This window comes from Patescibacteria group bacterium (assembly GCA_041665585.1).
Lineage (GTDB): Bacteria > Patescibacteriota > Gracilibacteria > JAHISY01 > JAHISY01 > JAHISY01.
Genome location: JBAYIN010000001.1, coordinates 112898 through 170568 on the forward strand (window position 1 = coordinate 112898; position 57671 = coordinate 170568).

54 protein-coding genes and 1 tRNA gene are annotated in these 57671 nt (G+C 50.1%); 21 read left to right on the forward strand and 34 right to left on the reverse strand.

All coding sequences use genetic code 11. From position 1 onward, the window contains the following. Positions 1-18 precede the first annotated feature (18 nt). From WCV72_00625 to dnaA, 5 genes are all read right to left on the reverse strand, one after another. The gene (locus tag WCV72_00625; protein MFA6457878.1) at positions 19-1110 is read right to left on the reverse strand and encodes a DUF3048 domain-containing protein; all 1092 of its coding nucleotides are present in this window, start codon (positions 1108-1110) and stop codon (positions 19-21) included. A 15-nt stretch (positions 1111-1125) separates the two neighbouring features. After that, on the reverse strand, positions 1126-1833 hold the full coding sequence (locus WCV72_00630) for a 50S ribosomal protein L25 (protein MFA6457879.1): 708 nt from the start codon (positions 1831-1833) through the stop codon (positions 1126-1128). A 129-nt stretch (positions 1834-1962) separates the two neighbouring features. Beyond that, positions 1963-2409, reverse strand: coding sequence for an SRPBCC family protein (locus WCV72_00635; protein ID MFA6457880.1), 447 nt, complete (start codon positions 2407-2409; stop codon positions 1963-1965). Between the two features lie 88 nt (positions 2410-2497). Further along, entirely contained in the window at positions 2498-4561 is a 2064-nt protein-coding gene (locus tag WCV72_00640) for a sodium-translocating pyrophosphatase (GenBank protein MFA6457881.1), read from the reverse strand. 405 nt (positions 4562-4966) lie between these two features. Further along, positions 4967-6385 carry a chromosomal replication initiator protein DnaA gene (gene dnaA, locus WCV72_00645; GenBank protein MFA6457882.1) on the reverse strand — a complete coding sequence of 473 codons (1419 nt, stop codon included), beginning with the start codon at positions 6383-6385 and terminating at the stop codon, positions 4967-4969. Positions 6386-6519: 134 nt separating this feature from the next. On the opposite strand from dnaA, the gene WCV72_00650 reads away from it, so the two are divergent. Genes WCV72_00650 through WCV72_00670 form a run of 5 tightly spaced genes read left to right on the forward strand, consistent with a single transcriptional unit; the run spans position 6520 to position 11135 of the window. Further along, complete coding sequence (locus tag WCV72_00650) at positions 6520-8604, forward strand: 3'-5' exonuclease (protein ID MFA6457883.1); 2085 nt, start codon at positions 6520-6522, stop codon at positions 8602-8604. After that, positions 8601-9446 carry an FtsQ-type POTRA domain-containing protein gene (locus WCV72_00655; GenBank protein MFA6457884.1) on the forward strand — a complete coding sequence of 282 codons (846 nt, stop codon included), beginning with the start codon at positions 8601-8603 and terminating at the stop codon, positions 9444-9446. The genes WCV72_00650 and WCV72_00655 overlap by 4 nt, the downstream gene beginning before the upstream one ends. 18 nt (positions 9447-9464) lie before the next feature. Beyond that, positions 9465-9782 (forward strand): thioredoxin, encoded by a 318-nt coding sequence (trxA, locus tag WCV72_00660; protein MFA6457885.1) that lies wholly within the window; start codon positions 9465-9467, stop codon positions 9780-9782. 4 nt (positions 9783-9786) lie between these two features. Continuing rightward, complete coding sequence (locus tag WCV72_00665; protein MFA6457886.1) at positions 9787-10728, forward strand: slipin family protein; 942 nt, start codon at positions 9787-9789, stop codon at positions 10726-10728. A 20-nt stretch (positions 10729-10748) separates the two neighbouring features. After that, the gene (locus tag WCV72_00670) at positions 10749-11135 is read left to right on the forward strand and encodes a GNAT family N-acetyltransferase (GenBank protein MFA6457887.1); all 387 of its coding nucleotides are present in this window, start codon (positions 10749-10751) and stop codon (positions 11133-11135) included. Here WCV72_00670 and WCV72_00675 read toward each other — a convergent pair. From WCV72_00675 to WCV72_00690, 4 genes are read right to left on the reverse strand one after another with little or no spacing between them, the layout of a single operon-like run. Next, positions 11132-12148: a polysaccharide pyruvyl transferase family protein gene (locus tag WCV72_00675; GenBank protein MFA6457888.1), complete on the reverse strand. Its 1017-nt coding sequence runs from the start codon at positions 12146-12148 to the stop codon at positions 11132-11134. The genes WCV72_00670 and WCV72_00675 overlap by 4 nt on opposite strands. A 58-nt stretch (positions 12149-12206) precedes the next feature. Further along, positions 12207-12620, reverse strand: coding sequence for a hypothetical protein (locus tag WCV72_00680; GenBank protein MFA6457889.1), 414 nt, complete (start codon positions 12618-12620; stop codon positions 12207-12209). Between the two features lie 18 nt (positions 12621-12638). After that, positions 12639-14357 carry a threonine--tRNA ligase gene (gene thrS, locus WCV72_00685; protein ID MFA6457890.1) on the reverse strand — a complete coding sequence of 573 codons (1719 nt, stop codon included), beginning with the start codon at positions 14355-14357 and terminating at the stop codon, positions 12639-12641. Between the two features lie 10 nt (positions 14358-14367). Further along, positions 14368-16032 (reverse strand): chorismate-binding protein, encoded by a 1665-nt coding sequence (locus tag WCV72_00690; GenBank protein MFA6457891.1) that lies wholly within the window; start codon positions 16030-16032, stop codon positions 14368-14370. A 28-nt stretch (positions 16033-16060) separates the two neighbouring features. Between WCV72_00690 and hisF the strand changes: the two genes are divergently transcribed. Genes hisF through WCV72_00705 form a run of 3 tightly spaced genes read left to right on the forward strand, consistent with a single transcriptional unit; the run spans position 16061 to position 17555 of the window. Then, positions 16061-16822, forward strand: coding sequence for an imidazole glycerol phosphate synthase subunit HisF (gene hisF / locus WCV72_00695; GenBank protein ID MFA6457892.1), 762 nt, complete (start codon positions 16061-16063; stop codon positions 16820-16822). After that, the gene (gene hisI, locus WCV72_00700; protein ID MFA6457893.1) at positions 16819-17145 is read left to right on the forward strand and encodes a phosphoribosyl-AMP cyclohydrolase; all 327 of its coding nucleotides are present in this window, start codon (positions 16819-16821) and stop codon (positions 17143-17145) included. The genes hisF and hisI overlap by 4 nt, the downstream gene beginning before the upstream one ends. Next, positions 17142-17555 carry a hypothetical protein gene (locus WCV72_00705; protein MFA6457894.1) on the forward strand — a complete coding sequence of 138 codons (414 nt, stop codon included), beginning with the start codon at positions 17142-17144 and terminating at the stop codon, positions 17553-17555. Before hisI ends, WCV72_00705 begins: the two co-directional genes overlap by 4 nt. Before the next feature lie 192 nt (positions 17556-17747). Here the strand turns inward: WCV72_00705 and WCV72_00710 are convergent, their stop codons facing one another. From WCV72_00710 to WCV72_00730, 5 genes are all read right to left on the reverse strand, one after another. Next, positions 17748-18704, reverse strand: coding sequence for a ribose-phosphate pyrophosphokinase (locus tag WCV72_00710; GenBank protein ID MFA6457895.1), 957 nt, complete (start codon positions 18702-18704; stop codon positions 17748-17750). 107 nt (positions 18705-18811) lie between these two features. After that, positions 18812-19231 carry a hypothetical protein gene (locus tag WCV72_00715; protein ID MFA6457896.1) on the reverse strand — a complete coding sequence of 140 codons (420 nt, stop codon included), beginning with the start codon at positions 19229-19231 and terminating at the stop codon, positions 18812-18814. A 195-nt stretch (positions 19232-19426) separates the two neighbouring features. Beyond that, on the reverse strand, positions 19427-19834 hold the full coding sequence (locus WCV72_00720; protein ID MFA6457897.1) for a pilin: 408 nt from the start codon (positions 19832-19834) through the stop codon (positions 19427-19429). Positions 19835-20182: 348 nt separating this feature from the next. After that, positions 20183-20590 carry a hypothetical protein gene (locus tag WCV72_00725; protein MFA6457898.1) on the reverse strand — a complete coding sequence of 136 codons (408 nt, stop codon included), beginning with the start codon at positions 20588-20590 and terminating at the stop codon, positions 20183-20185. Between the two features lie 65 nt (positions 20591-20655). Continuing rightward, complete coding sequence (locus WCV72_00730; GenBank protein MFA6457899.1) at positions 20656-21345, reverse strand: Bax inhibitor-1 family protein; 690 nt, start codon at positions 21343-21345, stop codon at positions 20656-20658. A gap of 178 nt (positions 21346-21523) precedes the next feature. Between WCV72_00730 and ftsA the strand changes: the two genes are divergently transcribed. The 5 genes from ftsA to rsmA all read left to right on the forward strand — a co-directional run bounded on the left by ftsA (position 21524) and on the right by rsmA (position 25896). Continuing rightward, complete coding sequence (gene ftsA / locus WCV72_00735; protein ID MFA6457900.1) at positions 21524-22753, forward strand: cell division protein FtsA; 1230 nt, start codon at positions 21524-21526, stop codon at positions 22751-22753. A 72-nt stretch (positions 22754-22825) separates the two neighbouring features. After that, entirely contained in the window at positions 22826-23971 is a 1146-nt protein-coding gene (gene ftsZ / locus WCV72_00740) for a cell division protein FtsZ (GenBank protein ID MFA6457901.1), read from the forward strand. 175 nt (positions 23972-24146) lie between these two features. Further along, on the forward strand, positions 24147-24803 hold the full coding sequence (trmD, locus tag WCV72_00745) for a tRNA (guanosine(37)-N1)-methyltransferase TrmD (GenBank protein MFA6457902.1): 657 nt from the start codon (positions 24147-24149) through the stop codon (positions 24801-24803). Next, positions 24800-25072, forward strand: coding sequence for a DUF167 domain-containing protein (locus tag WCV72_00750; protein ID MFA6457903.1), 273 nt, complete (start codon positions 24800-24802; stop codon positions 25070-25072). Before trmD ends, WCV72_00750 begins: the two co-directional genes overlap by 4 nt. Then, on the forward strand, positions 25069-25896 hold the full coding sequence (gene rsmA, locus WCV72_00755) for a 16S rRNA (adenine(1518)-N(6)/adenine(1519)-N(6))-dimethyltransferase RsmA (protein ID MFA6457904.1): 828 nt from the start codon (positions 25069-25071) through the stop codon (positions 25894-25896). Before WCV72_00750 ends, rsmA begins: the two co-directional genes overlap by 4 nt. A 2-nt stretch (positions 25897-25898) precedes the next feature. Here rsmA and WCV72_00760 read toward each other — a convergent pair whose 3' ends face one another. The 5 genes from WCV72_00760 to WCV72_00780 are packed head-to-tail and all read right to left on the reverse strand — an operon-like array spanning position 25899 to position 31860. After that, the gene (locus tag WCV72_00760) at positions 25899-26168 is read right to left on the reverse strand and encodes a hypothetical protein (GenBank protein MFA6457905.1); all 270 of its coding nucleotides are present in this window, start codon (positions 26166-26168) and stop codon (positions 25899-25901) included. Between the two features lie 39 nt (positions 26169-26207). Then, complete coding sequence (gene gatB / locus WCV72_00765) at positions 26208-27638, reverse strand: Asp-tRNA(Asn)/Glu-tRNA(Gln) amidotransferase subunit GatB (protein ID MFA6457906.1); 1431 nt, start codon at positions 27636-27638, stop codon at positions 26208-26210. A 12-nt stretch (positions 27639-27650) separates the two neighbouring features. After that, positions 27651-28511, reverse strand: a complete 861-nt coding sequence (lysX, locus tag WCV72_00770) for a lysine biosynthesis protein LysX (GenBank protein MFA6457907.1) — start codon at positions 28509-28511, stop codon at positions 27651-27653. Positions 28512-28541: 30 nt separating this feature from the next. After that, entirely contained in the window at positions 28542-29495 is a 954-nt protein-coding gene (gene holA / locus WCV72_00775) for a DNA polymerase III subunit delta (protein MFA6457908.1), read from the reverse strand. A gap of 1 nt (position 29496) precedes the next feature. After that, positions 29497-31860: an HD domain-containing phosphohydrolase gene (locus tag WCV72_00780; protein ID MFA6457909.1), complete on the reverse strand. Its 2364-nt coding sequence runs from the start codon at positions 31858-31860 to the stop codon at positions 29497-29499. Positions 31861-31917: 57 nt separating this feature from the next. Between WCV72_00780 and argS the strand changes: the two genes are divergently transcribed. Then, on the forward strand, positions 31918-33717 hold the full coding sequence (gene argS, locus WCV72_00785; GenBank protein ID MFA6457910.1) for an arginine--tRNA ligase: 1800 nt from the start codon (positions 31918-31920) through the stop codon (positions 33715-33717). Positions 33718-34057: 340 nt separating this feature from the next. Here argS and WCV72_00790 read toward each other — a convergent pair whose 3' ends face one another. The 3 genes from WCV72_00790 to WCV72_00800 form a co-directional block, all read right to left on the reverse strand. Continuing rightward, positions 34058-34828 carry an exodeoxyribonuclease III gene (locus WCV72_00790; protein ID MFA6457911.1) on the reverse strand — a complete coding sequence of 257 codons (771 nt, stop codon included), beginning with the start codon at positions 34826-34828 and terminating at the stop codon, positions 34058-34060. Further along, positions 34825-35256, reverse strand: a complete 432-nt coding sequence (locus tag WCV72_00795; GenBank protein ID MFA6457912.1) for a hypothetical protein — start codon at positions 35254-35256, stop codon at positions 34825-34827. The genes WCV72_00790 and WCV72_00795 overlap by 4 nt, the downstream gene beginning before the upstream one ends. Positions 35257-35279: 23 nt before the next feature. Further along, positions 35280-35369, reverse strand: a tRNA-Ser gene (locus WCV72_00800). Positions 35370-35576: 207 nt separating this feature from the next. Here WCV72_00800 and zupT point away from each other — a divergent pair. Then, the gene (gene zupT / locus WCV72_00805; GenBank protein MFA6457913.1) at positions 35577-36392 is read left to right on the forward strand and encodes a zinc transporter ZupT; all 816 of its coding nucleotides are present in this window, start codon (positions 35577-35579) and stop codon (positions 36390-36392) included. Between the two features lie 139 nt (positions 36393-36531). Here zupT and WCV72_00810 read toward each other — a convergent pair whose 3' ends face one another. The 5 genes from WCV72_00810 to WCV72_00830 all read right to left on the reverse strand — a co-directional run bounded on the left by WCV72_00810 (position 36532) and on the right by WCV72_00830 (position 40564). Next, on the reverse strand, positions 36532-38010 hold the full coding sequence (locus WCV72_00810; GenBank protein ID MFA6457914.1) for an S-layer homology domain-containing protein: 1479 nt from the start codon (positions 38008-38010) through the stop codon (positions 36532-36534). A 37-nt stretch (positions 38011-38047) separates the two neighbouring features. Further along, positions 38048-38404, reverse strand: coding sequence for a hypothetical protein (locus WCV72_00815; GenBank protein MFA6457915.1), 357 nt, complete (start codon positions 38402-38404; stop codon positions 38048-38050). Between the two features lie 56 nt (positions 38405-38460). Beyond that, complete coding sequence (locus WCV72_00820; protein ID MFA6457916.1) at positions 38461-39252, reverse strand: dihydroorotate dehydrogenase electron transfer subunit; 792 nt, start codon at positions 39250-39252, stop codon at positions 38461-38463. Between the two features lie 175 nt (positions 39253-39427). After that, the gene (locus WCV72_00825) at positions 39428-40348 is read right to left on the reverse strand and encodes a dihydroorotate dehydrogenase (protein ID MFA6457917.1); all 921 of its coding nucleotides are present in this window, start codon (positions 40346-40348) and stop codon (positions 39428-39430) included. Positions 40349-40369: 21 nt separating this feature from the next. Further along, complete coding sequence (locus WCV72_00830; protein ID MFA6457918.1) at positions 40370-40564, reverse strand: hypothetical protein; 195 nt, start codon at positions 40562-40564, stop codon at positions 40370-40372. Positions 40565-40693: 129 nt separating this feature from the next. Between WCV72_00830 and WCV72_00835 the strand changes: the two genes are divergently transcribed. Next, positions 40694-43309, forward strand: a complete 2616-nt coding sequence (locus WCV72_00835; protein ID MFA6457919.1) for an ATP-dependent Clp protease ATP-binding subunit — start codon at positions 40694-40696, stop codon at positions 43307-43309. Here the strand turns inward: WCV72_00835 and WCV72_00840 are convergent. The 4 genes from WCV72_00840 to WCV72_00855 form a co-directional block, all read right to left on the reverse strand. Continuing rightward, a complete protein-coding gene (locus tag WCV72_00840; protein MFA6457920.1) occupies positions 43306-44073 on the reverse strand; it encodes a hypothetical protein in 768 nt (255 codons plus the stop codon). The genes WCV72_00835 and WCV72_00840 overlap by 4 nt on opposite strands. A 65-nt stretch (positions 44074-44138) precedes the next feature. Next, positions 44139-46205 carry a DUF4012 domain-containing protein gene (locus WCV72_00845; GenBank protein MFA6457921.1) on the reverse strand — a complete coding sequence of 689 codons (2067 nt, stop codon included), beginning with the start codon at positions 46203-46205 and terminating at the stop codon, positions 44139-44141. After that, positions 46202-47734: a hypothetical protein gene (locus tag WCV72_00850; protein ID MFA6457922.1), complete on the reverse strand. Its 1533-nt coding sequence runs from the start codon at positions 47732-47734 to the stop codon at positions 46202-46204. Before WCV72_00850 ends, WCV72_00845 begins: the two co-directional genes overlap by 4 nt. Positions 47735-47768: 34 nt before the next feature. After that, the gene (locus WCV72_00855; GenBank protein ID MFA6457923.1) at positions 47769-48923 is read right to left on the reverse strand and encodes a glucose-6-phosphate isomerase; all 1155 of its coding nucleotides are present in this window, start codon (positions 48921-48923) and stop codon (positions 47769-47771) included. Between the two features lie 44 nt (positions 48924-48967). On the opposite strand from WCV72_00855, the gene WCV72_00860 reads away from it, so the two are divergent. Further along, positions 48968-49819, forward strand: a complete 852-nt coding sequence (locus tag WCV72_00860; GenBank protein ID MFA6457924.1) for a cation diffusion facilitator family transporter — start codon at positions 48968-48970, stop codon at positions 49817-49819. A 37-nt stretch (positions 49820-49856) separates the two neighbouring features. Continuing rightward, positions 49857-50339 (forward strand): hypothetical protein, encoded by a 483-nt coding sequence (locus tag WCV72_00865; GenBank protein ID MFA6457925.1) that lies wholly within the window; start codon positions 49857-49859, stop codon positions 50337-50339. Positions 50340-50341: 2 nt separating this feature from the next. Here the strand turns inward: WCV72_00865 and lepA are convergent, their stop codons facing one another. Next, positions 50342-52114, reverse strand: coding sequence for a translation elongation factor 4 (gene lepA, locus WCV72_00870; GenBank protein ID MFA6457926.1), 1773 nt, complete (start codon positions 52112-52114; stop codon positions 50342-50344). A 44-nt stretch (positions 52115-52158) separates the two neighbouring features. Here lepA and WCV72_00875 point away from each other — a divergent pair, with 44 nt between their 5' ends. Beyond that, on the forward strand, positions 52159-53019 hold the full coding sequence (locus tag WCV72_00875; GenBank protein ID MFA6457927.1) for a polyprenyl synthetase family protein: 861 nt from the start codon (positions 52159-52161) through the stop codon (positions 53017-53019). Positions 53020-53040: 21 nt separating this feature from the next. Continuing rightward, entirely contained in the window at positions 53041-55485 is a 2445-nt protein-coding gene (locus tag WCV72_00880) for a penicillin-binding protein 2 (GenBank protein ID MFA6457928.1), read from the forward strand. A gap of 198 nt (positions 55486-55683) precedes the next feature. Here WCV72_00880 and gap read toward each other — a convergent pair whose 3' ends face one another. After that, the gene (gap, locus tag WCV72_00885) at positions 55684-56685 is read right to left on the reverse strand and encodes a type I glyceraldehyde-3-phosphate dehydrogenase (protein ID MFA6457929.1); all 1002 of its coding nucleotides are present in this window, start codon (positions 56683-56685) and stop codon (positions 55684-55686) included. A gap of 86 nt (positions 56686-56771) precedes the next feature. Between gap and WCV72_00890 the strand changes: the two genes are divergently transcribed. Next, a complete protein-coding gene (locus WCV72_00890; GenBank protein ID MFA6457930.1) occupies positions 56772-57116 on the forward strand; it encodes an HIT domain-containing protein in 345 nt (114 codons plus the stop codon). A 45-nt stretch (positions 57117-57161) separates the two neighbouring features. Here the strand turns inward: WCV72_00890 and WCV72_00895 are convergent, their stop codons facing one another. Further along, positions 57162-57650: a hypothetical protein gene (locus WCV72_00895; GenBank protein ID MFA6457931.1), complete on the reverse strand. Its 489-nt coding sequence runs from the start codon at positions 57648-57650 to the stop codon at positions 57162-57164. Between the last annotated feature and the right edge of the window lie 21 nt (positions 57651-57671).

The following is a 57671-nucleotide window of genomic DNA, read 5'->3' on the forward strand; positions in this document are numbered from 1 at the left end:
TTAAACTAGCTTCGAGATTCAAATAGCTTTCGGGATTTTGACCCGGGCGCTGGCATCCAAAATTTCGATGAAAGTTTGACCGGGATTGAGGCTCACGGGTCGGCCGAAATTGTCGAAAAATTTGGTGCGCCCGTCGATTTTGCGCCAGACTCCGCGCCAAAATTTTCCCTCCGAAAAATACCATGCCGTATTTTCACCAGTCGTCTTGAGCTCAAGTCGTCCCGCGTCGTCGATGGGGAAATACTCCGTGAATTGGATGATTATGTTCGCTGGGCGAATCGCGTTGCCACCTGCCTTGTGCGGTACGCCGCCGATTTTGCGAGCGTATTTGCCGTCAGTTGCATCGTAATTATATTCGACCAGATAGCTCGGCAAACTGAAATCAAGCGAAAATTGGCGCACATCGGTTGCCGTCGCCGGAATTTTTCCGGAGAAATCGAAGCGGCTTTCCAGCGAATTATTTTCGGGCAAATTTACCCGGACATCCGCCAGATTTACGAAAAGATTGTGCGGTGCTAAAAATTGAAAGTCACGGTAGACCATTTCGCCGTCCTCGTCGAAGTCCGCCAGATTGCTCGCTGCCAATTTCGTGAGCGCTTCGGTGCTGCCGCCGGCATGTACCAGTGCGCCGCCGAGCTCCGCTGCCCACTCGACGAAATACGGTCGAGCAGAGCGCACGGGCCCGACTTTCTTAGCTTCGCTTGTGTCGAAGACTGCGAGGAAGCGCGTGATGCCACCCTCCGCCAGTGCTTCGATCACGATGCCGGCTTCATCCAGTCCGCGCATTTGTGGACGACTGGCGGGCAAGTTTTCGATGATTACGCCGACCAGCTTGACCGCCACTTTGCCTTTGATCACGCCGCCAGTGAGCGGTGAGATTCCCGACTGGGTTTTCGGCAGAACTTCATTCTCGATTGTGGGTGGCACGATCAAATCACTAATCGAGCGGGTGAGGGCATCATCTCGATTCGCACGAGAGGAGCCTGAAGCCAGGTATTCGAAAAAAAGTCGACCAAGAATCAGTGTGACCAAGAAAATTATTATGCCGACGAGAATGAGAAGCAGCTTCTTCCGCCCGCGCAAATCGCGCAAAAAAGTGAAGTCCACCATTTCAGATTCAGAAGATTATTTTTTCTCGCCGCCTTTCTTTTCCGTGTCGCTTTCTTTGCTTGCCTGCGCTGCCGCTTTTTCTTTCTCGGCTTCTTTCTTCACATCTTCGCTGACGGTATCGCCGACATCTTTGGCGAGTTCGTCCTCGATCTGTTCGGCAGTCTTCGGCGCGATGATTGTCACCAGCATGGCTTCGGCTTCTTCCAGAACCTCGTGTTTTTTAGGATCAATTTTCAAATCCTTCACACGCACGCTGGCGCCGATTTGTTCGAGCGAGGCGATGTCGATGACGATTTCTTTGAGAAGGTCGCGTGGCAGACACTTGATCTCGATCTCACTTTTGCCATGCGTGAGGATACCGCCCAGGCTCTTGACCGCAGGACTTTCGCCAGTGAGGTGAATCGGAACTCTGGTCGTGATTTTTTTGCCGCGTTCAATCTGCATCAAATCGACATGCGAAAATTCATCTGTAATCGGATCGTAATCGACATTGTGTACCAGAATCTCGCGTGGCTCCTTCTCACCTTCGACGGCGAGATTGATAATCGAGCTCGAACCAGCGGCGCGGAAAAGTTTGCGGAAAGTCTGGTAATCCAGCGTGAGGTGGAGATTTTCTTTACCTTTGCCGTAGTATTCCGCAGGGATTTGGCGCAGAGCGCGCAGTTTGCGCGTTTTCGCCGCGAGATTGCGGGGCAAGGCGGGGAGAGTCAGGATTTCATTCATCGGAAAAAATTAGCCGGCAGATTTTAAATAAAAGTTTGGAAGAAAGCAATTCAAATAGGAAATATCCGGACGGTCTAATGTTTAAGGATATGAGAAGTTTTGGAAAATTCCTTTTAAATATATTTCTCACTATTTTTCTAAAATTTTTCTCAGTTCATTCACTACAGCCTTTTCCCATGCTTTCATGGCAAACCAGCCGATAAGTGGCTTGGCAATAATTCGCAACCACTTTTTATGAATATCAACCTCGTAAACATAGTTGATTTTTGTGCCACCTCTCACCTTTTTCAATAAAAACTCCTCATGCCCTGATATGCCGAGCTTCGAATTCTGGTTATCAGAAATAAAACCTCTTTGTGGGATGATTTTGGTTTTCATTTTGACAGGGAAAGTGGTGCCAAAAGATTTTACTTGAGCGTCAATTTCCAAACTATTGCCTTCTCGTTTTGTAGTAACGAGCGATTCGGCAACTTTAGGAAAATTTTTTGGCATGTTCTCAAAATCAGTAACGATGTTGAAAACTTCCTCAATAGGAGCTTTTATTATCCATGAATCTTCTAAATGAATATGCTTCATGATTTAGGGTGAAAAATTTATTTCCGAAACACACCAAAACTATACGCGATATGCGGTTTCCCTGCACTTTCTAGGGTGGTCAATTCTTTTACATGTGAATCAACCCGCCCCAGTTCGCCAAGATGGCGGCGAGAATCAAAGCGATGGTGTTGATGACTTTGATCAAGGCATTGATTGCGGGTCCGGCAGTGTCTTTGTACGGATCGCCGACGGTGTCGCCGACTACCGCGGCTTTGTGCGCGTCGCTGCCTTTGCCGCCGAATTTCCCATCTTCAATGTACTTCTTCGCATTGTCCCAGGCACCGCCGCCATTCGACATCATGAGTGCGACGAGTAAGCCGGAGGCAATTACGCCGATCAGAAGTCCCGCCAAAGCGATTGGTCCGAAGAGATAGCCGACGATGATTGGCGCCGTCACAGCGATGAGGGCTGGTACGATCATTTGTCTCAGCGCGGCTTTCGTCACGATATCGACGCAGCGCGCGTAGTCCGGTTTGGCTTTGCCTTCCATGATGCCTTTGATTTCACGGAACTGGCGACGCACTTCCTCGACGACGGAGAAACCGGCGCGACCGACGGCCTGCATGCAGTAAGCGGAGAAAATGAAAGGTAAGAGCGCGCCCAAAAGTAAGCCGACTAAAACCGGCGGATTATTGAGTGAGAAATCGAAATTGCCGCTTGGATTATTCGCGAGCAGCGTGTCACCGTAAGCCTGGAAAAGTACCAAGGCGCCGAGTGCGGCTGAGCCGATGGCATAACCTTTCGTCACGGCTTTGGTCGTGTTGCCGACGGCGTCGAGCGCGTCCGTAATTTTGCGCACTTTTTCCGGCTGCTTGCTCATCTCGGCGATGCCACCGGCGTTGTCCGTGATCGGACCGTAGCTGTCCATCGCGATGACCATGCCTGTGGTCGAGAGCATCGCGACTGCGGCGATGGCAATTCCGTAAAGTCCGGCGAAGTGGTAAGCGACCACGATGCCGCCGACGATGGTGAGCGTCGGCCAAAAAGTTGATTTGAGACCGATGGCGAGACCTTCGATGATGTTGGTGCCGGCGCCGGTGGTTGAAGCTTTCGCGATGGAACGCACAGGAGCGTAGCGCGTCGAGGTGTAATACTCCGTGATGGCGACGAGCAGGATCGTGATGACATAGCCGACCAAGCCAGCGTAAAAAATATTCGTGTCGCCCGTGAGGTTTTCATTGATATAGTAAAAAGCGATTGCCGCCAAAAGCGCCGTCACAAAAGTACCCTGATACAGAGCGCGCATGATGTTATTTTTCTTACCGAGTCGGACGAAGAAAGTTCCGAAGAAAGTCGCGACGATGGAAGCGGCTCCGACCGCGAGTGGTAGGAGGACATGATTTTCCGTCAACGCATTTTCCCCACCGAGCGAAATCGCTGCCAAAACCATCGCGGCAATCATCGTCACGGCGTAGGTCTCGAAAAGATCCGCGCCCATACCGGCGCAGTCACCGACATTGTCACCGACATTGTCAGCGATGGTCGCGGGATTGCGCGGGTCGTCTTCCGGAATACCGGCTTCGACTTTGCCGACCAAGTCCGCTCCGACATCAGCAGCTTTCGTGAAGATGCCGCCACCGACGCGAGCGAAGAGCGAGATGAGTGAAGCGCCGAATCCGAAGCCGACCAGAGCTTCTGTCGCTGGGTAAATCGCCAAGCCGACAACTTTCGTCAGATAGAGATACAGTGTCGCGACTCCGCCTAGGGCCAAGCCGACGACGAAGAAACCCGTCACCGATCCGCCCTTGAAAGCGACATCGAGTGCTGCGCTCAAACCTTTCTTAGCAGCTTCAGTCGTGCGGACATTGGCGCGCACAGAGACGCTCATGCCGATGTAGCCAGCCGCGCCAGAGAGAATCGCGCCACCCGCGAAACCAATCGCGAGATTCCAGCCCATTCCAGGAGCGAACGCCAAGAGGAAAAAAATCGCGACGGCGAAAGCTCCGATGACCAAATACTGGCGGTACAAATATGCATTCGCGCCCTCCTGAATGAAAGAAGCAATTTCACGCATGCGGCTGTCGCCAGCAGGTTTTTTTAGCACGCGGATGATTGTGATGATTGCCCAAGCGATGGCGAAGAGTGCGGCGCCGATGGCGAGCAGAGTGATGTTTGGCAGGGTGGTGGGCATGGAAATTAAATTAAATTTTTTAAATAAATAAGCCGGTGGATTTTAAATTAGAAAACTTTTTCGAACAACATCTGGTTAAGTCATCAAGTCTTCAAGTCGTTGAGTCATTGGTTCGGAGGGTGATTAAGTCGTTAAGTCGTTAAGTCGTTTAGTCATTGGTTCGGAGGGTGATGGGTCATTAAGTCATTAAGTCTTTAAGTCATTGGTTCGGAGGGTCATTGGTTAGCTGGTCGAATTTTCAAATAAATTCCGATTCCGTAAATTCCCTTCTTTCGCAAAGGAGGCCTGCCTGCCGGTAGGCAGGGTTAGGGAGGATTTTGAAAAACGAAAAATTCTTTTCCCTCAAACCAAAAATTAGTTTCTAGATTAGGTTAAGAGTTTTTCCTTTGGAGCTGAGAGCTTGATTTACAGTCCCATTTCTTTTTTGACTGCGTTCACATGGCGGATGAGCGCTTCGTTTTTTTGGAGTTCGCGTGAAATTTTGCGGACAGAGTGCAGCACAGTCGAATGGTCGCGCTGAAAATTTTGCGCGATTTCTGCAAGGCCGCAGCCGAGAATTTCCCGGGCGAGGTACATCGCGATTTGGCGGGCAGTCAAAAATTCTTTTTTGCGGGATTCGCCGCGGATCGCTTCGGTCGAGAGATTGAAATGTTTGGCGACGAGCTCGATCATCTCAGCCGGCGTATTGATCGAGAGCTCCGGTGTCTTTTCGGGCAGGCCGAGCATGCGCTCTTTTTTATTGACCTTGCCGAGCATCTTGCCGAGCTCGCGGACGGTCGGCTGAGTCTTCAGCAAATCGGTCTGCGCGATGGACCAAGCTAGCGCGGATTCGAGACTGCGCACGGAGTCCGAGACATTTAGCGCGATGAATTCGAGCAGCTCGGGATCGAGGATGGCGCGGCGTTCGCGCGTTTTGGATTTGAGAATTTCGAGACGCGACTGGAAGCTCGGCTGTTCGATTTCGGCGATCAGTCCCCAGGTCAGGCGGCTGCGCAAACGGTCGACGATCGCGGTGAGTTCGGACGGCGGGCGGTCGCTCGTGAAGACGATTTGTTTGCCGGCACCGTGCAGTTCATTGAAGATATTGAAAAGCTCAGTCTGTGTCTTGTCGCGATTTTCGAGGAATTGAACATCATCGAAAAGCAGCACATCGACATCGCGGTATTTTTTCTTGAATTCGTCCGCCTGGAATTTTTTGGAAGCCTCGACGAATTCGCGCGTGAAAATTTCGGCGTTGGTGAAGGCGACGATTTTGTTGGGATTGTTGGTCAGGACTTCGTGACCAATCGCGGAGAGCAAGTGCGTCTTGCCGAGACCGACTCCGCCGTAGATCACGAGTGGGTTATAGGTCATGCCGGGAGCGCGCGCGACCGAGAGCGCCGCGGCGTGCGCGAGGCGGTTCTCCGCACCGGGTACGAAATTCGCGAGCGTGAAACGCGGATTGAGTTTCGCGGAGAGAATACCCGAACGGGTCAGGATGACTTCTTCGCGTCCGCGGGCTTTGTAAATTTTTTTGTCATTCGGTTTGGCGAAGACGGCGCGCAGATCAATCGTGCGTGGATCGATGCCATCGCTCAGGGCTGCATCGACATCGAAGGTGACTTCTTTGATCGCGGAGTTTTCTTCCTCGGCAGCCTGTAAAATTTTGATGGCGTATTTTTGAGCAATCCAGTCGCGTGCAAAATTCGTCGGCGTGCCGACGATGAGCGTGTCATTTTCGAGCGAGAGCGCGGCGGTATTTTGGAACCAAGTCAAAAATTGCGAACGGGAGATGGTCGGCTCAAGGCGGCGCAAAATCGAAAGCCAAAAATTTTTGTAATCCATCGGAAGGAGGGAGACCCAATTTACAAAATTTTTTCTCCGAAAGCGATTGACCCACCTCACCGGAAGTCGCAGAATAACCAAAAGCGACTCGCCAAATTTTCAAAAGGCGCCCTTAATCAATTAACAAAACTTTTATGCGAGGAATCGAATTCGTGGCTTTGGATTGCGAAACAACCGGTATTGATTCGCGGCGAGATAACATCATCGAGTTGGGTGCGGTCAAGTTTTCACTTGCCCAAAATCTCGCCAGCTTCGATTCACTTTTTCATTCTCCGACCAGAATTCCTCAATTCGTCGAGCAGCTGACCGGCATCCAAAATTCCGACCTCGCGAACGCGCCTAAATTTCCTGACAAAAAAAATGAGATTGAAAATTTCCTGACGGATTCTATTCTCGTCGGGCACAATCTTCCGTTTGATCTCGACTTCCTCACGACGGCAGGTCTCGATTTTTCTGGCCGCACCACGCTCGACACTTTCCTGCTCGCCGGTTTGATTTTGCCGCGCGGCGAATCACTCGGTCTCGAGAGCTTGGCGCAGAAATTTCAAATTTTTCACGAAGACGCGCACCGTGCGCTCGCCGATGCTGAGGCGACCCGCGAGCTTTTGCGCGTGCTCACGGCGCTCGCTCGGAATTTTTCCGCTGAAAAATGGGAACGCATTCGGAATCTCAATTCCGCAAAAGGTTGGCCGCAAATTTTTGCCGAATTAGTTTTGAGTTCGGAAATGGATCCGCGCGAATTCGAAAACGCTCTCGTCGCGAATGTCGCGGTGCGCGAGTCCGTCGTCGAAAAATTATTTACCGAATTTTCCGGTGATGCGAAGCTGATCGAAGTCTCGGCTCAGCCCAACGAAATTCTGGCTGCTGCGGAAAAATTCAATCAGCCGAGCGCGATTTTCTTCGCCTCCAATTTCACCGCGCGGGAGTTGCCGGCTGCGCAATTTTTCGCACCACAAAATTATGTCGATGCGCAGAAGTTGGAAAAATTTCTCACTAAAAAATTAACGCCGACTGAGCTCACGCTCGCCGCTAAGCTGATTCTCCATTCGGATAAAAATCGACACGAGCTCAATCTCACGCGCGCCGAAAACTTACTCTTCGCTTTCGTCGCCGCGGAAGAAATTTCGGCGAGTTCGAATTCGAAAGTCCTCGTCAGTGACCACGCGGCGTTCGAATTCGCTGATTCAGCGCGTCGCCGCATCATTGCGGACGCGGCTTCGTTTTCAGAGAATCGCGCGCAGGCAGCTTCACTCGATTTGGATTTGTCGAATCTGGAATTGCTCGCTCCGGCGGCTTTCGACAAAATTCAAATTTGGTGGGGTTTGCTCGGTCTACTTTTTCGCGAGGCGGCACCGCAATTTGGGCGGCTGGATTTCACTCTCGCGAGCGGCTTGGCGAATTTTTCCAAAGTGGTCGAAGCCGGTCAAAATTTGCTCGCCGAAATTTCTGCGGAGCTGCCGCCGTCGGTTGTGCACGCGCTGCAAAATTTTCTCGACTCGAATTCCAATTGCGCGAAAGCGCTGCGCTCGAACGCGCTTGGTGAAATTACGATTTCCATCGAGCCGCGTGCTTTTCTGCCGCTCGATTTTGCTAAAGATTTCCTAATCGACAGCGCGATGGATGCGGCGGATGATTTCACTTTTGCGCGGAGGCAATTTGCGCTGCCAGCTGATTTCCCGGCGACCAAGATTCCGACGGAGAATGCGCCGTGTTTTTTCGTCGCGGAGAATGCACCTGATCCAGCCGCGCCGCAATTTTTTCCGGCGGTCACGAAATTTCTGCTCACGCAGTTGCCGGAGTTTTCCGGTCTGACGGCGCTCGTTTTTCCGAATCGCGCTGAGGCGGGTAAATTCGCCGAGCGGGCGACAGCGGAACTTGCGTTGCCGATTTTTTTCCGCAAGGTTCCGTCAGCGGAAAATTTGCGCGCGCTTGGTCGCGCGGTCGTCATCCTGACGCCGGGCAGCCGTTTGCCGGTCGTTGATTTTGAAAATTACATTGTGATTAAGTTACCGTTTTTCGTCTGCGCCGGCGACGATTGGTTGACGCAGACTTTGCCCGCGACGGTTTTGCGTTTCAAAAAAATGTGGGCGGAATTCGCGCGCCTCGAATCAGCGGTTAATTTTTTCGCGCTGGATTCGCGACTGCTGGGCAAAAATTACGGTCAGAATTTCCTCGATGCAATTCCCCAAAAATTTGAGGGTGTTAAAATTTCAGCGTGACGCGTATCTCTTTTCGGCAGCGTAAATTGAACCGATTTTTCAGTCGAGTTTTTTGTCGGCGACGCAAGGAGCATTTGGCGGCGCGCGTTTTCCAATCCGAAAAAAGAGTGAGCAGGTTGTTCACCGTGCGCCAAAAAGTTTACCTCGTGCTGGCGGTCGCGGCTTTCGGCGCGCTGATTGGCTTCACGCAATTCTCCGGATTTTTCAATATCGAAAAAATCTCCATCGCGCGCAGTAGTCTTGATTTGCCGCTCGAGCAGATTGAGCTTTCCATTCGCGATCTCGCTTTCGGTAAAAATATTTTTTCACTCAAGCAAAATACGCTGGCGGCGGCAGTGCGCGCTGTTCAGCCCGATATTTCGCGCGTCGTGATTCATAAAAAATATCCGCGCGAAATTTCCGTCGAGGTTTTCAAATTTCCGATAGTCGCCGAGCTGAAGACAAATGCCGAATCGATTTTCTTGAACGAGAACGGTTTTCGCGTGGTCGGGGAGTCGCCTGATCGCGACACGCTTTTGCTACTCGTGGGAGAGAAGGTCGACTTCAGCGATCCGACGGTGCGCGTGATTGATCCGGCGCAGCTGACTTTTATTCGCGAGGCGGTTTTTTATTTCGAGTCAGTGACGGATCTGAAGATTTTGAGCACGCAGTATTTTCCGATTTCGCGCGAAGCGCATCTCAAGACCGAACGCAATTTCGATGTGTGGCTCGATTTCGCGAGTGATTACAAGACTCAGATTGATAAGCTGGTCGCGGCGGCGGGCACACTGAAGCTTGGCAAACAAAAATTTGTGTACATTGATTTGCGTGTGCGCGGAAAAATTTTTTATAAGCTAAAATAAGTTTTTAATCTTTTTAAAATGTCTGAAATTAACCTCACCGCCTCGAATTTCGAGAGCGAAATCAGCACGGGGGTTGTCCTGGTGGATTTTTGGGCACCGTGGTGTGGACCCTGCCAAATGATGTTGCCTGTCGTCGGCGAAATCGCGCAGGAGTTTGCCGGTCGGGTCAAAGTTGGCAAAATTAATATCGACGAGGAGGGTGAGCTCGCGCAAAAATTTGGCGTGATGTCGATTCCGACTTTCAAAATTTTCAAAAATGGTGCGGTTGTTGCGACGGTCGTCGGCGGGATGCCGAAAGAAAATTTGGTTGCGGAATTGCAAAAATTTTTAAGCTAAATCCTTGTCTGAACCGCGTAAGCCCGAAATCGATGTGAATGAGATTCTGCAAAACCTGAAGAATCAGAATCCCGTCGTGGCCCAAAAGACGAAAAGTTTCGTGCGTTGGATTATTCTTTTCATCGTTCTGACGAACGCGCTGCCTTGGTTGCTTCAAAATTCCAATAACTCTTTTAATATGCAAGACTTTTCCCCACTTTTCTCCGGTTTTGGCTTAATCGCCCTGGCGATTATCTTGCTCTTTATCTTCATCCGGCAGATCAATCAGTACGAACGCGGTGTGCTCTATACTTTCGGCAGGTATTCCAAGACCGTCGAGCCGGGCTGGCGCATCGTCATTCCGATTTTCCAATCGCTGACCAAAGTCGATATCCGCGTGAAGGCGGTCGATGTGCCGGACCAGGAGGCGATGACGAAGGACAATGTTTCCGTGCGCATCAACGCAGTCATTTACTACAAAGTGAAAGACGCGGCGCGGGCGATTATCGAAGTTGAGAATTTTCGCAATGCGACCGCACAGCTCGCGCAGACGACGATGCGCAATGTCGTCGGTCAGGTGCCGCTCGACGATTTGCTGGGTCAGCGCAATGCGGTTTCTTCGAAGATAAAGATGATCGTGGACGAGGCGACCGATATGTGGGGGATTGATGTGAGCAATGTCGAGCTGAAAGATATCGGACTGAATGACGAGATGAAGCGCGTGATGGGCAAGCAGGCGGAGGCTGAACGCGAGAAGCGGGCAGTCATCATCAAGGCCGAAGGTGAAGTCGCGTCAGCCGAGAACATGGCGAAAGCCGCGAAAATGCTTTCGAGCACTGAAGGCGCGTTGCATTTGCGCACACTCCAGTCCATCAACGATATTTCCTCGGATCAATCCAATACGACAGTTTGGATGGTGCCGATCGAGGCACTGCGCGCCCTCGAAAGACTTGGTTTGAAAAAATGAAATTATTTCGTCGCTGCAAAATGCGTTTAGCCGAGGAAGCTGATGCGCCGAAGGTTGCGCGGCTTTTTCGGGAGCTGGACCGCGATTTGAGCTTGGGCGAGATTGACGATTTGATTCGTGACAAACGCGTCGTGCTTTTACGCAAGAAGAAAAAAACTTTGGGCGCCTTTTCTTTCGCGCGGATTGGTCTCGGAATTTTCGCGCTGCTTTATATCCGCAAGCTTGTCATCGACAAAAAATTTCGCGGGCAAGGTTTGGGTGGTCGCACGCTCGCCAAATTGCGCGTCTTCACACGCCGCAAAAAAGCGCAGGGATTTTTTCTCTGGTCGCGCCAATCAGCCAAAAATTTTTATCTCAAAAACAAACTTAAAAATTGGTGGCGTTTTTTTTGGCATCGAGTCGATTAACTCAAACTTTTGAGGAGCTGTTCTTTTTTGAAGTTCTGGATGGAGAGCGCTTTGTCGGTGAATTCGCCAATCTTGCGCGAGTAATTCAGCCCGACTGCCGGTACGCCGGTGAGCTGTGCCGCGATGAGCGAGTGCAGGCGCATGCCGATGACGAGGTCAAATTTTTTCACTGCGCGCAAAACTTCTTCCGCCGACTCCGGCAATGTGAGAGTTTTCCAAGTCGCGGAATTTTTCGTGCGGCGGCGAACTTTTTGCCAGACGGCACGATCGCCAGCTCCGAATTCCGCGAAGAAAATTCGTGCATGTTTTTTCTCAGCCAGCAGGTCGAGCGCGCGTGCCAGCTCATGCCAAAATCGCGGCTCAATTTTCGGAAAGTCGCGCACCGAGACCAAAACTTTCAGCACACCGCGTTTTTTCACTTCGCGCATTTTTGGCAGACGCGCTATCAGCCAGAGCGCCGTGTCGCGGCCACTGCGAATTTTGCGCGCTGGGATTCCGCTGCGCGTGAGCTCCGCCTCGCTTGCGGCATCGCGCGCACCAATCCACTCGGTTTTCGCTAGACAAAAGCGCGTGAATTTGCGCGTCCATTTTTTTTCAAATGGTCCGACGGACTGACCGAGCAAATAAACCGGTTTCCAAAAATAACGCGCAACCAAAATATGCAGACCCCAGAGAAAAACCGCGCGCCAGCTTTCCTCGTCGGAAAAAAGTCCGCCGCCGGGGAAGATGATTGCGTCGGCTGTGCGAATTTTCTGCAGGCTGCGCCACCAATTCATTTTCCAAAAACTGCGCAGTCCGGTCGGGAGCAGCGGCAGTGCGTCCACGCCGTGAAAGCGGCGCACCAATTTCGGGTTGCCGGCGAGCACGACGACTTTGGCTCGCGGCAATTCCTTACGAATTTTTTGCAAAAATCCCGCCAAGATTAATTCATCGCCGACATTGCCCGCGCCGAAACTACCAATCAAAACTAATTTGGGGGTGGGGCTGTGCGCGCGAATTTTAGAGAAAGGCAAAAGACTAATTTTAAAACAAAATCGAATGTGAAAAATTTTTGTTGATAACGAAAAATGCTTATATTTCTAAAAAAGAAGAATCAAATTCAGAGCCCTTTCCTGAGGTTTCGTTTTTGTTTTGTGTCCATGAAACAAAAACTGCATTCTGCTGGTCGGAAATTTTTAAATCAGTTCTTGTTTTAAGTTCTTTATTCATTGTATGGTTATCCCAGTCACCTGTTGAATCGACAACAACAACATACCCTGCATTTGATATATCTTGCGGAACAGGAAAAGCGTTCCCAAGCTGGCTAATGCTTGTTTCTGCTATAGTAAATGATTTATCACGAAAGTATTTTAAAATAGCCTCTAGATATTCTCGTGATCCACGAACCCCAATTCGCAAATGTTCTCCTTTGTGGAAATAGAGTAATGCGTCTAATTGTAGTTCGACATTTGGAGTATCTTCGGATTTTTCAAAAGAATCTGACATATTGTTCTAATAATTAAATTACGAAATCTTTTTGATAAATTCAGCGAGCGAAAGAGTGGCTTGCTCTTTTTCCCCGCGCTCGCGTACCGTGATTTTATTTTCTTGCGCTTCTTTCTCGCCGACGATGAGGAGGAAAGGAATTTTCAGTAGCTCACCATTCCGCACTTTTTTCGAGAGCGAATCATTCGAGCGGTCGATGCCGACGCGTACATTTTTCGCTTGCAGCTCCGCTGTAAATTTTTCCGCCGCTCCCAAAAATTCTGCAGCGACGGGAATGATGCGCGCGACTTCCGGCTGCAATTCGAGCGGGAGATTGCCAGCGGTATGCTCGAGCAGGACGGCGAAAAATCTTTCAAACGAGCCGATGATGGCGCGGTGAATCATGACCGGACGGTGTTTCTCGCCGTCGGCGGCGACATAATTCAAATCAAATCTCTCCGGCAGATTGAAATCAATCTGACAGGTACCGAGCTGCCAATTGCGCCCGAGCGCGTCTTTCACATTGAATTCGATTTTCGGACCGTAAAAGGCACCTTCGCCTTCTTTCACGCCCCACTGCAAATTTAATTTTCGCATCGCACCTTCGAGCGCGACGGTGGATTTTTCCCAAACTTCATCCGAACCGATGGCTTTCTTCGGCGGGCGCGTCGCGAGGAAGAGCTCGTAATTTTCAAAACCAAAATGTTTGTAAACATCCGTGGTGTATTCAATAATTTTCACAATCTCGGCTTCCAATTGTTCCGGCGAGCAAAAAACATGCGCATCGTCTTGGCGAAATTCGCGTACACGCAGGAGACCGTGCAGGACGCCGGACAGCTCGAGACGGTGGACGACGCCGAACTCAGCATTCCTGATCGGCAGCTCGCGGTAGCTCGGAATTTTTTCCGCGAAGAGCAGGCAGCCACCCGGACAATTCATCGGCTTCACGGCGAACTCGCGTTCTTCGAATTCCGTGAAGTACATATTTTCCTTGAAATTCTCGTAGTGGCCGGACTGCTTCCAGAGGTCGCTCGAGAGCACGATCGGCGTCGCGATTTCCTGGTAGCCGCGTTTTTCATTTTCGCGCTTCATGAAATTCATCAAGCCGTCGTAAATAAATTTTCCGCGCGGATGCCAAAAGGCGGCACCGGGTGCGGCAGCGTGAAAGGAAAACAAATCCAATTTTTTCCCCAGCTCGCGGTGGTCGCGTTTCGCGGCTTCGCGCATTTGCTCCTCCCATTTCTGTAATTCCTCCTTACTCGCGAAAGCGACACCATAGATTCGCTGCAGCTGGACGCGATCGGAATCACCGCGCCAGTAGCTGCCCGAGATGTGCGTGAGCTTCACCGCTTTCAGTTCATTCGTCCCGGCGACATGCGGACCTTTGCACAAGTCCACAAAGTTCCCGGTTTTATAAAAACTAACTTTCGTCTCACCCGCTTGTTTCAAATCGGCGACGAGTTCGAGTTTCAAAATCTGCTCGGTTTTTTTCAAAAAATTTTCCGCCTCTTCAATTGGCTCCTCGTATTTCTCAAACTTCAAATTCTGTTTGATGAGGTGCTGCATTTTTTTCTCAATCAGTCCGAGGTCCTCAGGAATCAGCGTGCGTGGCAGCAGAAAGTCGTAATAAAAACCGCCCTCGATGGCGGGACCGATGCCGAGCTTGGCGTCGGGGAACATTTCGAGCACGGCGGCGGCGAGGACATGGCTCGCGGAATGGCGCAGCGTCGCGAGATCGGGAATGGCTTTGGAGTTCATGTTCCCGATTTTAGCCTCGTTGGCTCGCTTTTTCGAGCGCCGTAATTACGCCGCGAACTTTTTTCTCGACTTCGCCAAATTCGTGGCGCGGCACGGAGTCGGCGACGATGCCTGCCGAAGCTTGGACAGTCGCTTTTTTGCCGGCGGCGAAGAGACTTCGCAGGTTCGCCGCGAAGACGCAGTCGCCCGTCAGACTGAAAAATCCGACTGCACCCGCGTAGGGTCCGCGCGGATCTTTTTCGAGTCGCTCGATAATTTTCATCGTCTCGATCTTCGGCGCACCGCTGACCGTGCCGACGGGTGTATTCGTCGCGAGCGCGTCGAAAGCCGTCAAGCCCTTTCTTAATTTTCCGACGATTTCGCTGCCGATGTGCTGGACATGCGAAAACTTTTTCAGCTGCATAAATTTCGGCACCTTGACGCTGCCGAACTCACTGACGCGTCCGACATCATTTCTCCCGAGGTCGACGAGCATGAGGTGTTCGGCGCGTTCTTTCGCATCGCTCAAAAGTTCGCGTCCGAGTGCAGCGTCGATTTTTTTGTCACCCGTAATTTTCCGCGTGCCGGCGAGCGGATAATTTTCCACCTTACCGTTTTCGACGCGGACGATGAGCTCCGGTGAGCTGCCAATCAATTCTCGGACTTCGCTCTTCGAGCTTCGACCGACAGGTCTTTCGCCGAACTTCAAATAAAACATGTGCGGACTCGGATTCACTTCGCGCAGTGTCGCGTAAAATTCCAGGCGGTCACCGGAGAGGTCGAAGTAGCTTTTGCGTCCGAATTGAAATTGAAAAGTATTGCCCGCGAGAATTTCCTTTTGACCGAGTGCGACTTTCGCTTCGAAATCTTTTTGGGTGATGTTGACGCCGCGCGCTTTGGCGTGAAATTTCGGCTCAGGTTTTAGCTTCTTCGCCAAAATTTTCTCGAGCAGTTTGGAGCGGTCTTCGGACAGATAAAAATATTTCAGTTCACCCGTTTTTTTATCGAAAATTAAGCCGTCAAAATAAAGTCCGAACTCAAAATCCGGCCAGGCGGGATCTTTCTTGAACTCTACGCTCGGCTCGAAATAACGCGTCGCTTCGTAAGTCAGATAACCGAAGAGTCCGCCGCGGAAGCCGCGCCCGCGCGGTAAGCGCGGCAAGAAATTCTTGAGCGCGAGGTAGGGATTCGGCGCGGCGAAGACTTTGCCATCGACAATTAACTTCCCGGGTTCGGCGCGAATGACAGCGTGCGGAGCGAAGCCGACGAAACTCTGGCGCGAAAAATCCGCGTCCTCGCCGAGCGACTCGAGCAAAAAACAAGTTTCGAAATTCTGCCGGAGGCGCGCGAAAATTTCGAGCAAACTCAAGCTCGTCTGAATTTTTTTCTCGCGGTAGACGATTTTCTTAGGCGTCAGTTTCTGCGCCAGCTCGAAATAGCTCGACTGCGCGGAGCGGCTCGTCGCGAAAAGCGCGCGAAAAATTTTCTCGACTTCGTCTGTCGGGATACCGAGCTTGGCGGCGAGCTGCTTTTTTTCGATTAGTAATTTTTTCTCACGCGCCGGATCAAAAACTTTCTTGCCGGTCGCGCGTTTCGCTGCGGCGATTTCGGCGGCGAGATCCTGTCGGCGCGCGATTAATTTTAAAATCTCGGCATCCGTCGCATCGATTTTTCCGCGAAGTTCATCTAAATTCATCGCTCGCATTTTACGCTAAAATTCCTGTGTGCTCACCAAACGCATCATCCCGTGTCTCGATGTCGATCGAGGTCGCGTCGTCAAAGGCGTCGAATTCGTAAATCTCCGCGATGCGGGCGATCCGGTCGCACTCGCGAAATTTTACGACGGCGAGTCGGCGGACGAGCTTTGCTTCCTCGACATCACCGCTTCCTCGGATTCGCGCGAGACAGTTTTCGAAATGATTGCCCAAGTCGCGAGCCAAGTTTTCATCCCGTTCGCGGTGGGTGGCGGTGTGCGCTCGGTCGCGGATGCGAAAAAAATTCTCGCCGCAGGAGCGGACAAAATCGCGATCAATTCTGCTGCGGTCGCCAATCCCAATTTGATTGCTGAAATCGCTGAGGCGATTGGTTCGCAGAATTTGATTCTCGCAATCGACTCCAAAAAAGTTGGCGAAGAGTTCGCCGTCTTCACGCACGGTGGTCGCCGCAATTCCGGACTCAGAGTGGTCGAGTGGGCGCGTCGCGGTGAAAAAATGGGCGCGGGTGAAATCCTGCTGACCTCGATGGACGCGGACGGCACGAAAAATGGTTTCGACATTCCACTCACGCGTGCCGTTTCCGACGCGCTCAAAATTCCAGTCATCGCGAGTGGCGGAGCCGGACGCGCCGAGCACTTCCTCGAAGTCTTTCAAAAAACTTCGGCGGACGCGGCACTCGCGGCTTCGATTTTTCACTTCAAAGAAACCTCGATTGTTGCGATCAAAGATTTCCTCGCGGAAAATGGAATTCCAGTTAGAATTACAGCATGAATGCACTGAAACTCGACTTCGCAAAAATGGGTGGACTGATCCCGGCGGTTGTGCAGGACATCGAAACCGGCGAAATCTTGATGCTCGCTTTTCAAAATCAGGAAGCTTTCGACCAAACAGTCGCGACGAAAGAAGCGCATTTTTTCTCACGCTCACGCCAGAAGCTTTGGAAGAAAGGCGAGACGAGTGGCAATGTTTTGCGAGTGGTTGGAGTGCTCGCTGATTGCGACGACGATTCGATTATTATCAAGGTTGCGCACGATGCCAATTTGAAAGTTTGTCACACTGGTGCACGCAGCTGTTTCTTTAAAAAAGTTTTGTGAATTCAAACGAGCTAGCCTTGGCGGAAAAACTCTTTGCCGTTTTCGTGATGCTGCGCGATTCGAATCAATTTCTCGAGTCGGGCACAGCCAAAATGCTCCAGGAAAAAGATGCAGAGTTTTTTCGCAAGCGCGCAGCTGAAGAATTCGCTGAGCTGACGGGGGTCGTCGATGGTTCGCATCGCCACTCAGACGATTTCGAACAGGACTTTTTGCTTGAAAGCTCGCAGGTTTTTTATTGGCTGAGTTTGGCGGCGGTCGTGCAGCAGAAAAATTTTTCAGAATTTACAAAAATTTTCGCGCGTGAACTTTCAGAGCTTGAAGCGATTCATACAGCTAACAAAATTCCCATCGCAAAAATCTTCGAAAAAGATTTAGCTGAGTGTGAAAAAAAAGGATACCTTAAAAATTGAGCTGGGCTAATTTCTGGTTCCCCGTCCCCCGATTTCTCGAGGACAAGCTTCGCGGTAATGATAATATGGCTAAACAACTGCAAAACAACACCAACACGCGTACATTTTTAACCATGCCGTTAACGGCATGGTTAGGAAGCATGTAGATTATGTTGAATTATAGTTTGTTAGCTATAGTGGTTTGAGATGCGCTTAGTTTTTGTGCGCTTCCCAGAGCTTGGAGACGGAGCGGCCGGTGTGAATGCCGACGATTGTTTTCGCGAGTAAATCGGTGATGGAGAGAATTTTCACATTTTTCAATTTGCCGAAATTCTGCGGGATCGAATCGGTGAAAACAATTTCCTCAAATTTCGCTTGCTCCAATTTCGTTTTGGCTTCGCCCGAAAGGACGGCGTGCGTCGCGGCAAGGAAGACTTTTTTCGCGCCATTTTTTCTCAAAACTTCCGCGGCGGCGGCGACTGATCCAGCAGTGTCGACCATGTCGTCGAAGAGAATCGCGACTTTACCTCCGACATCGCCGACGACTTTTTGAATCTCGGCGCGATTGTGCGCGGGGCGGGACTTGTGCAGGATCGCGAGATCAGCGCCGAGCAGGCGCGCGAATTTCTCAGCTTTCTTCGCGCCACCAGCATCCGGTGAGACTATGACTGCATTTTTTATTTGCTTCTTGGCGAAATAATCCAAGAAAAGTTTTTGCGCGGTGAGATTGTCGACGGGTTTCTCGAAGAAGGCTTGCGCTTGGTCGGAGTGCAGGTCGAGCGTGATGACATGCTTCGCACCAGCGGTCTCGATCAGATTTGCCACGAGCTTCGCCGAGATCGGCTCGCGCGGGTCAGCGATGCGATCCTGGCGGGCGTAGCCGAAGTGCGGAATCACGACATGGATGTATTTCGCGAGGCTGCGCTTCAGTGCGTCAATCGTCAAAAACAATTCCATCAAATCTTCATCGACATTATGCGTCGCCGTCGAGATGACGAAACAATTGCAGCCGCGCACGGATTCACCGATCTGGACATAGCGCTCGCCGCAGGCGAATTTTTTACTCGTCAGTTTTCCGGGCGGAACGCCAGCCCTGCGACAAATCTCATCACCCAAACTCACTGCGGAGCTGGTGGAAAAAATTTTGAGAAATTTGAGGTCTGATTTCATCGTGACGGCATTTTAACATTGTCGCGTTAATTCAGAAAATTTAACAAAAAAAGCCCCGCAGTCGCGAGGCTTTTTCGTTTGAATTACTTTGAAGATTAGGCTCCGCTTCATCCTCCTACTGGATTGTCGATGCCGCCCGCAATCATATTGAGCAGGGCATTGACGAGGACAGCGGCAATGAGGATTAGTATGATGCCGATTACAGCGTAGGTGATAATTTTCTTCGCTTTGGCGATGTTGTCGTCGCTGACGCCAGCTGTCACATAAAGGAAGCCACCGTAAATCAAAAAAATTGTTGCGATAAACCCAAGGAAATATAAAAACCAATTTATTATTATTTGGACTAGTTTTCGTAGACCCATATCTGGTTCGCAAACTCCCTGATTAATTTGCCAAGTGGTGCAGCTATTTCTAATGTTATCGGCGGTAGCACTCGGAGCGGTGACCGTCGTCAAAGTCGCAACGCCCAAGAGGGAGGTGAGTCCGATGGTGAGGCTAAGCATGAGAGCTTTGATGCGGGTGGACATTTTGGAAACAGTTAACTTGCCGGAGAATTGTATAGTTTAAAGTACCCACTTTGCAAAATTTTTCGGAGAGATGTCGGTTTGCCATGTGATGTCCTTTCCTTGGCTAGATTTTAGTTTGTTTGTCTCTCAGATTTAGATTTTCAAACAAAAAAAGCCCCGCAGTCGCGAGGCTTTTTCGAATTGCCGAGCAAAAACTCACACCGGATTGTCGATGCCGCCTGCAATCATATTGAGCAGGGCATTGACGAGGACAGCGGCGATGAGGATGACGATAATGCCGATTACAGCGTAGGTGATAATTTTCTTTGCTTTGCCGATGTTATCATCGCTGACGCCAGCAGTGATATAAAGAAAGCCGCCGTAAATCAAGAAAATCGTGGCGATGAACCCAAGGAAAAACAGAAACCAATTTATTATTGTTTTAATTAGCTGTCGTAAACCGGCGGTACAAAGACCTTGCTGCCGTTGCCAGTCGGTGCAAGTCGCATCTATGTTATCAGCTGCAGCACTCGGAGCGGTGACTGTCGTCAAAGTCGCAACGCCCAAGAGGGAGGTGAGTCCGATGGTGAGGCTAAGCATGAGAGCTTTGATGCGGGTGGACATTTTGGAGGAGGTTAGTTCGCGGAAAATTTTAATCGAAAAGATTAGCTTTGCAAAATTTCGCCGAGGATCCAGTTCGCCATTTTGTTTCTCACTCAACATGCGCCGGTTCGAATTTGTAATTCGAACCACATATTTGAGCTAACAGAAAAATAAATGGTTCATTTACAAACTTGAACTTGCGGAATTACAAAATTAAGAATTAGAAAATTACCTCCAGAACCTTGAAAATTTTTCGCAGCTCAAGCTCGAATTAGCTTCGAGATTCGCGTTGTTTGTCTCTCAAGCTCAGATTTTCAAACAAAAAAAAGCCCCGCGGTTGCGAGGCTTTTTCAAATTACTCAGGAATTCTCAAACCGGATTATCGACACCGCCAGCAATCATATTGAGGAGAGCATTGACGAGGACCGCGGCGATGAGGATCAAGATGATACCGATTGCGGCGTAAGTAATAATTTTCTTCGCTTTGCCGATGTTATCATCGCTGACGCCAGCAGTGATATAAAGAAAGCCGCCGTAAATCAAGAAAATCGTCGCGATGAATCCAAGGAAAAATAGAAACCAGTTAATGATTATCTTTATGTGATTTCGTAGACCAGCTGTACAAAGACCCTGGGCTATCTGCCAGTCGGTGCAAGTCGCGTCTATTTCGTCGGCGGCAGCACTCGGAGCCGTGACTGTCGTCAAGGTTGCAACACCCAAAAGGGAGGTGAGTCCGATGGTGAGGCTAAGCATGAGAGCTTTGATTCTGGTGGACATTTTGGAGGAGGGTTAATTCGCGAAAAATTTTAATCGAAAAACGCCGTGTTGCAAAATTTTTTTATTCAACGGCGCGAGAGCGCAGTCATGAAGCGCAGGATGTATTCGAAAAGTAAAATGAAATCGAGAAATAGCGAGATTGCGGCTTGAATTGGCGAAATAGTTCCTTCGAGCTTTTTGATTTTTTGGAAGTCGTAAGCCGTAAAACCGGCAAAAATCAAAACACCAAAACCGGAAAAAATCAATTCAATTCCATCGTTCCAAACGGAAATTCCGAAAAAACTCAAAATAAAAGTGAGCAGTGAGACGACGAGCATGCCAATCAAACTTGCCATCAAAAAGCCACCAAGTCCGGTCAAGTCGCGTTTGGTCATCGCGCCGAAAAGCGCCAATCCGGCAAACATCGCGACGGTCGCGACGAGGGCTTTTACCAAAATCAAAACTCCCGCCGCAAGTGCGGCGGCGACCAGGAGCGGGACGAGCGTGATTCCGAGGATCGCGGCGAACAAAATTAAAAACAAATAACCGAAGCTAGCGCGACTCCACTGCTTCGCGGTGAAAACCAAAATCAAGGTGAGGGCGAACATCGCGAACATAAATCCGGTATTCGTGATGAGTGTCGTCGGGATTAAATATATTCCGGCAAGCACTCCGCCAGCGCAGGCTGCGAGTGCGAGCGCGAAGTAGCCCATCGTGCGCGCAAAAAAAGTAGACGAACCGACAGTTCGTGTCGCGGTGTGAGAGAGCTGAATCATAATTAAATTTTATTCGTAGCGCAGTTTTTTGTAAATTGCACCAAAAGCCTTTTTGTACAATGATTTTGTGAACACAAAAATTCTCCAAAAAAGTACGACTGAACTCAAAAGTTGTTCGAATAAATTTGCGTCTCGAATCGGCAAAATTTAAACTGGCACCAATTTAAAAAACACAGCTTTGGCAAAAGATAACATCGTCGTCGGTCTCGACATCGGCAGTAGCAAGATTCGCACAGTCATTGCGAACATTGACGAACGGGATGTTTTGCCAAATGTCATCGGCGCGGGTGTCTCGCCCTCGGCAGGATTACGCAAGGGCGTGATTGTCGATGTGAATGAAACCATCTCGGCGATTACGGCATCGCTCGAAGACGCGGAACGCATGAGCGGTTCGCCGATTCACCATGCAGTGATCGCAGTCGGTGGTGCGCATCTCGCAGCGATCAATTCGCGTGGGGTGATCGCGGTTCCGCACGGTGGGGAAATCTCCGCGGGTGATGTCGAGCGCGTGCTCGAGGCGGCGCAGGCGGTCAATATCCAAGCCAACCGTCAGATTCTGCGTGTCATTCCGCAAAATTATACGATTGACGATCAGACCGGCATTCGCAATCCACTCGGGATGAAGGGCGTTCGACTCGAAGTCGAGGCGCACATCATCACTGGTCTCGCGCCCGCTTTGAAAAACCTCGAAAACGCCGTCCACCAATCGGGCGTGGATGTCGACGATTTCATTCCGGCGCCGCTCGCGGCTGCCGAGGCGGTTCTTTCCAAACGCCAAAAAGAACTCGGCGTAGTCGCGATCGACATTGGCTCGAGCTCGACAGGAATTTCCGTCTACGAAGAAGGTGTCGTCATCGCGAGCTTCGTGCTGCCGGTCGGCGGCGATAGCGTCACCAATGACATCGCGATCGGTCTCAGGACCAGCGTCGATGCGGCGGAGAAATTAAAAATCGAATACGGCACGGCGAAACCCGCGGATGTTTCTGACCGCGAGACGATCGATCTCGCTACGATTTCCAAGGCGGACTCGCAGGTCGTCGAACGCCGCCAACTCGCCGAAATCATTTACGCGCGTTATCACGAGATTCTCTCGATGGTGAATGAAAAATTGGCACTGATTGAGCGCGACGGACAGCTCCCGGCGGGCGCAGTCATCACGGGTGGTGGCGCGAAAATTCCCGAGCTGATTGAGCTGGCGCGCGAGACGCTTTCACTACCGGTTCAAATTGGTTTTCCGACAGCGATTGACGGCATCGTCGACAAGATTGACGACCCAGCGTACGCGACTGCAGTCGGACTCGTGATTTTCGGTTCGCGCGGTTCGTCGCGTAGCTACTCACTTTCCAATGTGGACTTCGGCAAGACTTTTGACGGAGTAAAAAATTTCTTCAAGAAACTCCTGCCGTAAAAAAAATTTGTTCAACAAAATTTCCGTGAATAAAAGTTTTAATTTAAAATCCAATTCCTAACCACTTCCAACATGTCTGATAACTTCAAAAATCTTTTCGGCGGAGCAGGGCGCGGCACTGGCTCGAGCTCGTCTTCTTCCCAAGAGATTAATCCTGGCATTTCTCCAGTCGCGAAAATCAAAGTCATCGGCGTGGGTGGTTCCGGCAACAACGCGCTCAACCGCATGATCAAAGCGCAAGTCAGCGGCGTCGAATTCATCGCGATCAATACCGACGCGCAGGCGCTTTATCACAACAATGCGCCGCTCAAAATTAACATCGGCAAAGGTACGACGCGCGGTCTCGGTGCTGGCTCCGATCAGAATGTTGGCAAGAAAGCCGCCGAAGAATCTTCCGAAGAAATTCGCGGTCATCTCGAAAACACGGACATGGTTTTCATTACCTGCGGCATGGGCGGTGGTACGGGCACGGGTGCAGCGCCGGTGATTGCCGAGATGGCGAAAGAAGCGGGCGCACTTACAGTCGCCGTCGTCACCAAGCCATTCACTTTCGAAGGTGAGAAGCGCGGCGATCGTGCAGTCAGCGGCATCGAAGATTTGAAGAGCAAGGTCGACACGCTGATTACGATTCCGAATGACAAAATTCTTTCCATTATCGATAAGAAAACGCCGATTCACGATGCGTTCACCGTCGTCGACGATGTTTTGCGTCAGGGTGTGCAGGGGATTTCCGACCTCATCACGATTCACGGAATGATCAATGTGGACTTCGCCGATGTGAAAAACATTATGCAAAATGCCGGCTCGGCTTTGATGGGCATCGGCTACGGCACAGGTGAAAATCGTGCGGTCGAAGCCGCGCGTGCTGCGATTGATTCACCATTACTGGAGCAACAAATCGACGGTGCGAAAGGTTTGCTCTTCAATGTGACGGGTGGCAACGATCTCTCGATGTTCGAAGTCGACGAGGCAGCGAAAGTCATCACAGCCGCCGCCGATCCGAGCGCGAATATCATCTTCGGCGCGGTCATCGACGACAGCTACACAGGTGAAATCAAGATTACTGTCATCGCGACCGGTTTCGACGATAAGCCAAAAACTCCAGCTGCGGCGAAGCGCAATGTCTCGACGCGATCTTTTGCTTTCGGTTCGCCGCTCGCGCGACCAGAAATTGATGATCTCGAAGTGCCGGCTTTCATTCGCAAGAAAGTTAAATAAGAAGTAAGTTTGTAAGGAGTAAGGATTAAGAAATAAGTTTGTAAGAAATAAGGAGTAGAGACGAGGTATGCCTCGTCTCTACCTTTTTTAATTCTCGTTTTTTTGGATTCCCGCTCCCGATTTGTCGAGGACAAGTTTGGCGGGAAAGACAAAATGTTTTTGTTAAAATCCAGACATGCTGCGCTTCGATGTCATCTCGCTGTTTCCGGAAAGTTTCGAATCGACTCTGAATTCGAGCATTCTGGCGCGTGCCATCAAATTAAAAAAAATCGAGGTGCGTCTGCACCAGCTACGCGACTTCGCGAAAAACAAATGGCGCAAAGTCGACGACCGACCCTTCGGCGGCGGCGCCGGGATGGTGATGGCGTGCCAGCCGCTCTTCGACGCGGTCAAAAAAATCCGCGGACGCTCGACCAAAAAAATTCCCATTATCTATTTCACGCCGCGCGGTCAAAAATTCGACCAGCCGATGGCGGAAAAATTTGCCGAAAAGTTCGACCGTGTGATTCTCGTTTGCGGACACTATGAAGGCGTCGATCAGCGCTTCATCGACGCGCTCGTCGATTTCGAAATTTCGCTCGGCGACTTCGTTCTGACGGGCGGTGAGCTCCCGGCACTCGTTTTCATCGACGCGGTCGCGCGGCTCATTCCCGGAGTCGTCGGCAAAAATGAAAGTACTGCCGAGGAAAGTTTCTCGAAGAGACTCAATCGTAAAAAAGAATATCCGCACTTCACGCGGCCGGAAAATTTTCGCGGCATGAAAGTTCCGGAGATTCTGCTCACGGGCGATCACGGCAAAATCGAAAAATGGCGGCGTAAAAATTTGCAATGAAAACACTGAATGAACTTTTTACCGAATTTGAAAAAACCGGGCGGCTGACGCTGCGCGTGAAAGTTATTCCGAAGTCAGTCGAAAACGCCATCGTTGGATTCTTGGACGAGCAGACGCTCAAGATTCGCGTCGCGGCGACGCCGGAAAAAGGTAAAGCGAATGCCGAGCTGAAAAAATTTCTTGCTGGCGAGTTCAGTGTTCCCCGGGAAAATGTGACGATTCTCTCCGGCGCGGCTGATTCGCTCAAGTTGATTCGTCTCGAGAAATGAAGTTCACTTCCTCGCTCGAGCTCGAAGAATTTTTGCGCCAAAATAATTTGCGCGCCGACCACGCGCTTGGTCAGAATTTTCTTGTGGACGCCACAGTGCTCGCCAAAATTTTGGCAGCGGGCGAATTGCAAAAATCCGATGTGGTCGTCGAGGTCGGAGCGGGTCTCGGGACACTGACGCGTGCGCTCGCGCAGAAAGTTCAAAAAGTCATTGCGCTCGAATTCGACAATAAAATTTTTCCGACGCTGCAAAAAAATCTTGCCGACCTGGGAAATGTTGAGCTCCAAAATATCGATGTCCGGCACTTCACACCGCCGACTCAGAATTTCAAGCTCATCGCGAATATTCCTTATTACCTGACTTCACCGATTCTCCGTAAATTTTTTCTGGAAAATCAGCCGCCGCAGATTGCAGTTTTGCTCGTCCAAAAAGAAGTTGCGCAAAAAATTTGCGAGGCAAAAAAACTGTCGCTACTGGCGCTCGAAGTGCGAATTTTTGGTGAGCCAGAAATTGTCGCGCTGGTCCCGCCGCAGAGTTTTCTGCCACCGCCGAAAGTCGATTCGGCGATTCTGAAAATTACACTCAAACCTAATCCGGAAATTCCGCGTGCGGATCTCGTAGATTTTTTTGAAATTGTCCGCGCTGGATTTCGCGCTCCGCGCAAAAAAATTCGCGGTAGTTTCGCGGCTGGATTCACAGGCAAAAAAGCCGTTGCCGAAAAGATTCTCGCGCAGGCGGGTATTAATTTGGATTTACGCCCGGAGGATCTCCCGATTTCGGACTGGCAAAAAATCCTCGTCGCCAGCCGTGAGTTGAGAGATTGAGCTTATTTTTTCGCACGCATTTTTTTCTCGATTTGCTTTTCGACAAGCTCGGTAATGACGCGTGCTTTGGAAAAGAGGAAAGTCAAAAATTTAGTCGGTTGAATCAAAACATCGTTCGCGCGGCGCGCGGTTTGTTTCAGCGTCTGCGTCAATTCACCGAGGTCGCGCAAAATGAAAATCGCGTAAAAGAGTGCAATCGATAGGAAAAGCGCGACGAGTCCGATTGAGGCGGCGAGGACGACATTTAGAATGTCGGAAGAAGTGGCAAACATCGAACACAAATTTAGCTCAAAAAATTTTCGCGCGCAAATTTACTTGCCGATTTTTTTCAAAATAATTTCATTTACTTTGGCGGGATTGGCTTGGCCTTTCGAGAGCTTCATCACTGTGCCGACGAGCGCGCCGAGTGCGCGGTCTTTGCCATTGCGAAAATCCTCAATCGCGGCTGGATTCGCGGCGATGGCTTGCTCGACCAATTTCTCGAGCTCACCGGAATCTGAAATTTGCTCAAGGCCTTTGTCTTGCAAAATCTCGTCAACTAATTTGCCGCTCGCCCACATTTCGGGGAAAACTTCTTTGCCGATTTTGCCACTGATTTCACCGCTCACAATTTTTTTCACCAGCGCGCCCAAGTTTTCGGCTGTGATTTTTTGTTCCTCAATTTTCAAACTGGCTTCTTTCATCTTGGCGAGCAGCTCGCTCAGGATCCAGGCTGCGGATTTTTTCGCATCGCCGGAAATTTTTACGACCGTCTCGAAGTAGTCCGCCAAATTTTTCGATTCGGTCAGATTCAGCGCGTCGTCCTCGGTGATGCCGAATTCCGCGACAAATCTTTCCCTGCGCGCGAGTGGCAGCTCAGGTAGTTCGGCGCGTAATTTTTCGACAAAATCTTTTTTCAAAACAAGCGGCGGAATGTCCGGCTCAGGAAAATAGCGGTAATCCGCGGCTGATTCTTTCGCACGCATCAAAAATGTTTCGCCCAAATCATCGTCCCAGCCGACGGTCGAATCACCGGTCGGTGGTGTGCCCGCCGCCCACAATTTTTTCTGCCGTCCGATTTCGAAATCAATCGCGGACTCAAGTGCTTTGAAAGAATTCAAATTTTTAATCTCCGCGCGCGGATTTAATCTCTCCGTCCCGACTTCGCGTAGGCTGACCGACGCGTCGAAGCGCATCTCGCCCTTGAAAAGATCGGCGCCGGAACTGCCGACGAATTGCAGAATTTTTTGAATCTCTTCCGCGTAAATTTTCGCCTCGGCGGCGCTGCGCAAATCCGGCTCGCTGACGATTTCCATCAGCGGCGTGCCGGCGCGATTGTAGTCGCACAGGCTGAAATTACCGACATGCGTGAGTTTGCCCGCGTCATTTTCGAGATGCAGGCGCGTGATGCCGATTACTTTTTCCGCGCCATTCAGGCGAATCGTGACTTTGCCCTGGATTGAAATCGGCTCGTCGAATTGAGAAATCTGATAACCGTAAGGCAGATCCGGATAAAAATAATTCTTGCGGTCGAATTTCGATTTCGCCGGAATCGTGCAATCTAGAGCGAGCGCAGCTTTCACACCAAGCTCAAGCGCCTTTTTATTCGGTGCGGGCAGTGTCCCGGGATGACCGCAGCAAATCGGACAAACTTTCGAATTGGGCGCTGCGCCAAAAGCGTCATTGTCGCAGCTGCAAAACATCTTCGTTTTTGTCGCGATTTGCGCGTGAATTTCGAGGCCGATAATTGCTTCAAGTTGCACCGAGGCATTTTATCAAACCGCTGCTTTTTTGCAGAATTCGATAATTTTTCCGGGAATGTCGACATCGCCCGCGGCCTCCATCAGTCCGTGGAATTCGACACCGGAATTTACTTCGACGACCTGCAGCCCGGACTTCGTCTCGACGAGATCGACACCGAGGAGTGCCGGCTTGTTTGCGACGGCTGCGGCGGCGGATTTCACCAGCTTCTCGAAATCGGCAGTAATCTCGAAGCGTTCGACGGCTGCGCCGCGGGCGGTATTCGTAATCCAGTGCTCGGATTTGCGGCGCATCGCTGCGACGATTTCATCGCCAATCACGACCGCACGGATATCGCTGCCATTTTTTTTCTCGATGAATTCCTGAATGTAAAAAATCTGCGAGTGGGTGATTCCACCCAAGACAGTTTTGTGTTCGAGGACAGTCTCCGCGGCATCGCGGTCATTGATTTTGCTCAGCATGCGACCCCAGCTGCCGACGACCGGCTTCAGCACGACAGGGTAACCCCAGGCTTCAATCGTCGCGAGTGCTTGCTCCTCGTCGAAGCAAACTTTCGTGCGTGGAGTCGGTACGCCGTTGCGCGCGAGCTCAATCGAAGTCAAAAATTTATCGCCGCAAATCTCAATTGTCCGGAAATCGTTGACGACTTTTACGCCGCGCGCGCCTAAAAATTTCGCAATGTAAAAATTCTTCGTGTGCGAGACGCTGCGGAGCAGCACGACATCGCAGTCGAGAATCGCCGGATTTTCGTGGAGGTCGAGTGCGACTTCGTTGTCGCGAATTTTCACCAGCTCGATCTCCGGATCATTTTCCGCCGCAGCAAAAAGCGCTTTTTCTTCGATGCGCGGATGGGAGTAAAAAATTCCTAGTTTCATAAAATTATTTTAAAAGATTAAATTTTAAAGTCAAGCAAAGCTGACAATGAATTTTTCGAGCGCGAGTGCGAATTCGCCTGGGTTGGTCGACGAGTAATTCAGTCGTCCGGTTTTCATCGCGACATCGATGGCGAGCAGTTTCGCGTGCGCTGCCAAAAGCTCCGCTTCCGAAAAATTGCGCGCCTGTTGCAAAGAATTTTGCACGACGAAAGGATGCAGTTTCAACTCGCGAGCGATTTCGGCGGGTGGGAGATTGCGGGCGGCGAGCGCATTCAAATTCAGCAAAATCCGAAATTGGCGCACGACCATAAAAAAAATTTGCACCAAGTTTTCACCGCGGTCGACGATGTCGTGGAGGTCGGCGAGCGCGCTCTCGATGCGGCGCGCGCCAATCGCGTCAGTCAAATTAAAAACCGAAACATGCAGATTGGGATGCGTGAGCGCGCGCACATCGGCGCGCGAAATTTTCCCAGTGCCCGCAAAAGTTTTGAGTTTCGCGAGCTCGTTCACTGCTGCGGCGCAATCGCCGAGGGTGAAAGTCGCGAGCAATTCCACCGCCGCTGGCTCAATCGCCAAACCGACCCGCGTGATTTCCGCCGCGAGCCACTTCTTGAATTCTGCCGGTTTCGGCGGGGCGAATTCTTTCACCGTGCCGCTATCGCGCAAAGCTTTGAAAAGTTTCGTGCGCGCGTCCGCTGTTTTCGCCGTCACGATGAGCGTCGTATATTCCGGTACGCTCATGATGAAGTTTGCGAGCCGCTCAGAAGATTTTTTGAAATCGAAATCGCGCACGATGACGAGCCGCGCCTTGCCCAAAAATGGCGGCGTCTCAGCTGCGGCGATGATTTTGCCTTCGTCGCTTTCGCGTGCTTCCAAAATCGCGAGATTGAGATCGCCTTGTTGCTGCTTGAATTCTGCGACAAGCCGCTGAACTTCTTTCTGAATCAGAAAATTATGTTCGCCAAAAAAAAGTAGCGCGGGCATTTTAAATTTTGGAAAATTTAGATTTGGGTTTGCGCATGTGTCCGCTTTTCAGCAGTTGAATAAAAATTTTCGCGAGCTCCGGATCGAATTGTTTACCGCTGCCGATTTCGAGTTCGCGAATGGCTTCGAGGCGATTCATTTTGCGACCGTAGCTGCGGCGGGTTATCATCGCGTCGTAAGCGTCGGCGATGGCGATGATGCGCGCTTCGAGTAGAATTTTTTTACCGATGATGCCGCTAGGGTAGCCCGAGCCGTCCCAGCGTTCGTGGTGCTCACGGATGGCTGCTGTCGCGGCTTCCAAAAATTTGGCCGACGAGACAATTTTCGCGCCGATATTTGGATGGTTTTCCAGCTCGCGCGTTTCGCTCTCGCTGAGTGCGGTGCGTTTTTGCAAAATTGACTGATCGACGGCGACTTTGCCGACATCGTGCAGTAGTCCGGCGTAGCGCAGATTGGTGAGCGTCTTTTTCTTCAGACCGAGCGCGCGCCCGAGCTTCACCGCGTAGCTCGCGACTCGCACGGAGTGACCGCGCGTGTAAATATCTTTTTCCTCGATGCTTGTGACGAGTGCAGAAATCAATTCGAAATGCGCCCGTTGTTCTTTTTCGCGCAGCTCTTGATTGTCGTGGACTTTTTCTTCGAGTGAGTTGGAATATTTTTTTAGCTGAGTTGTCGCTGCATCGACTTCCTTTTTAAGTTTACGGTTGAAGCTTTCGATCTCCGCGCCCGCGCGGGCTTTGGCGACACCATTTTCGATTTGATCGCCGAGTGTGAGAAAAAAATCAAAATCACTTTTGCGGAATTTTTTCTGCTGGTCGTGTTCTGCGAAAATCATTCCCAAGATGTGTTTTCTGCCAATGAGCGGAATCAGGAGCGCGTTGCCGATTTTGAATTTTTGCAGTTCGGTGAACATTTTTTTTTGCGTATCAATCGTGATAATCCGCCGCGCGCGTCCGACTTGTTCGATTTGATGCGGCAAATTGAGCGCCTTGGTTAAGTCGAGAATTTCGGCAGCCAATTCTTTTTCGAATTTTTGAGAATGCGCCACAATTTTTAATTCATGGTTTCCGTTGCGTGCAAAAATCAGGACGCGCCTGAAGGCGAGCTCACTGCGGAAAGTGGAAACGATTTTGTGAAAAATTTGCTGCTCGTTTTTCGCCGTGCGCAGAATCTCCGAAATTTTATTAATCGCGGCGAGCTGGCGGATGTAGTCGAGCGCGAAAGTGCCCTGCTCCTCAATTTTTTGTAAATTTAATTTGCGTTCTGCGAATGAGTGAATTTGCTCATTTTTTTCACCCGCGCAGACGAAGCGATTGCGCCCGGTGTGTTTTGCATGATAAAGCGCATCGTCGGCGAGACGCATCAAATCTGTGAGCGAAGCAACTTCGGGGTGGGGCAAACTGATGCAGCCGATACTGGCAGTGTGCCCAGTTGTTTTTTTAATCTTGCGCAGAATTCTTTGCAGGGCTTGGTCGCGCTTGGCTCGGCTAAGGTTGCGAAGCAAAAACGCAAATTCGTCGCCAGCGAAACGCGCAGCGAATTCGATATCCTGATCTTTTTTCAAAATTGCGCCGAGCTTCACGAGCAGCTGATCTCCGGCGTTGTGACCGCGAGTGTCGTTGACATGTTTCAAAAAATCGATGTCAAGCATCGCGTAAATAAAAGATTTATTTTTGCGGTGCAGGCGTTCACTTAAAAATTTTTGCAGAAAGCGGCGATTGGGCAGGCTGGTCAGCTGATCGTAATGCGCCAGCTTTTCCAAAATTTCGTTTTTCGTTTTTAGCTTTTTCGTCGCTTCATCAATTTTGTTTTTCAGTTCGCGATTTACAGCCTTGATTTTTTCATCGGTAATCACGCGGTTTAGCACTAGCGCGATGTGATTCACAAACGGCATGATCTTGGTTTCGCTGCCTTCCAGATCAATTTTGCGTCCAGAAAATAAATTATCCACCGAGACTACACCCAAAAGTTTTTTGCCGGCTAGCATCGGGAAACCGACGGTGTAGTTGGAATTGAAGTCACCAAAAAATTTTTTCAAAAGCGGCATCGTCGTATTGCGATAGGGTTTTTTTTTCTTTAGGTACGAAACATAATCATTGGGCAAAACTTTGCCGTCGAGCGAGGTCTGGGCTTTTTGGAATTCGGCATCCGGTAAGTAGCTCGCTTTCGCGCCGTAATAAATTTTGCGATCTTCGTCGATGAGCCAAACTCGTACGCGGTCGAAACCAAGTTTGCGAAAAATTCGAATCGTAAAATCAATCACATCCTTCTTACTGCGTGCCGCGCGGAGGGTCTCACCTGTAATTTTGAGGTCATGCAAAACAGATTTGGCTTCGTCGGCATTTGTATCGCGAGAGTCTTTCACCGCTTGATTTTATGGTTTCCAGCTGCCGACTTCAACAAACTCCGCTAAAATCCTCGCATGTTTGCCACGATTCAAAAGATAGTTTCCGACGCACTTCCTGCGAAAATCGACTTCACGCTCGAGACACCGCCGGATTCGCAATTCGGCGATCTCGCGACGAATGCCGCGCTGATTCTCGCTAAACAACTCGGCAAGAACCCACGCGAGCTGGCGACTGAAATTGCTACGAAAATTTCCGCGAGCGAGCTCGTGGCGAAGGCTGAGATTGCCGGTCCAGGTTTCATCAATATATTTCTAAAGGACTCGGTAATCTGGGAAGCCGCGCGCAAAAAAATCGAACCAAAAGAAGTAAGCAAAAATTCTCCTTTGATCGTCGTGGATTTCGGTGGCGAGAATATCGCGAAGCCGATGTCGGTCGGGCACCTCCGCTCAAATATCATCGGGCAAGCTCTCTGCAATATTTACAAATTCATCGGCTGGCGCATCGTCGGCGACAATCATCTCGGCGATTGGGGCACACAGTTTGGAAAATTGATTGTGGCGTGGAATAAATGGGCGGGAGATAAGAAACCGGAAGATGCGACGATTCAAGAGCTGAATGATTTGTATGTTCGCTTTCACGAGGAGGCGGAGAAAAATCCGGAGTTAGAAGATGAGGCGAGAGTGACTTTTAAAAATCTAGAAAAAGCACAATTAGAGCGTCTTAAGGTTTTGATCAAAATATCTTTACACGAAGCAGGAGAGGCGACGGAAAAAGAATTTTTGGAAAAAAATCCCGATATAGTTTTATGGCTTAAGTTTATCTACTTAAGTCGGAAAGAGTTTCATAAAATACATAAAAGACTTGAAGTTCCGTTTCCGGAAAATAATAAACAATGGAATGAAAATAATCTTGAACATTATCAAGAGGCGGGAGAGAGCTGGTATTTGAATAGGCTTAGTGAAGAAATTGAAAAATTAGTGAGGGAAGGTGTTGCTAAGGAAAGCGAAGGCGCATTGATTGCGACTTTTGAGGAGGAAGGTTGGGGACCATTACTTTTTCGCAAGTCCGATGGTTCAACTCTTTATGCAACTCGTGATCTTGCTGCGATTGACTATCGTATCGAAAAATTCAAGCCTAAAAAAATCGTTTACGCGGTTGGTTCTGATCAAGAGCTTTATTTTAAGCAGCTTTTTGTTGTGGCAAAAAAGTGCTTTGGCGAAGGCTTAAAAAATACTGAGCTTGTCCACGCGAAGTTCGGAATGGTGCGGTTGCCAGAGGGAAAAATGAGCACGCGAAAAGGGCGCGTGATTAGATTGGAAGATTTACTCGATGAGGCGGAAGAAAAGATGAAGGCTGTGCTGGCGGAGAAGAATTGCGAGATTGCGGGTGCGGAGCGTGAAAAGCTGATCAAAGATTTGGCGATTGGGTCGGTCAAATTCGCTGACCTCGGTCACGGTCGCGAGTCCGATATCACTTTCACTTGGGAATCCGCTCTTTCTTTCGAGGGTTACGCTGCGCCGTATCTCATGTACACCCATGCTCGCGCTTGCTCCATTTCCCGCAAAGCCGGCGAATTTACTCTGCCGCAAAACATTGAAAAATTCTCCACTCCGATTGAGAGACAGCTCGCCTTGAAATTAGACAAATTCGTAGGAGTCGTCGAGGAAGCTGCGCAGAGCTATCACCCCCATCTTATTGCGACTTACATTTACGAGCTGGCGCAAGATTTCAATAACTTTTATCACAAATCTCGCGTGCTGAACGCTGAGAGTGAAGAGCTTAAACGACTGCGTCTTGGTCTAGTGAAGCAAACAGCGGGAATCATAAAAACAGGACTTGGGCTGCTCGGTATTGAGGCACCCGAAAAAATGTAATCGCAGTAGAAACATTGCATCCCTAAGGGACCACTTTGTGGTGCAATGTTTCTACGAATTATTTACGATTGGTATTTTTTGGATCCCCGCTTTCGCGGGGATGACAGAAGGAAACGGGGATGATAAATAAGTTTTTTTCAAAACGCTGCGCTTGGCTCACTACTTTTTTGACAGCAAAAAAGTAGCACAAAAAACTGCCCGACTGTCTGAAATTTTTGCGGACTACATCGACTCGCTCACGAAAAAATCCGATTGCTCATTCCATTCGCCGGATTTTTTTGCGCTCGTTCGTCGGTAGTCCGGTGGACAAAAATTTCAGAATGTCGGGTTCGAACTATTTCTAAAATTTTAGTGTGAGTGAAATCGGGCAGTGGTCGCTGCCTAGAATTTCGTCGTGGATTTCGGCGCGCACAATATTTTTTTTCAATTCTGCTGAGACGAAAAAACTGTCGATGCGCCAGCCGACATTCCGTTCGCGCGCGCCGGAGCGCACACTCCACCAGGAATATTTCACTTCGTCGGGATGCAGCTCGCGGAATGTGTCGAGATAATTTTTGGCGATTAATTTATCGAGCCACTTGCGCTCGATTGGCAGGAAACCAGAAATTTTTTCATTCTCCTGCGGTCGAGCGAGGTCAATCTCGCGATGGGCAGTATTAATATCGCCACAAAAAACGATTGGTTTTTTCTTGCGTAATTTTTCAATCAGCTTCAGAAATTCCTCGTAAAATTCCAGTTTAAATCGCAGCCGCGCTTCGCTCATTTTGCCGTTCGGAAAATAAACATTCAGAAAATAAAATTCGGGCAGCTCGGCGAGCAGGATGCGACCTTCACCATTCAGAACCGGCGCGGCGAATTCAGTCTGGATTTTGAGTGGTTCAGTTTTCGCATAAAGCGCGACGCCAGAATAGCCGGGTCGAGCTGCGGAATTCCAAAAGCTGCGGTAGCCGTCGGGCTCGAGCAAATTGGCGCCGAGTTGATTCGGCGCGGCTTTCGTTTCTTGAATCGCGACGAAATCGGCGGGCGATTTTGCCAGCCATTCGAGGAAACCTTTTTTCGCGACTGCGCGAATTCCGTTGACATTCCACGAGACGAGAGAGATTGATTTCATTTATCTTTTGGAAAATCTATTCTAACTTCAGAAACGCTCAAGTCTTTTTCTTTAATCCATAAATCTCTTCGCATTTCTAAAATAGTCTCGAAAAAATTATCGTGAGTTGGTTTTTCAATAAACTTTTTAATGGACATTAAAACACTTTTTGGGCTATAAAGAATCATTTCATGATATTCTGCTTTTAAGTATTCGATGACATCATTTTGGGAAAAAATATCTGGTTGCCTTGAAGAAAGAAATTTAATATTCTCAGGCTTAAAATAAACGTCCATATACAACAATGTAGAGCGATAGCGTTTTTCTTTTTGCTCGTGTTTTTTAAAGTCAATTTCTTTCCCTTTAGCTAAATAGTGAGAAGCGATGGCGGTGATTAATCCGCCAAAACCGAAAGATGCTATTAACGCGATTATGGTTTCTGGACTCATAAATTATTGATGACAAAAAACTTTGGCGGAGGGGGTGGGGATCGAACCCACGAGACCCTTGCGGGTCTGACAGTTTTCAAGACTGTTGCCATCGACCACTCGGCCACCCCTCCGTGCGGATAATTTTACAATAAAAGAACATAGAAACGCGATTAATCGCGTTTCTACCGAGAGGGATGACAGTTATAAATATTTTTCAGTTGGTGCGGTTTTCACAAAGCTCAAAAAAAGCATCGCGAGTACAGTCAGTCCGGCGGAGTCGCGAGACCGACAAAAATTCGACTTTCAAAATTTCGGCAGGCGAGTAGAATCTTCCCAATTTGGATTTCGAAGTTTTTTTAATCGCGCTCGCACTCACAACTTTCGCCGGACTCTCGACTGGGATTGGCGGCGCGCTGGCTTGTTTCACTAAAAAGACAAATACGAAGTCGCTTTCGATTGGGCTGGGTTTTTCGGCAGGAGTCATGATTTATATTTCTTTGGTCGAGCTTTTGCGTGAAGCGGGAGTTTTGATAATCGACAATTTGGGTAAAAATCTAGGCAGTTGGATTACTTTGACCGTTTTCTTTAGCGGAATGGCGATAACAGCTTTGATCGATTGGTTAATTCCTTCAGCGGAAAACCCTCACGAAATTCACAGAATTGAGGAAATCAAAAAACACCATTTCAAACTTTTGCAGCGCAAAAAACTTTTGCGAACTGGAACTTTTATTGCCTTCGCTCTCGCGATTCATAATTTTCCCGAAGGTTTGGCGACTTTTGTCGCGACGATGCAAGATACCAAAATTGGTTTGCCAATCGCTTTGGCGATTGCGATTCACAATATTCCCGAGGGAATTGCGGTTGCGATTCCGTTTTATTTCGCGACTGGGTCGCGCAAAAAAGCCTTTTTTTATTCTCTGCTTTCTGGACTGACCGAGCCGCTCGGTGCGCTGCTTGGTTTTGCACTTTTCTTTTGGTTTTTAAACGGTTTAGCCTGCGGAATTCTTCTTGCTACGGTTGCGGGAATTATGATTTTCATTTCTTTCGACGAACTACTTCCGACGGCACGCGAATACGGTGAGCACCATCTTTCACTTTACGGCTTGATTGCAGGCATGGCGACGATGGCGGTGAGCCTGCAATTATTCGGCTAAATTAATTTAGGAGTGGTTTTCACCAAGCTTAAAAAAATCATTGCCACCAAAGTCAGTCCGAGTGAGACGATGAAGGGAATTGTCATCCCGAAAAAATCTCACAAAAGTTCTGTCAAATGGGTTTCGACTTCGGCATTTTTTAATTGCCGAGAGCGCGCCAGACCAGCTCTGCGATGAAGCCGCGATTTTCGGCTTTGTCGTAATCTTTCGCTTCGCCCGTGCGCAGAACATTTTTCGCGAGTGCGGCATTCACGAAGGGCGTGTACCAGGCACCGCTCGTCGCAGTCACCGGCCAGCCGAAGGCACTCACCAAAATTTTCACTGCCTCGGCGCGATTGATCGGATTGGCCGGACGGAATTTGCCGTCAGAATATCCGCCCACCCAGCCGCGCGATTTCGCATAACAAATATAGGGCGCGAACCATTCGCTGCCGACATCCGGAAAGCAATTCGTGCCGGAGATGGCGAGATTTTTGTCTTTGGTCGCACCGACCAAAATTTTCAAAAACTCCGCGCGATTAATTTGTAAGTCCGGTCCGAAAGTTCCATTCGTGTAGCCCGTGATTATGCCGAGCTTAGTCAGTCCGAGGATAGCGGCGAGGTGCGCGTTCACGGGCGAGATATCCGAGAAAGGTGATTGAACGATATTGACGCCGACATCGCCCGTCGTCCAAGAAACAAAGACGCGCGAACCGTCGTCTTTCAAAAATGAGTAGGTGCGATTTTTTTGCATTTCAGTTGGCTCTTTCGGCAAACCGAAAATCGAACTGCCCGCTGCTTTGTAATTCGCCTCAGGATTAAAGCAGCTAGTCGCGACCGGACAATAATTTTCGCCGTTCATTGTGAGGTTTTCGAATTTTGCGCCGACGAGCGAATGAGCGAGATTATTCCAAGTCGTGACGGCTTCGTCGGGAAGTGCGAAGCCCGCGATATTTGAATAGCCGACGCGTTTCACGCCTGAGCCGAGCAGCATCACGAGTTCCTTAATCGCGAAATCACCTTGCTCGGTCGTGCTCACCGCGGCTTGGTCTTCGTATTGCGTCGGTGCGAAACCGAAACCGGTCACCCAGATTGGTTTTTCGCAGCCGGCATCTTTCAGAATCTGGCGGTAAAAATTCACCCACTGCTCGACGGTGTAATTGGCACTCTTCTCCGCATTGACTTCATCCGGCGCGACGCCGAAGTGGAAAGGGTGGAAAGCGAGCACATCGAATTTCCCGCAGGCGCCGTCGAGTTTCAAAAAGGCTTTCAGCCAAGCGTAATCGTAAGCACCGAGACTACCGAGGACTGTGTCGGTCGTCTTATCCGTCAGCTCGCCGAGCGTTTTGTCCAAGAAATCAGAATAATTCAGCGCGCGTGCCGTGGTCGTGAGACCGAGTCCGCGCGTTTCGCTATTTGGCATGTCGCAAATTTCATTCGCAAAAATCGTCCGATCGGCATTGCGATAAAACATCACCGCCTGATTGTCGCTATCCCAACAGCCGGTGATGACGCGGGGATTTTGCTCGTCAATCTGAATCTTGCCGGCGGAGTCGATGATGAGATCGACAGGCGTCGCCGCCAAAACAGACGCGAACGAAAGGACGAACGCGAGGAAAGAGGTGAGTGCTTTTTTCATGCGCCGATTTTAGAACAAATTTTGTGTTCGCGCCAAATTACTCTTTTGGGGTTTCGATTTTAGACAATAGTTTCTCGTAAAGTCTTCGGTCGCGCAAAAGAGCATGTTCCTCTTCTGTGGTTGGCATCGCATCTTTCGGGCAATGCCTATTCGTGAAATGACATTTTCTTGTTTTGTCATTAATCGCTGCTGGGCAATGAAAGCTCTCACCTCGACCGATTTTTTTTCTACCTGCGACAAATATAAGAAAAACCTCATTGCCGCTGCACAAGAGAATCTCTGAGATATCCAACCTGTCGGCTTCTCGCTTTAAGACTGGACCAAGCTTAACGGGTTCTGTTGTTTCGGCGGCTCTTGCGGCCTTATGTAGCCAGCTCTCCATTGGGTCTTTCATCTTTTGAAAATTAAAAATAGAAACTAATTTTAACTACAAATTTTTAATTGTCAAGTTTAGAATTTCACGCGCTCGCCGACTGAATCGCGACGGTATTTGCCGAATTCAACTAGTTTCAGCGCGCGCTCGCCCTCGATGATTGGTCCTTCGCGGCAGACGCAAAATCCGCCGTCGTCCATCGCGCAGCTGCCGCAGACGCCGATGCCGCATTTCATCATTCTCTCTAGGCTCAGCTCGCTCGGGACTTTCGCAGTGTGGCAAATTTGTGCGACTTTTTGCAGCATTAATTCCGGACCGCAGGTGAACACAAAATCTGTTTTCTTTTTCGCCAAAATTTCTGCGAGCAGGTCAGTCGTGAAACACTGCGTGCCGCGAGTGCCGTCGTTCGTCGCTATCGAAACTTTCGCTCCCATTTTCGCGGCGTATTTTTCACCAAATAAAAATTTTTTCGAACGAGCGCCAATGATGAAATCAATTTCGCAATGCTCAAGTCGCTCCGCTAGTCCGAGAAGTGGTGCGACGCCGAAGCCGCCGCCGACCAAGACCACTTTCTTTTTTTTCAAGACAGAGAAACCGCGACCGAAGGGTCCGCGAATTCCGACTGGCGCGCCGACTTTTTGCGCCGCCAGTTTTCTCGAAAATTCACCGATGGCGGAAACAGTGATGCGGAACTCGCCTTTTTTCGTGCGCCAAATTCCGTACGGTTTTTCTTCTACGCGCGGCAGCCAGACCATCACGAATTGTCCGGGGGTGAAGTCAAAATTCCTCTTGAAAACAAGCGTTTTGATGCCATCAGCTTCGGCGATGACTTTCTGAATTTCGTAAACGGTGGGGAGAGTCTCAGACAATTTAAAATTTTAAATTTAAAATTTTGACTAGGTATTTATTTGCAGGAGCGAGACGAGAGAATATTTTCATAGCTTTGAACTTACTGGATTCACGCTCCCCGATTTCTCGAGGACAAGTTTCGCCCCGAAGGGGCCACTTCGTGGCGCGAAGGACAATGGAGTGTGGGAGTGACAATTATTTTTTATGGGCGAGGCCGATGAGGGCGGAGACCTTTTTAATTTTTTTGCGCTCACAGAATTCCGTAATTTCGCGTGTGATTTGGGCAAAAATTTCTGGTCCATTTTTTGCCGCCGAACCGATGCCGATGAGGGTCGCGCCCGCTTCCAAAAATTCAATCGCGTCGCGTCCATTCGTCACGCCGCCGACACCGATGATCGGAATTTTCACTGCCTGGAAAATTTCGAAAATCGCTTTGACCGCGAGCGGGCGGATCGCCGGACCGGATAGTCCGCCGAATTTATTCGCCAGGATTGGCGTCGCAGTCTCGGTGTCGATGACCATGCCGGGACCGACTGTATTGATCGCCGTGATTGCGTCGGCGCCTGCGGCTTCGACTGACCGCGCAATTTCCGCGATACTCGCGACATTCGGTGAGAGCTTCACTGCGAGCGGAATTTTGCCAATCTGTTTTTTCACAATTTTCACAGCGGCTGCTGCATCTTTTAAATCGCAGGCGAAAGGTCGGCCAAATTCACTCGCGACATTCGGACACGAGATATTTAGCTCAATCAAATCTGGTTTCAGCTCCGCGACAGCTGCGGCGGTTTCTCCGAATTCTTTTAAATTGCTCGCGGCGATACTTGCGAAGAGCGGTTTTCCCGACAGCTTCCGGAAATTCGCGAATTCAACGCGCGCTTCCTCGATGCCGCCATGCGGCAGGCCGACGGCGTTGATGAGATTTCCACCGCCGAGATCGAGGACGGTTGGATTCGCATGACCGGGATGTTTGCGCAGCCAGACGGATTTCGATGTCACCGCACCCGCTCCATTTTTCGCGACGGTGGCGAGACTCGCGCCAGTCGTGCCCAAAATACCGCTCGCGAGGACAAGGGGATTTTCGAGCGAGATGCCGAGGAATTTTGTGGCGAGTTGCATCTTGCTGATTTTAGCAAGAATTTATTTTTTGGTTTTTCTTAACAGGAGTCTGATTGCATCGCCAGTCTCTTCTATCTTTTTGGCTCCATCAAAATATTTGTTAGTTCCAGATACCTGACTTCTTATTGTTTCTACTTGGGTGATTTCCGCAGGAGTCAATTTTTTCCCAAAAATACTTTTGAGAGTTTCTTCTGGATTTGGAAGTTTATCTTGCATAAATTGTGATTAAAATCAGTTAATACTTTACAAAAGAAAAGTCTTTTAGCAAGCTATTTGCGTGGAATGATGAACAAATTTATGCTACAATTCACCGATGTTAGATAAAAAAATTAACCACAAAAATTGATGTTTAATAATTTTGATAAATTTACGAAGGAAGCGAAACGCGCGCTCATCGTCGCCCAAGATCAGGCGCGGGCAGCGGGACTTTCTTATGTCGGGACCGAGCATATTTTGCTTGGAATTCTGACGCAGCCCGAATCACTCGGTGCTTCCGTCTTGCTCGGCTTCGGCGTGACTGCGGAAAATGTGAAATTGGTTTTGCAGACTGTCGGTCGCACGCCGACGAATCGCCCAGCGGATTCGACTGAGTCGGGTAGCCTCTCGGGCTTCGCGAAAAAAGTCATTGAAGACGCGATCCGGACGGCTTACCGTTTCAATCACGCCGCCGTCGGGACGGAGCATCTTCTGTACGCTTTGGTCAGTCAGGAAAATACCGCGGCGACAGTCATTCTCGAAAACATGAAAATCCGCGCGGCGGATGTGCGCAAGCAAATCGAAGAAATTTTCCGCGATGCGAGCGATGCGCAGTCGATTCCGAAAAATGTGCATCCGCTCGAAATTCTCTTTGGCTCGTTGCAGCAGGTGATTTCACGCCAGAACCAAAACCAAAATTTCGACGACGCCTACGCGCACAAAGATTCGCCGGAGGGCAACAACTTCGCGCCGCCACCGCAGTCGCCGCGCCAAAAATCCAAAACTCCCGCGCTCGATTATTTCACGACGGATCTGACCGCCGAGGCGCGTGCCGGGAAGCTCGATCCGGTCATCGGACGCGAGACTGAGATTTCACGCATGATTGCGATCTTGAATCGCAAAACGAAAAATAATCCGGTGCTGACCGGCGAGCCTGGTGTCGGTAAGACGGCTGTCGTCGAAGGTTTGGCGCGTGCCATCGTCGCGGAAAAAGTTCCGGCGTCGATGCTCGACCGCCGCGTCTTGATGATTTCGATGACTGCGCTTGTCGCGGGCACGAAGTATCGCGGCGAGTTCGAAGAGCGTTTCAAAAAAGTCATTGATGAGGCGACGAAATTTTCCGGCGAGGTCATTCTCTTCCTCGACGAATTGCACACGGTGATTGGCACGGGTGCAGCGGAAGGCTCGCTCGATGCGGCGAATATTCTGAAGCCCGCGCTCGCCCGCGGCAAAATCCAAGTCATCGGCGCGACGACACTCGACGAATTCCGCAAACATGTCGAGAATGACAAAGCCCTGGCGCGTAGATTTCAGCCGGTCAGCGTGCCGGAACCGAGCGAAGAGGATTCAGTCAAAATTCTCGAAGGTCTGCGCGAAAGTTTCGAGAAGCACCACAATTTGAAAATCGAAGATGCCGCGCTCGTCACTGCCGTCAAAATGTCCAAACGCTATGTGCCGGATCGTTTCCTCCCGGACAAAGCGATTGACCTCATCGACGAAGCGGCGAGTCTCAAAGGTGTCGCGCGTCGCGGTGATTCCCGTGAAATCAAAAAGCTGAAAGACGAACTCGCGAAATTAATTTCGCAAAAGGAGGCGGCTGTCTCGGGTCAAAATTACGAAGTCGCTGCGAATTTGCGTGCACGAGAGCTCCAAATCAAAAACGAAATCGAAGCGTCCAAGAACGCTGCTCCGATTGTCAAAAATGGCGAGTCACCGGTCGTGACGGCAGAGGATGTCGCGAAAGTCGTCGCGAGTGCGACGGGCGTGCCGGCGGGTGAATTGCTCGCGGAAGATGTCATTCGCCTGAAAGATCTCGAAAAAACTTTGGCGACTCGGATTATCGGTCAAAAAGTTGCCATCAAATCAGTCGCGCAGGCGGTGCGCCGCAGTCGCGTTGGGATCGCTGCGCCGAATCGTCCGATTGGTTCTTTCATTTTTCTCGGTCCGACGGGCGTCGGCAAAACCGAGCTGGTCAAAACTTTGGCGCGCGAAGTCTATGGTTCCGAAGACGCGTTGATCAAGATCGACATGTCGGAGTTTGCCGAACGGCATTCTTCGAGTCGCTTAGTCGGCGCGACGGCCGGCTATGTCGGTTACGAAGAGGGTGGAGAATTGACCGAAAAAGTCCGCCGCCGACCTTACTCCGTCGTCTTGTTCGACGAGGTCGAGAAGGCGCACCACGATTTCCAAAATCTGCTTTTGCAAATTCTCGAAGACGGTCACCTCACTGATGCGCGCGGTCGTCGGACTGATTTCCGCAACACGATTGTCGTGATGACCTCCAATATCGGTGCGGAGCGCATGACGACACAGGCGGGCAAAATCGGTTTTGCTGTCGGCTCGGAATTGCGTGACGCCAAGGCTGAATTCGAAGAAGTGAAGGCTGATGTTTTGAATAAATTGGAAGAGACCTTTCGCCCGGAATTCCTGAACCGTGTCGATAAGGTCGTTGTCTTCGAGCCGCTCACCTCCGCTGAAATCAAGGAGATCGTGAAGTTGCATCTCGCTGATCTCGAAAAAAGATTAGGCGAGCGCAAAATCAAAATCGAGCTCACGGTGCCGGCGCTCGATTACCTCGCGCAGAAATCTTACAATCCGAGATACGGTGCACGACCAGTGCGGCGCGCTATTACCGAGAAAATTGAAGACGAGCTGGCAGGCATGATCCTCGACGGCAAATTCAAAAATGGCGATACCGTCAAAGTTGATTTCAATAAAAAAGCCGCCGAGCTGACTTTCAAGAAGAAAGCCCGGGTTAGGGGTTAAAACTTATCGATGTTTCCACATTTTGGGCAGGCAACACTTCGTGTGTCGAAGGCGAAAAGTTCTGTGTTTGGGTTGTTCTTCATTTTAAAACCATAGCCGCAAACAGAACATCTATGAAAAGAAGGATTGATGAATAATTCGGAAAATTCTCCTGGGTTCTCGAGATAAACTACAGGAGTAGTGCTTGCTGCAGAAGAGTATAGAGATGTGGTTTCGCTGTTTGATATTGGCAAGTGCTTTTTCAGAAGCATTACAAACTCTTCGGGATCTTTCAATATGGTGTCGAGATCAAGTTTGTGTTTAATTATCTGAGGGGCTTGGTAATCTTTGGTGCTAATTTCTCGAACGGCTTTTTTAATTTCTTCGACTAGGCAATCTGCCATTTTTAAATTTGTGCAATCGTAAGGAATTGATCTGAAATTATGGACATCAAAGGGAAGTCTCTCTTCCTGATTAAAAATGTTTATTGTTGGTTTTCTTGCTATGTGTCTGATTGCCATTTCATACATTACATTTGGATTAAATCCAGTTAGGTCAATGATTGCTAAATCATCATACAAGATATGATCAACGACTTGAGTTGTTATTTTTCCAGGGGTAGATATTTGATCCGATCTTATAATCTCGTATTGCCCCTCAAGCGCAGGTTCGTAAATATATTCTTTGAATTGATCTACGCGCCTCCTTACAATTGATCCAATTTCGCCGATTGGGGTTATTAAAAAACATTTTTTCTTTCGAGTGTTTTCTTTTTCATTAGTCATAAGAGAGGTATGGTGTTAGGGTTTTAATTTTATAAGAGTAACAATGAAATTTATACATCAAGTTATTAAAGCTCCCAACTTTTTTCTGCACCAAGCTCGACTGTTCCGCCGAAAATTTTATTGCCAGCGCGTGTGACACTTTTCTCGATTTCCCGAGTGCGGTCGCCCGACTGGAATTCACCGAGGAAAGAATAAGTGTCGTCAAATTTTTGCGGCAGTTGGTATTTCAAGATCACCTCGCGGGAAAATTTCGGCTGGGTCGTGAGCGAGAACATGAAGTAAGTTTTGCCGACAGACTCGTGCACAGTCACGCTCTCGGCAGGCACGCCCTCGACTGAGATTAATTCACTGCCAGTCGGCACGAAAATTTTCACGAGGTCGATGTTCCTGCCGCGACCCATGATTTCTCTCAAATTATCCGAGAGTGGAATGCGGAATTCTTTCGCGAGGTTTGTAATCGTGCGCTCTGCTGCGTCGCTCCACGCATCTTTGCGCAAAATCGTGAGCTCGTCGGTCGCCGTCCCGTCGTCCGCGATGGTCGTCGTGTGCGAGATTTCATTCGCGGTGAAGCGGTCGGATTTATTGCCGGAGAGGGAAGTATTCACGACGAAAAGATAATCACCCTCAGTATTTTTAAGTTCATTCGCGAGTCCGGCGGCGCGAGCAAAATTCAAGAAATCTTCATTGCCGGAAGCAAACTGAATTTCTTTTTCCGCGGCGGCGTGCCACACGAGTGCGGCGAGATCACTTGGCGGAATTTTCGCGAGCTCGTTTTTCACTGCGGCGAGCACTTCGTCCAAAATAATTTTCGGATTGGCGGCACCGTCGATTTTCGTCTCGATCACGAGTGAGAGCAGGAGCGTGAGTTCTTCAGCCGAGATTTTGCGCGGATAGCGTTCGAGCTTGATCCCGCCGAAAGTTTGCACGAGCGTTTCCAAAAAACTCGCGTTGACCGCCGCGACGCCGTCGACCGAACCGAAGCCGGCCGCTTCAAAAAGTTTTTCCGCTGCCGCAGCCGAAGTCGGGAAGTCGGGGTGAAAATTCGCATCGCGCAAACCCCAGTTGCCGGTGATGAATTCAAATCCCTCGGGTGGGTCGAAGTGCTGCTTCATTTGTCCATCGATTTCGTACACATTTTTAATTTCGAATTTTTTTACGAAGCCGTTGTCCAAATCCAAAATTCCGACTGAGCCGATGAAGCCGCCCGTCGCGCGAATTTCTGTCGGATTTTGCAGCAAGATCAAATAGCGGCGGGGAACTTTTTCACCGAGCAGGGCAGGCAGTGTCGGGAGCGTATTCGCGAGCGGACGCGCGAGCTCCAAAAATAAATTCAATTCAGTGACGGCTTGCTGGACTTTCGCCGCGAGCTCGGTCGGGAGCACTCGCGTGTCGACGAGCTTGAGCAGCGCCGCCGCACTTTCGAGCTCACTCACGCCACCCAAAATTTGCGCAATTGGTGCCTCGAGCTGGCTCGCGAAACTTTCGACTGGTTCGCCAGCGTTGACCGCCTGTTGGCGAATTTGCCAATTCGAAAATGCGACTGTGAGCTCATTCGCTGCTTCCGCGAATTTTTCGCCGCCGCTTGCGAGCAATTTTCCAGCGGAGACGAGCCGACTGCCGGCTTGCACGCTTTCTGGCTGTGTCTCGAGAATCGCACCCGCGCCGCCCAGGACCATCAGATTTTTTTCTGCGTCACGCAGAACCGTGACAGCCTGCGCGAAACGATTTTGCGAAGCGGCGAAATCACCTGCTGCGAAACTTTGGCTCGCTGCGATGAGGTCGCCAATGCCGGAAAAGGCTGCGGTCACAGTGCGCTCGACCGTATTTTTGCCGCTGCCGAAGACACCGACGAAATTTAAAATAAAGACAAACACCAGTGCCACTGCGACGATTTTCAGTCGGCTGAAATTCATCCGGCGTGATTTTTCCGACGGCAGATAAATCGAACTGCCGGAGTTCATTTTCTTCGCGCGGGTGAAATCAAAACTGCGCTGCGCGCTCGGCAAACTTTGGCGGGCGCTGATTTTTTCCAGGCGCAAAACATTCGTGTGCATTTTTTCGGCACGCTGAACAACGAGCGGACGACTCGCCCGTTTTTTCAGGTCGATCAAGCGGCGGTGGGAATGCTTCATTGCGCGAAAGAGAAATCGATTTCAGCGCCGTCGCTTTCGAAATTCAGAGCGGCGAGCATGAAGCGAAAGGGCTGCAAAAATGGATTCACCGCTGTATCGAGTCGGGCGTAAAAAATATTGCCGCTCGCCGGCAGTTCGTCCGACAAGAATTTTTCTTCGCTCATGAAACGCGCGACCATTTTTTCGAGCGCGGCTTTTTCCGTTGCGAAAATCGCCAAGTTGTCGAGCTGCACGAAGCTCAAATCAGCTTGCGGGAAATGCAGTATCTCGATTTTTTGGCTGGCGAAAAATTCTTCCGTCGCGCCTGGCGCGCTGTCGCCGACTGCGAGCTCATGACCGGCTGTCGTGTCGGGGAGCTCGACAGTTTTTGCGCTCGCGGCAATTTTGCCGTTGGCAGTTTTCAATTTTTCAAACAGCGCGGTTTGGTCGCCGGTGAAAACTGCGACTGCGCCACCGGAAGTCGTGAGGCCGAGCGCGCTCGAACTCGCAAACAGTGGTACGAGTTCCAGCTCTGTGAAACCAGTCCCGAACCAAGTCTGTAAAAAATTCTTGATGGAGCTTTGGGTGATTACCGCGAGTGGAGAATTTTGCGCGGCGCTGGCGGTTAAAAAATTCTCAATTTGGCTGGCCAGGTTTTTGTTCGCGAAAAGGAGCTTGGTCTCTTCGCCCCACAAATTAAAAATTTCTTTGTCCAAATTTCCGACTGCCAAGAACGGCGCGGTCTTTACGGCGGAATTTTTCAAAATTAGTCGCGCTTCGATTTTCAATTTTCCACCGTCGACCGAAAACGCCGCGCCGCCGGCAGTCCAGAGATTGAGGAAGGGCACGGCAAACGCTTTTTGCAAACCGACGAAACGGCTCGCGAAAAATTCATTCAAAAATCGCGGCGAACAAAAAACGAAATTTTCGCGCGGATTGAATTTCGCGGCGACTGCGCGAAAGGCTTCCGAGCTCGCGACGCGTTTCTCCGGCGCGCTGATGGCGGTGACGATTTTTTGCAAAATCGTCGAGTCGGCGGCGAGGATCAAATTGCCGCGGGCAAAAGTGAAAACGAGCGGACGACTGCGCGGAAACGCGTAAATTTTCTGACCGAGAAAATTTTGCGAGGTGAGTGTCTCGCCTGCGGCGACTTCTCGCTCCAGAAGCGCGAGTGCCGCGTCGCGGTCAGCGACATCGAAAATCAGCGCGAAATTTTGCGGATCAAGCGTCGCGCCCAAAAAAGCGACGCCGATGTGATTTTGCGCGAGCGCGAGCAAGTCCGCGGGATGCGCCAAGCCGAGCGAGTCGAGTCCGGCGATTTCCGCGCGGACATCACTGCCAAAAATTTTCCCGATTGCTTGCGCATTTTCATCGAGCTGCAGCTCGCCAAAAAAAAGCGTTTCCTCTGCCGGCAAAATATCCGCGAGCGAATCTGGGCGGGCATATTTCTGCCAAAGAAAAAATCCGAGCAGCAGCAAAAGTCCGAGCGCGAAGAAGGTGAGCAAAATGCCGCCGACGAGCGTTCGATTTGAAGAGGTCTTTTTTTTCACGCAAGCAGGATTTTCTCTTTTTTGCGGGGAATTTTCAATTCGCGCCGAGTCGTGCCCGCGCCAAAATTTTGCCGCGCTCGACGCCCGGCTGGTCGGCGAAATTCACACCCAAAATTTGCGCGAGGAAATAAATTTCGAGCATCCAGAATTGTAAAAATTCGCCGAGCTCGGCTTCCTCAATTTGGGCGAAATCAAAAATCGCGAGTGGTCGTTTCTTCTCGGAGAGTGATTTCGTCGTCGCCAGAAATTCTGCCCGCAAAATTTCAGACAAATTCCGATTTTTCAAAAAACCAAATTCCGGTGGCGGATTCGGGATGCGAAAATCTTGCTTGAAATTCTGCGCGCCGACAAAAATATAAAATTTGTCCGCCGGACCATCGCGCCAGAGCTGTAGCTTCGAATGTTGGTCGAGTGCGCCGACTGCCGCGGCGGGCGTGATTCCGACTTGGGAATTTTTGCCGAGTGACTCGGCGAGGAGCTGCTCGAAAAATTTCGCGAGCGACTCAAGCGCATTCGCGTAGACACAAAAGACGGAAATGTTTTTACCCCGGCGAAATTCCGCCGCGTGGATTTGCGCGAATTCCAGGGTTTGTTTCGGATCGGCTTTCTGCGCGCCCACCAAAAGCTTCTGCAGATTCGCGCCGGCGAGTGCTGCCGGCAGGAGCCCGACCGGCGAAAAAATCGAGAAGCGCCCGCCGACCTTTGCTGGGATTGTAAATGTCACAATTTTTTCTTTAGTCGCGAGTGTACGCAAAAAGCCTTTCTCCGCGTCCGTCAAAAAGACAACTTGCTGTCGCCAATTTTTACCCAGGAGTTTCCGCACGATGAAAAAATTTGCGAGCGTCTCGAGCGTGTCGCCGGATTTCGAGACGACGAGGACGATTGTTTTCGGGAAATCGAGGCGCGCGAAAATTTTTGCCGCTGCGGTGGGATCGACATTTTCCAGGAAATAAAATTCGCGTTTGGATTTTCCCAAGGCGTCAACCAAAGTGCGTGCAGGCAACGAGCTGCCGCCGATGCCGATGACGAGAACTTGCTGCCATTTCTTATTTGCTGCGACGAATTTTGAAATTGCGCTGAAGTCGCTCTTCGGCAAATCGGAAAAGTCGGGCGGATTTTTTTTGAAGTCGGCGAGGATTTTTTGGTCGGACGATTTGGCGCGTACGACATTTTGGAAAATGATTTTCATAAAAATAGTTTAACGCGAGTCGAAGAGAGGTTAAAATCGCTAAGATGAAACTTTCTTCTCGAAATAGCGCGCTCGTTTTCCTGACTCTCAATTTCCTGCTGTTCGTCGCCAAGATTGCGGCGGGTTTGCTCTTCGGTTCGCTGGCGGTTTTGTCTGACGCTTTCAACTCCTTGGTCGACATCGCGACTTCGATTATGATTTTTTTCGCGGTCAAAATTGGTAGCCAGCCAGCGGATGAGGACCATCAATTCGGTCATTCGCGCGCTGAACCAATCGCGGCTTTCACGGTTTCGATTCTCACTTTTGTGCTGGCTTTCGAGGTCGTGCGTGAAGCAGTCGAGCGCATGATTTCCGGCGGTGCACCGGAGGTGAGCATCGTGCCGCTCATCGTGCTCGGCGGCGTGATTCTCACGAAGCTTGGTATGTTTTTACTCGCTCGTAAATTTCACGACAGTCCGGCGCTTGCGGCGGTTGCGGCCGATGCCAAGATGGATGTCGTGATTAGTTCGTTCGCCGTCGTCGGCGTGGCAGCGATTAATTTCGGTTTCCCGCAATTCGACACTTACGCTGCGCTCGCGATCGCCGCCTGGATTGCGTGGATTGGTTTCACGATTGCGCGCGATAATCTCGCCAAATTAATGGGGCGGTGTCCGGACGAGCCGAAGCTGCGTGAGATTCGTGCGAAATTAAACGAATTCAAACAGCAAAAAAAGATTCTCAGTTTCAGAAATTTACGAGCGCAGCTCATCGGTTCAGAAATCCAAATCGCCGTCGAAGTCACAGCTTCCAAAGATTTGCCACTCGCCAAAGTTCACGACCTCGAAGAGCTGATTCAAAAGAAATTGAAATCGGTCAAAAATGTGCGCGAAGTCTCGGTTCATGTTGAGCCGATTTGAAATGAATAACTTTTAGGTTCGACTTAGCTTGCAGAGAGTGACTTTTTCTAAGAAAATGAAGCCTTATAATTATAAAACTATGGAAAACAATTTGAATAAAGGGTCTACATCTGCAGGAAGTGTGTCAGGAATATTCAAAAAGATTCGGGAGATTCAAGATAAAGAAAAGCCCTTAGCTGAAACAGGGTTTGCAATTCGCGAACAAAAGCGAGAAGTAATTGCCGAGATTATGAGCCAAGTAGAAGCTACAATTACTGATTTGCAAGAAGAAATCCCACCAACAGGAGGATCGGTCGATTCGCTTAGACCGATTGCCAGTAAAATTGCAAACAAACTTTCAAGTCACTATGGCATTAATGCACAATATTCTGGCGAAGTATTGCTTTTGCTGCTTGATGAAATGAGGTGTAATGAGGATAAATTCAAACTCGTTGCAGAGAGACTGGCAAATGATATCTACAAGGACATTTTATCTACGTTAGCAGTCCCTTCTGTGTTAGAGGATGCTGCTGGTGAATAAATTTAGTCGCGCTTCAAGACAGCCAAGAAAGCTTCCTGTGGGATGCTCACTTTGCCAAATTGCTTCATTCTTTTTTTGCCCTTTTTCTGTTTGTCGAGCAATTTATTTTTGCGCGTGACATCTCCGCCGTAAAGTTTCGCGGTTACATCTTTGCGATAAGCAGAAAGAGTTTCACGGGCAATCACAGTCGCGCCGATGGCAGCCTGAATCGGAATCACGAAGTTCGCACGGGGAATAATATCCTTCAATTTTTTCACTAAATTCAAACCGACCGAGCGAGCTTCGCTTTTGTGCACGACGAAAGAAAGTGCATCGATTTTCTCGCCGCCGACCAGGACATCGAGCCGCGAAAGTTCGCCTGCGCGAAATTCCAAAAATTCATAACTCATGCTGGCGTAGCCGCTCGAGACATTTTTCAGCTTGTCGTAAAAATCCGTGACGATTGAGGCGAGCGGAATCTCGTATTCGACGAGTGCCCGTGTCGGATCGAGGAAGCTCAGATTTTTTTGTTGACCGCGGCGGGCAGTCGTGAGTTCGAGGATTCCACCGAGAAAATCTTTCGGCGTGACGATTTCGAGACGCACCCAGGGCTCGCGCAATTCCTCAAACATCTCCGGCAGTTCGCTCGGGTTGGCGAGCGGAATGATTTCCCCACTCGTACTTTTCAGCTCGTATTTCACGCTCGGGGCTGTGACGATCAAATCGAGATTGTATTCGCGCTCGAGGCGTTCCTGAATTATTTCCAGATGGAGTAGTCCGAGGAAGCCGACGCGGAAACCGAAACCGAGCGCAGTCGATCGTTCCGGCTCGTAGCTCAAGCTTGCATCGTTCAGGCTCAATTTCTCCAGCGCGTCGCGCAGCTCCGGATAATCGTCCGCATCATTCGCGAAAATTCCGGCGAAGACGAAGGGCGAAACTTTCTTATAGCCGGGGAGCGGTTCGGGATTCGTATTTTTGCCGCGCCACACTGTCTCGCCGACGCGCGCATCGCGGACTGATTTCAGTCCGGTCACGATGTAGCCGATTTCGCCTGCCTCGATTTTGTCAGTCGGAAAATATTTCGGTTTGAGACAGCCGACTTCGAGTGCCTCGAATTCTGCACCGGCGCGCAATAATTTCAGCCGGTCGCCTTTGCGAATCTCGCCGGAGAAATTGCGCACATAAATCACGACGCCGCGGTAGGCGTCGAAAATCGAATCAAAAATCAAAGCTTTCGCGTCGTCGCCTGCATCCAGATTGGTCGGCGGCGGAACGCGCTCGATGATTGCCGCTAAAACTTTTTCACAATTCGTCCCGTCTTTCGCGGAAATTTCGATTACTTCTTCGCGCGGAATCGAGAGGACATTCTCGATCTCAGTTTTAATTTTCTCCGCATCGGCGGCGGGGAGATCGATCTTATTCACGACTGGAATAATCGTGAGATCGGCTTCGAGCGCAGCGTAAACATTTGCCAGCGTCTGCGCCTCGATGCCCTGCGTCGCATCGACGACGAGCAGTGCGCCCTCGACGGCTTTCAAGCTGCGGCTGACTTCGTAAGCGAAGTCGGCGTGACCGGGCGTATCAATCAAATTCAGCTCGACTCCCTGCCATTCCATTTTGACCGGTTGCAATTTAATCGTGATGCCGCGCTCTTGTTCGAGCTCCATCGTGTCGAGATGTTGCGCGCGCATCTCGCGCTTCTCGACGGTATTCGTCAATTCCAAAAGTCGGTCGGCGAGCGTGGACTTGCCGTGGTCGATATGCGCGATGATGCAGAAATTGCGGATGTTTTTCACGCCGGGATTTTAGCGGAATTAAAAAAATATGGGATAATTTCCTCGTGGATTTTCTCCCGAAATATCGCGCCGAGATTGATTGTGCTTTGCTTGAGTTTTTTGCCAGGACAAAATTTCCTGAAAAAAAATTTGCGGCGGCGTTGCGACACGCCGTTTTACTCGGTGGCAAAAGGATTCGGCCGATACTCGGACTGCTCGCTTTCGAGAGCATCAAAAATTCCCAAACTAAAATCGCTCGCTCGAAAGTTATTCGGATTTTGCTTTCGCTCGAATTAATTCACGCCTTTTCCTTGGTGCACGATGATCTGCCCGCGATAGACGACGACACACTGCGGCGCGGGCGACCGACCGTTTGGTACAAATTCGGCGAGGCGAATGCCATCTTGGCGGGTGATGCGCTTGTTTTGCTCGCCTTCCAAAATCTCGCGGAAAATGCGCCGACTGAGTTGCTGCCGCAATTGACCCAAATTTTGGCACGGGCGAGCGGCGGCATGATTGTCGGACAATTCCGCGATCTCGACCTCAGCAAAAATAATTCGCTCGCCAACATTCTCAAAACGCATTCCGCCAAGACGGGCGAATTGATTTTTGCGGCAGTGCAGCTCGGCGCATTGCTCGCGTCCGCTGATTCCGCCCAGACGAAACTCTTGAAAAACTATGCCGCCAAACTCGGACTCGTTTTCCAGATCAAAGACGACTTGCTCGATGCGCTCGGTGATCCGAAAATTCTCGGCAAAAAAGTTGGTAAAGATGTCGGTAAAAAAGGTTTCGTCAAAATTCTTGGCATTCTGAAGTCGCAAAAAAAACTGGCGGAATTGACTCGGGCGGCGATTACAATTTCCCAAAAATTAAAAGCGCCGCGTCTTGCGCAGTTGGCGGAATTTGTTTTGAAGCGCGAGCAATAATTCGCTACACTTCCCGCGCCGATGTATTCGCGTTTTTCCAGCAATCACCGTCAGTCGAATCGTTTTCACGCGCTTTTTTACGCCGCGATCTTCTTTTTCGCGGTGATCGTCCTGAAGCTCGGGTGGCTCCAAATTATCCATGCGCACGATTACGAGACGCTCGCCGAGGAACAAAATTCGCGCGGCGTCGTGCTGCCGGCGAAGCGCGGTAATATTTACGCGAAGGATTATCGGACGGGTGAGCTTTTTCCGCTCGCGCAAAATTCGACGACCTATGTCGTTTTCGCTGATCCAATGTTGATCGCGAGCGGCACTGAATCAGCAGTCGCTGATCAGCTCCTGCCGTTTCTATACATTCCGCCTGATCCAGTCGAGTCAGCCAAAAAAGAAGTTGTCGTCACGCCGCCTCAGACAGTGGTTGTCCCCGCAGCAGCTGCGCCGACTGATCCGACCGCACTCGCCACCGATGCCGCCGTCGCGGCGACTACCGAGACAAATTCAGACGGAACTGTCCCGGTCGCTGCGTCCGACCTCACCACTTCGACCCCGACCTCACCGATTGTCCAGCCCACTGCGGTCACACCAAAACCAGTCGAAGTGCCGATTGATCCGCAAGTCGCTTTCAAAAATAAGTTAGTCGAGCAGCTCGCCACGAAAGATGTCGTCCGACGCGAGCTCGGTGAGATTACAGATGAGGAAATCAAAATCCTGACCGAGTCGCACATTCCGGGAGTCTCGCTCGTAGATAAGACGCTCATCCTTAATCCGACTTTGATTGATGATCCCAGTGATACTGCGACCAAGCTGGCGACGATCCTCGCGGCGAAGTACGATGAAATTTATCCGCTCATGATTCGCAAAAAAGTGCGCTATGTCAAATTGGCAACGCGTGTCGTGCCGGATGTGAAGGATAAAATCGAAGCACTGGGGATTCGCGGCGTGGGGACGATTCCAGAATATCGCCGCGTGTATCCCGAGGAAAATCTGGCGGCACAAGTCGTCGGCTTCCTCGATCATGACGAAGATGGTGAGTACGGCATCGAGGGTGCTTTTGACAAAATTCTACGCGGCAAAGATGGACTGCGGACGACTCAGGTTGATCCATTCAACCGCCAAATTACAGTCGGAGATATCGCAATCCAAAACGCTGTCGACGGCAATTCCGTCGTGCTCACGATTGATCGGGCGATTCAAAAAATGGCGGAAGAGGCGTTGGCGAAAGTCGTCAATCAGCAGCGCGCGGACGGCGGTCAGGTTATCGTGATGGATCCCAACACCGGGGCGGTACTGGCGTTGGCGCATTACCCAACCTTCAATCCCAACACTTACGGTGATGTTTATGTTTCGGAAGAATTGGTCAAAAAAGAAATTCCGAAAAAATGGGTGGACGAGGCGGGCAATGTCCATGACGACACTGAAGTGTGGTGGGAGACGACCAGAGGCGAGAAGGCTGTCAGTGAGTGGGGTACCGAGTTGATCGTCCGCAATGGTTTTCGTTATCAAGTTTTCAACGAATACCGCGATGGTGAAATCGTCGGCAAAATCATTTACAACAACCGGGTCGGTGAAGGTGCTTTCGGGATGAAGGCGGCGACCGATCCGTATGAGCCGGGTTCAGTTTTCAAATCAATCGTCATGGCAGCGGCGATCGATGCTGGTGAAGTGACACCCAATACGCGCTCGCCCTACAACGGTCCGGTAACGCTGGATGAAATTAATTACTTGACCGGAAAGCCAATCGTAATCAAAAACTCCCAAAATGCTTACCACGGGCAGGAGACCATGACGCAGGTTTTGGAGAATTCTTCCAATATCGGCATGACCTTTGTCGCGCAGACCTTGGGTGCCGCGACTTTTTACGATTACATCAAAAAGTTTGGCTTCGGTGAACGCTCCGAAATCGAATTCGACGGCGAAGATACCGGTCAGGTCGAGAATTATACCAAGTGGAGTAAATCCGAATTGGTCACCAAGGGCTTCGGTCAGGGTCTCACCGTCAATCTTTTTCAAATGGCGGCGGCTTACTCGGCACTCGCGAACGGCGGACTTTTGATGAAACCCTATGTCGTCGATGAGCAAATTTCATCCGACGGTCGCCGCATCAAAACCGAGCCGACGACGATTCGCCGTGTCATTAATCCGGAAACTTCGAAAACAACTACCGAGATGTTGGTGAGCTCAGTCAAAAATGGCTACGCGAAACCGGGTGGTGTGCCGGGTTACTTCGTCGCAGGCAAGACGGGTACGAGCCAGACTTATTTCAATGGGCGCGCTCTGACCGATGTCGGTACGACGATTGCGACTTTCGGCGGCTACGCGCCGGCGACCGATCCGAAATTTATCGTGCTCGTCAAAGTGGACCGTCCGCGTATCGAAGAATGGGGCACGACTTCGGCTGCGCCAGTTTTCCAAAAAGTGACCGAAGAGTTGCTCATGAATTATTTCGCGATCGCGCCGAACAACTGATTAGTCTTTGAGTCATTAAGTCGTTCAGTCGTTGGTTCGGAGGGCTATTGGGTCAGTTGGCTACTGGTTCGGATGGTCATTGGGTCAATGTGAAAATGATTCAATCATTCAATCATTGAATTTTTGGTTTAATGGAACTTTTTCTCACTTCGAATCAGAACTAGTCTTGAGATGAGCGTCGATGATTTGTCGCGCGAATTACAGGCGTGCCACGGCGAGTTCAGCGAGCTCGACTAGGCGATTGGAATAGCCCCATTCGTTGTCGTACCACGCGACGACTTTGACGAGATTGCCACCGACGACCATCGTATTCGCCGCGTCGACGATGGAGCTCGCTGGGTCGCCTTTGAAATCCATCGAGACGAGCGGACGCGTTTCGTATTCCAAAATCCCGGCGAGTTCGTTTTGGCTCGCTTTTTGCATCGCCGCATTAATTTCCTCCGCCGTCACAGGTCGGCGGAGCTCGGCGACGAAATCGACGATTGAAACAGTCGGGGTCGGGACGCGCAGAGAAATTCCAGTCAATTTACCTTTTAATTCTGGCAGCACTTCACCGACGGCTTTCGCTGCGCCGGTCGAAGTTGGGATAATCGAAAGTGCGGCGGCGCGCGCGCGGCGCGGATCTTTGTGCGGTGCGTCGATCAATCTTTGGTCGCTCGTGTAGGCGTGTGTCGTCGTCATCAAACCTTTCTCGATGCCGAAATTTTCCAACAAAACTTTCGCGACCGGTGCGAGACAATTTGTCGTGCAGCTCGCATTCGAAACAACTTGCATCGTCTTCGGATCGAATGAATTGCAGTTCACACCGCGGACGAAAGTGCCGTCCACATCTTTTCCCGGCGCGGAAATAATCACGCACTGCGCGCCTGCGTCGAGGTGTTTCGCGGCGCCCGCGCGGTCGCAGAAAAAGCCGGTTGATTCAATCACGACACTGACCCCGAGTTTTTTCCACGGAAGTTGCGCCGGATCCTTCTCGGCAAAAATTTTGATTTCCTTGCCGTTGATTTTCAAAAAATCTGCGCCGACCTCGACTTTGCCACCAAAACGACCGTAGACCGAATCGAATTCAAAAAGGTGCGCGAGCGTTTCAGCGGGGACGAGGTCATTGATCGCGACGATTTCGAGTGGTGAGTTCTTGGCGAAAGCGGCGCGCAAAGTTTGTCTTCCGATACGACCGAAGCCGTTGATGGCGATTTTCATTTCAAAAGATTAAAAGTGGGGCGAGTTTAACTTTTTTCAAAAAACTCGAAAAGCTCTAAAATTTGTTCACCAATTAACCCACCGAAATGTCCGACTGTATTTTTTGCGAAATTGCGGCGGGGCACAGTCCGGCAGCGGTCGAGTACGAGGACGAGCGCGTGATTGCGTTTGCCGATATCCAGCCAATCGCGCCGGTGCATATTCTGATTGCCACTAAAAAACACATTCCCTCAATCGCGAAACTCGCTTCCGAAGACGAATCATTAGTTGGTCATCTCGTGCTTGTCGCCAAAAAATTGGCGGAAAATCGCCAGCTCGAAGGCTACAAATTGATTTTCAATGTCGGTGAAAAGGGTGGTCAGGTCGTGCCACATCTCCACCTCCACTTGCTCGGCGGCTGGGAAGAAAAACCGGATTCGATTCCGGGCTGAATTCAATTTGCGATGAGGGAATGTGCAATGCTCGCGGTCTAGCCTTTATTCCGAAATCGATCTATTCACTTTTACACAACCATATTGAACAGATCCTTTTTCTGCTTGCCCTAAATACTCTTTTAACTGATCTGTATTCTCAATTTTGGGGCAAAACTCAACTGCTTGAGTTATCTCATGTCTTGAACCTTGGATCAGTTGCACCATCGATGTGCAAAACTGACCTTCCAGTCTTGGACATTGCTTTTCAGCGGGATAGGCACAAGTAAACACTTCTTGATCAAAAACACCTCTAACTAGTCTACCGCTCTCATCTCTCTCGCTATCCCATAACATACCACCGGGGCTGTATTGGTTCAATTCACCTACAATATCTCTTGCGCTAGTTAGCGCAAGATTATCTGCACGGTTAGTACCATGTCTTAAATATGGATAATGAAGCACTTTTTGGCGATCATAATAACTGCTTGATTCTCTAGTAAATTTATCAGGAGCTTTCGTTTCTGCTAGAACAGTTTTTGATTCTAAGTACATTTTAAGTGGGTTTAAAAATAA

What these genes read in the sequence shown, in the direction of transcription:
- WCV72_00880 (MFA6457928.1), top strand. Translation starts at nt 53,041, where the DNA reads ATGTATTCGCGTTTTTCCAGCAATCACCGTCAGTCGAATCGTTTTCAC.
- WCV72_00650 (MFA6457883.1), top strand. Translation starts at nt 6,520, where the DNA reads ATGCGAGGAATCGAATTCGTGGCTTTGGATTGCGAAACAACCGGTATT.
- WCV72_00860 (MFA6457924.1), top strand. Translation starts at nt 48,968, where the DNA reads ATGAAACTTTCTTCTCGAAATAGCGCGCTCGTTTTCCTGACTCTCAAT.
- WCV72_00680 (MFA6457889.1), bottom strand. Translation starts at nt 12,620, where the DNA reads ATGTCAGATTCTTTTGAAAAATCCGAAGATACTCCAAATGTCGAACTA.
- hisI (MFA6457893.1), top strand. Translation starts at nt 16,819, where the DNA reads ATGAATGCACTGAAACTCGACTTCGCAAAAATGGGTGGACTGATCCCG.
- WCV72_00815 (MFA6457915.1), bottom strand. Translation starts at nt 38,404, where the DNA reads ATGAAAGACCCAATGGAGAGCTGGCTACATAAGGCCGCAAGAGCCGCC.
- WCV72_00630 (MFA6457879.1), bottom strand. Translation starts at nt 1,833, where the DNA reads ATGAATGAAATCCTGACTCTCCCCGCCTTGCCCCGCAATCTCGCGGCG.
- WCV72_00825 (MFA6457917.1), bottom strand. Translation starts at nt 40,348, where the DNA reads ATGCAACTCGCCACAAAATTCCTCGGCATCTCGCTCGAAAATCCCCTT.
- trxA (MFA6457885.1), top strand. Translation starts at nt 9,465, where the DNA reads ATGTCTGAAATTAACCTCACCGCCTCGAATTTCGAGAGCGAAATCAGC.
- WCV72_00720 (MFA6457897.1), bottom strand. Translation starts at nt 19,834, where the DNA reads ATGTCCACCCGCATCAAAGCTCTCATGCTTAGCCTCACCATCGGACTC.
- WCV72_00845 (MFA6457921.1), bottom strand. Translation starts at nt 46,205, where the DNA reads ATGAAGCATTCCCACCGCCGCTTGATCGACCTGAAAAAACGGGCGAGT.
- WCV72_00715 (MFA6457896.1), bottom strand. Translation starts at nt 19,231, where the DNA reads ATGTCCACCCGCATCAAAGCTCTCATGCTTAGCCTCACCATCGGACTC.
- WCV72_00690 (MFA6457891.1), bottom strand. Translation starts at nt 16,032, where the DNA reads ATGAATTTAGATGAACTTCGCGGAAAAATCGATGCGACGGATGCCGAG.
- WCV72_00790 (MFA6457911.1), bottom strand. Translation starts at nt 34,828, where the DNA reads ATGAAATCAATCTCTCTCGTCTCGTGGAATGTCAACGGAATTCGCGCA.
- WCV72_00830 (MFA6457918.1), bottom strand. Translation starts at nt 40,564, where the DNA reads ATGCAAGATAAACTTCCAAATCCAGAAGAAACTCTCAAAAGTATTTTT.
- thrS (MFA6457890.1), bottom strand. Translation starts at nt 14,357, where the DNA reads ATGAACTCCAAAGCCATTCCCGATCTCGCGACGCTGCGCCATTCCGCG.
- gap (MFA6457929.1), bottom strand. Translation starts at nt 56,685, where the DNA reads ATGAAAATCGCCATCAACGGCTTCGGTCGTATCGGAAGACAAACTTTG.
- argS (MFA6457910.1), top strand. Translation starts at nt 31,918, where the DNA reads ATGTTTGCCACGATTCAAAAGATAGTTTCCGACGCACTTCCTGCGAAA.
- WCV72_00635 (MFA6457880.1), bottom strand. Translation starts at nt 2,409, where the DNA reads ATGAAGCATATTCATTTAGAAGATTCATGGATAATAAAAGCTCCTATT.
- rsmA (MFA6457904.1), top strand. Translation starts at nt 25,069, where the DNA reads ATGAAGTTCACTTCCTCGCTCGAGCTCGAAGAATTTTTGCGCCAAAAT.
- WCV72_00625 (MFA6457878.1), bottom strand. Translation starts at nt 1,110, where the DNA reads ATGGTGGACTTCACTTTTTTGCGCGATTTGCGCGGGCGGAAGAAGCTG.
- WCV72_00810 (MFA6457914.1), bottom strand. Translation starts at nt 38,010, where the DNA reads ATGAAAAAAGCACTCACCTCTTTCCTCGCGTTCGTCCTTTCGTTCGCG.
- WCV72_00795 (MFA6457912.1), bottom strand. Translation starts at nt 35,256, where the DNA reads ATGAGTCCAGAAACCATAATCGCGTTAATAGCATCTTTCGGTTTTGGC.
- trmD (MFA6457902.1), top strand. Translation starts at nt 24,147, where the DNA reads ATGCTGCGCTTCGATGTCATCTCGCTGTTTCCGGAAAGTTTCGAATCG.
- WCV72_00840 (MFA6457920.1), bottom strand. Translation starts at nt 44,073, where the DNA reads ATGACTAATGAAAAAGAAAACACTCGAAAGAAAAAATGTTTTTTAATA.
- lysX (MFA6457907.1), bottom strand. Translation starts at nt 28,511, where the DNA reads ATGAAACTAGGAATTTTTTACTCCCATCCGCGCATCGAAGAAAAAGCG.
- WCV72_00670 (MFA6457887.1), top strand. Translation starts at nt 10,749, where the DNA reads ATGCGTTTAGCCGAGGAAGCTGATGCGCCGAAGGTTGCGCGGCTTTTT.
- WCV72_00855 (MFA6457923.1), bottom strand. Translation starts at nt 48,923, where the DNA reads ATGAAAATCATTTTCCAAAATGTCGTACGCGCCAAATCGTCCGACCAA.
- WCV72_00730 (MFA6457899.1), bottom strand. Translation starts at nt 21,345, where the DNA reads ATGATTCAGCTCTCTCACACCGCGACACGAACTGTCGGTTCGTCTACT.
- WCV72_00895 (MFA6457931.1), bottom strand. Translation starts at nt 57,650, where the DNA reads ATGTACTTAGAATCAAAAACTGTTCTAGCAGAAACGAAAGCTCCTGAT.
- WCV72_00750 (MFA6457903.1), top strand. Translation starts at nt 24,800, where the DNA reads ATGAAAACACTGAATGAACTTTTTACCGAATTTGAAAAAACCGGGCGG.
- WCV72_00640 (MFA6457881.1), bottom strand. Translation starts at nt 4,561, where the DNA reads ATGCCCACCACCCTGCCAAACATCACTCTGCTCGCCATCGGCGCCGCA.
- WCV72_00710 (MFA6457895.1), bottom strand. Translation starts at nt 18,704, where the DNA reads ATGAAATCAGACCTCAAATTTCTCAAAATTTTTTCCACCAGCTCCGCA.
- WCV72_00760 (MFA6457905.1), bottom strand. Translation starts at nt 26,168, where the DNA reads ATGTTTGCCACTTCTTCCGACATTCTAAATGTCGTCCTCGCCGCCTCA.
- WCV72_00725 (MFA6457898.1), bottom strand. Translation starts at nt 20,590, where the DNA reads ATGTCCACCAGAATCAAAGCTCTCATGCTTAGCCTCACCATCGGACTC.
- WCV72_00890 (MFA6457930.1), top strand. Translation starts at nt 56,772, where the DNA reads ATGTCCGACTGTATTTTTTGCGAAATTGCGGCGGGGCACAGTCCGGCA.
- holA (MFA6457908.1), bottom strand. Translation starts at nt 29,495, where the DNA reads ATGCCCGCGCTACTTTTTTTTGGCGAACATAATTTTCTGATTCAGAAA.
- ftsZ (MFA6457901.1), top strand. Translation starts at nt 22,826, where the DNA reads ATGTCTGATAACTTCAAAAATCTTTTCGGCGGAGCAGGGCGCGGCACT.
- dnaA (MFA6457882.1), bottom strand. Translation starts at nt 6,385, where the DNA reads ATGGATTACAAAAATTTTTGGCTTTCGATTTTGCGCCGCCTTGAGCCG.
- WCV72_00835 (MFA6457919.1), top strand. Translation starts at nt 40,694, where the DNA reads ATGTTTAATAATTTTGATAAATTTACGAAGGAAGCGAAACGCGCGCTC.